Annotated in this window: 49 protein-coding genes and 1 other RNA gene (1 of these 50 running past the window's edge); 12 read left to right on the plus strand and 38 right to left on the minus strand. The window is 65.1% G+C overall.

Translation table 11 applies throughout. The features are described 5' to 3' along the window. Positions 1-155 precede the first annotated feature (155 nt). Positions 156-1,850, minus strand: coding sequence for a class I poly(R)-hydroxyalkanoic acid synthase (gene phaC / locus AWB83_RS23860; protein WP_244197860.1), 1,695 nt, complete (start codon positions 1,848-1,850; stop codon positions 156-158). Here phaC and AWB83_RS37335 point away from each other — a divergent pair. Beyond that, entirely contained in the window at positions 1,840-2,013 is a 174-nt protein-coding gene (locus AWB83_RS37335) for a hypothetical protein (protein ID WP_244197861.1), read from the plus strand. The genes phaC and AWB83_RS37335 overlap by 11 nt on opposite strands. A 478-nt stretch (positions 2,014-2,491) precedes the next feature. Here AWB83_RS37335 and pgeF read toward each other — a convergent pair whose 3' ends face one another. Then, the gene (pgeF, locus tag AWB83_RS23865; RefSeq protein WP_087048097.1) at positions 2,492-3,328 is read right to left on the minus strand and encodes a peptidoglycan editing factor PgeF; all 837 of its coding nucleotides are present in this window, start codon (positions 3,326-3,328) and stop codon (positions 2,492-2,494) included. Then, entirely contained in the window at positions 3,325-4,506 is a 1,182-nt protein-coding gene (locus AWB83_RS23870) for an RluA family pseudouridine synthase (protein ID WP_374729133.1), read from the minus strand. The genes pgeF and AWB83_RS23870 overlap by 4 nt, the downstream gene beginning before the upstream one ends. Before the next feature lie 189 nt (positions 4,507-4,695). Between AWB83_RS23870 and AWB83_RS23875 the strand changes: the two genes are divergently transcribed. Beyond that, positions 4,696-5,529, plus strand: a complete 834-nt coding sequence (locus AWB83_RS23875; RefSeq protein ID WP_087048178.1) for an outer membrane protein assembly factor BamD — start codon at positions 4,696-4,698, stop codon at positions 5,527-5,529. A 71-nt stretch (positions 5,530-5,600) separates the two neighbouring features. On the opposite strand, the gene yoaA is transcribed toward AWB83_RS23875, so the two are convergent. The 3 genes from yoaA to AWB83_RS23890 all read right to left on the minus strand — a co-directional run bounded on the left by yoaA (position 5,601) and on the right by AWB83_RS23890 (position 9,008). Continuing rightward, on the minus strand, positions 5,601-7,829 hold the full coding sequence (gene yoaA / locus AWB83_RS23880; RefSeq protein WP_087048099.1) for a DNA repair helicase YoaA: 2,229 nt from the start codon (positions 7,827-7,829) through the stop codon (positions 5,601-5,603). 82 nt (positions 7,830-7,911) lie between these two features. Next, complete coding sequence (locus tag AWB83_RS23885; protein WP_050327114.1) at positions 7,912-8,097, minus strand: DUF465 domain-containing protein; 186 nt, start codon at positions 8,095-8,097, stop codon at positions 7,912-7,914. An 89-nt stretch (positions 8,098-8,186) separates the two neighbouring features. After that, positions 8,187-9,008 carry a flotillin family protein gene (locus AWB83_RS23890; protein ID WP_087048179.1) on the minus strand — a complete coding sequence of 274 codons (822 nt, stop codon included), beginning with the start codon at positions 9,006-9,008 and terminating at the stop codon, positions 8,187-8,189. Between the two features lie 337 nt (positions 9,009-9,345). Between AWB83_RS23890 and AWB83_RS23895 the strand changes: the two genes are divergently transcribed. Beyond that, positions 9,346-11,685, plus strand: coding sequence for a Tex family protein (locus AWB83_RS23895; protein WP_087048100.1), 2,340 nt, complete (start codon positions 9,346-9,348; stop codon positions 11,683-11,685). 74 nt (positions 11,686-11,759) lie between these two features. On the opposite strand, the gene AWB83_RS23900 is transcribed toward AWB83_RS23895, so the two are convergent. The 17 genes from AWB83_RS23900 to ndk form a co-directional block, all read right to left on the minus strand. Further along, on the minus strand, positions 11,760-13,652 hold the full coding sequence (locus AWB83_RS23900) for a potassium transporter Kup (RefSeq protein ID WP_087048101.1): 1,893 nt from the start codon (positions 13,650-13,652) through the stop codon (positions 11,760-11,762). A gap of 262 nt (positions 13,653-13,914) precedes the next feature. Further along, complete coding sequence (locus AWB83_RS23905; RefSeq protein ID WP_087048102.1) at positions 13,915-14,475, minus strand: phosphoribosyltransferase; 561 nt, start codon at positions 14,473-14,475, stop codon at positions 13,915-13,917. Positions 14,476-14,575: 100 nt separating this feature from the next. After that, entirely contained in the window at positions 14,576-15,922 is a 1,347-nt protein-coding gene (locus AWB83_RS23910; protein ID WP_087048103.1) for an adenylosuccinate synthase, read from the minus strand. Positions 15,923-16,074: 152 nt separating this feature from the next. Further along, positions 16,075-17,226 carry an ATP phosphoribosyltransferase regulatory subunit gene (locus AWB83_RS23915; RefSeq protein ID WP_087048104.1) on the minus strand — a complete coding sequence of 384 codons (1,152 nt, stop codon included), beginning with the start codon at positions 17,224-17,226 and terminating at the stop codon, positions 16,075-16,077. A gap of 126 nt (positions 17,227-17,352) precedes the next feature. After that, positions 17,353-17,544: a DUF2065 domain-containing protein gene (locus AWB83_RS23920; protein WP_087048105.1), complete on the minus strand. Its 192-nt coding sequence runs from the start codon at positions 17,542-17,544 to the stop codon at positions 17,353-17,355. A 54-nt stretch (positions 17,545-17,598) separates the two neighbouring features. Beyond that, positions 17,599-18,498 (minus strand): protease modulator HflC, encoded by a 900-nt coding sequence (gene hflC, locus AWB83_RS23925; RefSeq protein WP_087048106.1) that lies wholly within the window; start codon positions 18,496-18,498, stop codon positions 17,599-17,601. An 11-nt stretch (positions 18,499-18,509) separates the two neighbouring features. Continuing rightward, entirely contained in the window at positions 18,510-19,892 is a 1,383-nt protein-coding gene (gene hflK, locus AWB83_RS23930; RefSeq protein WP_087048180.1) for an FtsH protease activity modulator HflK, read from the minus strand. Between the two features lie 57 nt (positions 19,893-19,949). Next, the gene (gene hflX, locus AWB83_RS23935) at positions 19,950-21,218 is read right to left on the minus strand and encodes a GTPase HflX (RefSeq protein ID WP_087048107.1); all 1,269 of its coding nucleotides are present in this window, start codon (positions 21,216-21,218) and stop codon (positions 19,950-19,952) included. Between the two features lie 84 nt (positions 21,219-21,302). After that, positions 21,303-21,539 carry an RNA chaperone Hfq gene (gene hfq, locus AWB83_RS23940; protein ID WP_006999489.1) on the minus strand — a complete coding sequence of 79 codons (237 nt, stop codon included), beginning with the start codon at positions 21,537-21,539 and terminating at the stop codon, positions 21,303-21,305. 173 nt (positions 21,540-21,712) lie between these two features. Further along, positions 21,713-23,053: a ribosome biogenesis GTPase Der gene (gene der, locus AWB83_RS23945; protein ID WP_087048108.1), complete on the minus strand. Its 1,341-nt coding sequence runs from the start codon at positions 23,051-23,053 to the stop codon at positions 21,713-21,715. A gap of 389 nt (positions 23,054-23,442) precedes the next feature. After that, positions 23,443-24,588 carry an outer membrane protein assembly factor BamB gene (bamB, locus tag AWB83_RS23950; RefSeq protein WP_087048109.1) on the minus strand — a complete coding sequence of 382 codons (1,146 nt, stop codon included), beginning with the start codon at positions 24,586-24,588 and terminating at the stop codon, positions 23,443-23,445. Positions 24,589-24,709: 121 nt separating this feature from the next. Further along, a complete protein-coding gene (locus tag AWB83_RS23955; protein WP_087048110.1) occupies positions 24,710-25,339 on the minus strand; it encodes a tetratricopeptide repeat protein in 630 nt (209 codons plus the stop codon). Between the two features lie 104 nt (positions 25,340-25,443). Continuing rightward, entirely contained in the window at positions 25,444-26,793 is a 1,350-nt protein-coding gene (gene hisS / locus AWB83_RS23960; protein WP_087048111.1) for a histidine--tRNA ligase, read from the minus strand. Between the two features lie 6 nt (positions 26,794-26,799). Continuing rightward, positions 26,800-28,128, minus strand: a complete 1,329-nt coding sequence (ispG, locus tag AWB83_RS23965; protein ID WP_087048112.1) for a flavodoxin-dependent (E)-4-hydroxy-3-methylbut-2-enyl-diphosphate synthase — start codon at positions 28,126-28,128, stop codon at positions 26,800-26,802. Between the two features lie 134 nt (positions 28,129-28,262). Beyond that, positions 28,263-29,375 carry a RodZ domain-containing protein gene (locus AWB83_RS23970; protein ID WP_087048113.1) on the minus strand — a complete coding sequence of 371 codons (1,113 nt, stop codon included), beginning with the start codon at positions 29,373-29,375 and terminating at the stop codon, positions 28,263-28,265. 184 nt (positions 29,376-29,559) lie between these two features. Continuing rightward, the gene (gene rlmN, locus AWB83_RS23975) at positions 29,560-30,702 is read right to left on the minus strand and encodes a dual-specificity RNA methyltransferase RlmN (protein WP_087048181.1); all 1,143 of its coding nucleotides are present in this window, start codon (positions 30,700-30,702) and stop codon (positions 29,560-29,562) included. A 156-nt stretch (positions 30,703-30,858) separates the two neighbouring features. Further along, positions 30,859-31,284, minus strand: a complete 426-nt coding sequence (ndk, locus tag AWB83_RS23980) for a nucleoside-diphosphate kinase (protein WP_087048114.1) — start codon at positions 31,282-31,284, stop codon at positions 30,859-30,861. Between the two features lie 338 nt (positions 31,285-31,622). Here ndk and AWB83_RS23985 point away from each other — a divergent pair, with 338 nt between their 5' ends. Then, positions 31,623-32,321, plus strand: coding sequence for a Bax inhibitor-1/YccA family protein (locus tag AWB83_RS23985; RefSeq protein ID WP_087048115.1), 699 nt, complete (start codon positions 31,623-31,625; stop codon positions 32,319-32,321). 78 nt (positions 32,322-32,399) lie between these two features. Here the strand turns inward: AWB83_RS23985 and rlmD are convergent, their stop codons facing one another. The 6 genes from rlmD to surE all read right to left on the minus strand — a co-directional run bounded on the left by rlmD (position 32,400) and on the right by surE (position 38,618). Further along, positions 32,400-33,704, minus strand: coding sequence for a 23S rRNA (uracil(1939)-C(5))-methyltransferase RlmD (rlmD, locus tag AWB83_RS23990; RefSeq protein WP_244197865.1), 1,305 nt, complete (start codon positions 33,702-33,704; stop codon positions 32,400-32,402). Between the two features lie 170 nt (positions 33,705-33,874). Next, positions 33,875-34,651: a 3'-5' exonuclease gene (locus tag AWB83_RS23995; protein ID WP_087048117.1), complete on the minus strand. Its 777-nt coding sequence runs from the start codon at positions 34,649-34,651 to the stop codon at positions 33,875-33,877. Positions 34,652-34,702: 51 nt separating this feature from the next. Continuing rightward, entirely contained in the window at positions 34,703-35,800 is a 1,098-nt protein-coding gene (gene rpoS / locus AWB83_RS24000; protein ID WP_087048118.1) for an RNA polymerase sigma factor RpoS, read from the minus strand. A 12-nt stretch (positions 35,801-35,812) separates the two neighbouring features. Then, on the minus strand, positions 35,813-36,769 hold the full coding sequence (locus AWB83_RS24005; RefSeq protein ID WP_087048119.1) for a peptidoglycan DD-metalloendopeptidase family protein: 957 nt from the start codon (positions 36,767-36,769) through the stop codon (positions 35,813-35,815). Positions 36,770-36,774: 5 nt separating this feature from the next. Continuing rightward, positions 36,775-37,890, minus strand: a complete 1,116-nt coding sequence (locus tag AWB83_RS24010; RefSeq protein WP_374729134.1) for a protein-L-isoaspartate(D-aspartate) O-methyltransferase — start codon at positions 37,888-37,890, stop codon at positions 36,775-36,777. Beyond that, positions 37,860-38,618: a 5'/3'-nucleotidase SurE gene (gene surE, locus AWB83_RS24015; RefSeq protein WP_087048120.1), complete on the minus strand. Its 759-nt coding sequence runs from the start codon at positions 38,616-38,618 to the stop codon at positions 37,860-37,862. The genes AWB83_RS24010 and surE overlap by 31 nt, the downstream gene beginning before the upstream one ends. Before the next feature lie 100 nt (positions 38,619-38,718). Here surE and AWB83_RS24020 point away from each other — a divergent pair, with 100 nt between their 5' ends. After that, a complete protein-coding gene (locus tag AWB83_RS24020) occupies positions 38,719-39,693 on the plus strand; it encodes an NADPH:quinone oxidoreductase family protein (protein ID WP_087048121.1) in 975 nt (324 codons plus the stop codon). 46 nt (positions 39,694-39,739) lie between these two features. On the opposite strand, the gene AWB83_RS24025 is transcribed toward AWB83_RS24020, so the two are convergent. From AWB83_RS24025 to ffs, 9 genes are all read right to left on the minus strand, one after another. Next, a complete protein-coding gene (locus AWB83_RS24025; protein WP_087048122.1) occupies positions 39,740-40,564 on the minus strand; it encodes an ABC transporter permease in 825 nt (274 codons plus the stop codon). Between the two features lie 12 nt (positions 40,565-40,576). Continuing rightward, complete coding sequence (locus AWB83_RS24030; protein ID WP_087048123.1) at positions 40,577-41,407, minus strand: ABC transporter ATP-binding protein; 831 nt, start codon at positions 41,405-41,407, stop codon at positions 40,577-40,579. 3 nt (positions 41,408-41,410) lie between these two features. Then, positions 41,411-42,448 (minus strand): ABC transporter substrate-binding protein, encoded by a 1,038-nt coding sequence (locus AWB83_RS24035; protein ID WP_087048124.1) that lies wholly within the window; start codon positions 42,446-42,448, stop codon positions 41,411-41,413. A 51-nt stretch (positions 42,449-42,499) separates the two neighbouring features. Beyond that, on the minus strand, positions 42,500-43,705 hold the full coding sequence (locus AWB83_RS24040) for a CaiB/BaiF CoA transferase family protein (protein ID WP_087048125.1): 1,206 nt from the start codon (positions 43,703-43,705) through the stop codon (positions 42,500-42,502). Between the two features lie 33 nt (positions 43,706-43,738). Next, positions 43,739-43,963: a DUF1653 domain-containing protein gene (locus AWB83_RS24045; protein WP_034473750.1), complete on the minus strand. Its 225-nt coding sequence runs from the start codon at positions 43,961-43,963 to the stop codon at positions 43,739-43,741. Positions 43,964-43,989: 26 nt separating this feature from the next. Next, complete coding sequence (gene recR, locus AWB83_RS24050; protein ID WP_087048126.1) at positions 43,990-44,586, minus strand: recombination mediator RecR; 597 nt, start codon at positions 44,584-44,586, stop codon at positions 43,990-43,992. Between the two features lie 45 nt (positions 44,587-44,631). After that, positions 44,632-44,958, minus strand: a complete 327-nt coding sequence (locus AWB83_RS24055) for a YbaB/EbfC family nucleoid-associated protein (protein ID WP_008349334.1) — start codon at positions 44,956-44,958, stop codon at positions 44,632-44,634. Positions 44,959-45,067: 109 nt separating this feature from the next. Continuing rightward, the gene (dnaX, locus tag AWB83_RS24060) at positions 45,068-47,392 is read right to left on the minus strand and encodes a DNA polymerase III subunit gamma/tau (protein ID WP_087048127.1); all 2,325 of its coding nucleotides are present in this window, start codon (positions 47,390-47,392) and stop codon (positions 45,068-45,070) included. 190 nt (positions 47,393-47,582) lie between these two features. Beyond that, positions 47,583-47,681: signal recognition particle sRNA small type (ffs, locus tag AWB83_RS24065), an RNA gene on the minus strand. Between the two features lie 370 nt (positions 47,682-48,051). Between ffs and trxA the strand changes: the two genes are divergently transcribed. The 7 genes from trxA to AWB83_RS24100 form a co-directional block, all read left to right on the plus strand. Continuing rightward, the gene (gene trxA, locus AWB83_RS24070; protein ID WP_008349330.1) at positions 48,052-48,378 is read left to right on the plus strand and encodes a thioredoxin TrxA; all 327 of its coding nucleotides are present in this window, start codon (positions 48,052-48,054) and stop codon (positions 48,376-48,378) included. A 260-nt stretch (positions 48,379-48,638) separates the two neighbouring features. Further along, complete coding sequence (gene rho / locus AWB83_RS24075; protein ID WP_044041376.1) at positions 48,639-49,904, plus strand: transcription termination factor Rho; 1,266 nt, start codon at positions 48,639-48,641, stop codon at positions 49,902-49,904. 135 nt (positions 49,905-50,039) lie between these two features. Further along, positions 50,040-50,906 (plus strand): M90 family metallopeptidase, encoded by an 867-nt coding sequence (locus AWB83_RS24080; RefSeq protein WP_087048128.1) that lies wholly within the window; start codon positions 50,040-50,042, stop codon positions 50,904-50,906. Positions 50,907-51,008: 102 nt separating this feature from the next. Further along, the gene (locus AWB83_RS24085; RefSeq protein ID WP_014191633.1) at positions 51,009-51,263 is read left to right on the plus strand and encodes a type B 50S ribosomal protein L31; all 255 of its coding nucleotides are present in this window, start codon (positions 51,009-51,011) and stop codon (positions 51,261-51,263) included. Between the two features lie 264 nt (positions 51,264-51,527). Beyond that, positions 51,528-53,291 (plus strand): ArnT family glycosyltransferase, encoded by a 1,764-nt coding sequence (locus tag AWB83_RS24090; RefSeq protein WP_087048129.1) that lies wholly within the window; start codon positions 51,528-51,530, stop codon positions 53,289-53,291. Positions 53,292-53,331: 40 nt separating this feature from the next. Then, a complete protein-coding gene (locus AWB83_RS24095; protein WP_087048183.1) occupies positions 53,332-54,693 on the plus strand; it encodes an MATE family efflux transporter in 1,362 nt (453 codons plus the stop codon). Positions 54,694-54,809: 116 nt separating this feature from the next. Continuing rightward, positions 54,810-57,671, plus strand: the 5' portion of a protein-coding gene (locus tag AWB83_RS24100) for an alpha-2-macroglobulin family protein (protein ID WP_087048130.1). The gene runs 3,177 nt beyond the window's last position; 2,862 of the gene's 6,039 nt are visible here — the first part of the coding sequence; it begins with the start codon at positions 54,810-54,812; the stop codon falls past the right edge of the window.

Raw genomic sequence — 57,671 nt, forward strand, 5'->3', positions numbered from 1 at the left:
CGCGATCTTCGCGAGCGAGCCGCCGAACTTGCCAACCGCTGTACGCGCGGCCGATACGATCACTACGTCAGTCATTTCAGTTTCCTTTTGGCAACGAATGTTAATGCGGTTCCGAACGGTTCGATGCGCTCTCGCGCACGGTCACGCGCCGCTCGTCAATCGCGCTCCAATACGTAACGGCCGGGCGCGGCTTCGATCGCCGGGTACGTCTTCGAACCCTGCGTCGCGCTCGGCTTGACCTGTTCGCCCGCGCTTTGCGCGAGCCATTCCGACCAGGTCGGCCACCAGCTGCCGGGATGCTCCGCTGCCGATTCGAACCATGCGTCGGCGCTCTCGGGCAAGCGCTCGTCGTTGCTGTCGATCATCCAGAAGCTGCGCTTGTTCTTCGACGGCGGATTGATCACGCCCGCGATGTGGCCCGACGCGCCAAGCACGAATTTCTGCGGACCGCTGAGAATCGGCGCGGACGCATACGCCGACTTCCACGGCACGATATGGTCCTCGCGCGAACCGTAGATGAACGTCGGCACAGTGAGGCGCGAGAGATCGATCTTCTCGCCGCACACCGTCAGCGCATTCGATTCCTTCAGCTTGTTCTCGAGATACGTGTTGCGCAGGTACCAGACGCACATCGGACCCGGCAGGTTGGTCGAATCGCTGTTCCAGAACAGCAGGTCGAACGCCTGCGGCGTGCGTCCTTTGAGGTAGTTGTCGACGACGTAGTTCCACACCAGATCGTTCGGGCGCAGATACGAGAACGTGTTGGCGAACTCGATGCCGCGCATGAGCCCCGCGGGCGCGCCGTTCTTGCCGCCGATCGCCTGCTCGCGCAACTGCACGTGCGCCTCGTCGACGAACACGTCGAGCACGCCCGTGTCGGAGAAGTCGAGCATCGAGGTGAGCAGCGTCATCGACGCGGCCGGCTCCTCGCCGCGCGCCGCCGCCACGGCCAGCGCCGTCGCCAGAATGGTCCCACCGATGCAGAAGCCCAGCGTGTTGATCTTGTCCTCGCCGCTGATCTCCCGCACGACGCCGATGGTCTCGAGCACGCCCTCTTCGACGTAGTCGTCCCAAGTCTTGTGCGCGATCGACTGATCCGCGTTGCGCCACGACAGGATGAACACCTGATGGCCCTGCTCGAGCGCATAGCGCACGAGCGAACTCTCCGGCGAAAGGTCGAGGATGTAAAACTTGTTGATGCACGGCGGCACGATCAGAAGCGGCCGCGCATACACCTTCGGCGCGAGCGGCTTGTACTGAATCAGCTGCACGAGCTCGTTCTCGTACACCACCGAGCCTTCCGTCGACGCGATGTTCTTGCCGACGAAGAAGCGCGATTCGTCCGATTGGGAAATCTTGCCGCGCTGCATGTCGTTCAGCAGATTCAGCATGCCCTGGCGCAGGCTCTCGCCCTTGCTTTCGATGAGCGCCTTCTGCGCAACGGGGTTGAGCGCGAGGAAGTTGCTCGGCGCGGCCGCGGCCGCCCATTGCTGCACCGTGAAGCGGATGCGTTCGCGCGTCTTCGGATCGCTCTGCACGGCGTCCGCGAGTTCCTGCAGATAGCGCGCGTTCAGCAGATACCACGCCGCCGTGAACGCATAGGCGGGCGTCGATTGCCATGCCGTGTCGGTGAAGCGCCGGTCCTTCAGCGCGGTCGGGTCGATGCTCTGCTCAGTCGCCTGCTTGAGCAACTCGGACGCGTCGCGCGAATAGTTGCTCTGCAACTCCTGAAGACGCTCGGGAGGAATCGCGGCGGTCGGAATCTTCGGCAGCGTGGGCAAGCCCTGCATCGCCGCGCCGAAGCCCGGCATGCTGCTCGCCAGCTTGGCGAACTCCGCGATGCCGTTCATCTTCGTGAAATCGGGCATTTGCGGCATCGCGCCCAGCGTCGGAAAGGCGGTTGGAAAAGCCGCCGGAAAACCGTTCGGAAAACCGTTGGTAAAGGCGGAAAACGCAGCGAATGGCGAAGCGGCGCCGCCGGCCGCCGCGTCATTCGCGGTATTCGTCTGTTGAGTGACTTTCGCCCATTGCGCGGGATCCGCAACGGCGCGCCACGCGTTCAGCCATTGATCGAACGCCTGCTGTACGCCAGTCGTGTCGGCAGATGCTTGAGCCGAGGTGCTGTCGGCGGTACGGGAGCGGGAAGATGAGGAAGAAGTTTTGGAAGCCATACCCGCTATTGACCTGTGAGTCTCGCAAGACTTGATTGCTAACGCAGGCATCGCCGGGCTTTGCTCGACCAGCGCGCAAGTGTTGGTGCGCCTTATGCGCGTGGCAAAGAATCAGCCTTGCTACGCCGTGCCCGATTGGATGAATTCCAGGAACATTCTTGCTCCAGGGTGTCAGGCATGTCAATGCTTCGTCCCGATTTTGCCGCACCGCGATATTTTTTTAATTATCGTTTTCCCCCATCCGAAATGTTGCATTCGCAGGGGGTTTCGTCATAGACAGGAAGCGGTTGTTGGGTACGACCCAACACTGCTACTGGCGGTCAATCAGCGAGCCAGATCATGGCCGCCATGCGGCCCGTGACGCGATCGCGCCGGTAGGAATAGAAGCGCTCTCGTTCCGTCACCGTGCAGTGCGTGCCGCCATGGATGCGCGCGGCATCCACGCCCAGATCGGCGAGACGTAGACGCGCGAGTGCGTAGATATCCGCGAAGTATTTGGCCGGCACGCCGCCGGCGGGCCTGAACGCCGCGACGGTCGCGTCGCGGTGGCTGGCGCGCGCCGCGGCGACGAACGCCTCGAGCACGTCCTCGCCGACCTCGAACGCCTCTGGCCCGATCGCCGGGCCGAGATACGCGTTGAGCCTCGATGCCGGTACGCCCGCGAGCGCCGCCACGCGCTCGCCCGTCTTTTCGACGATGCCGCCCGCAAGCCCGCGCCAGCCGGCATGCGCGGCGCCGATCGCGCGGCCGTCGTCGTCGCAGAAGAGCACGGGCAGGCAATCGGCCGTCATCACGATGCAGACGACGCCCGCGCGATCCGTCACGCTCGCGTCCGCGCGCGTGCGCTCGCCCTTTCCGAGCCGCTCGATGACCGCGTGCGCGTCCTCGACTTGCGTGCCGTGAATCTGCTCGAGCCAGGCGGCATTCCGCGTGTGCGTCAACGCGAGCGCGCGGCGGCGGTTTTCCGCGACGGCGTGCGGCGCATCGCCCGTCGACAGGCCGAGATTGAGACCGCCCGCGCCGGGCGCGCCGCCATCGTAGGGCGCCGCGCTCACGCCGCCCGCGCGCGTCGTGACGAATGCGCGCACGCGCGGCGAAACCTTCCATTGCGGCCAGAGACAGGCATTCGGATGCAGTGCGGCAGCTTGGTTCGTCATGCTTCGTCGTCCTCGTAATCTTCGTCGTCGTCCCAGTCTTCGCCGCCCTCTTCCATTTCATAGGCCTGCGCGAAGTCTTCGTCCTCGTCGAACTCGATTTCCTCGTCCTGTCCGAGCCCGAGCTCCGCCGCGAGCGTTGCGATGTCCTCCGGCACGTCCGCGCGCCAGTGCACCTCCTTGCCCGTCGCCGGATGAATCAGGCCGAGCCGCCATGCATGCAGCGCCTGGCGCGCGAAGCCGTTAGGCAACGGCGTGACCGAACGCTTGCCGCGCGCGCGTCCGTAGAGCGGATCGCCGAGCAGCGGATGCCCCGCGTGCGCGCAATGCACGCGAATCTGATGCGTGCGGCCGGTTTCCAGATCGCAATGGATCGCGCTGACCGGCTGGCCGTGCCACGTCGTGCGGTGGATGGTTCTGAAGTGCGTGCGCGCGGGCTTGCCCGCCGCACTCCGCACGACCGCCATGCGGGTGCGCTCGCGCGGATCGCGGCCGATCGGCGCGTCGATCGTGCCTTCGTCGGGCATGGTGCCCCACACGAACGCGACGTAGCGGCGCTTGACCGTGCGCGCCTGCAACTGGCGTACGAGGTCGGTCTGCGCTTCGAGCGTGCGCGCGACGACCATCAGCCCGGACGTTTCCTTGTCCAGCCGGTGCACGATGCCCGCGCGCGGCAGTCCGGCCGCCGCGTCGCCGTAACGATGCAGGAGACCGTTGAGCAGCGTGCCGCTCCAGTTGCCCGCGGCCGGATGCACGACCATGCCCGCGGGCTTGTTGATGACGACGAGCGTCTCGTCCTCATACACGATATGCAGCGGCACCGGCTCGGGCGTGAAGGCGAGCTGCTCGGGCAGGAGGTCGGGCACGAGCGTGATCGTCGCGCCGAGCGGCACCGGCTGGCGCACTTTCGCGCCGGCGCCGTCGACGCGCACGCGCCCTTCCTCGATCCAGCCCTGCAGGCGGCTGCGCGAGAATTCGGGGAAGATTTTCGCGAGCACCTTGTCGAGCCGGTCGCCCGCGAGTTCGTCAGGCACGCGCGCTTCGCGCGGGGCTTCCTGGCCCGCATCGCTCGCGCGGCTGGCGGCAGGCTTCGAATCGGCCGGCGCTGAGTCGTCGCCAGTGGCGCATGGGCTATAATCTTCAAGTTGGTCTTTGGTACGACGAGTACTTGAGCGGGTCATTTGAACGAGATTCGGCGGGTTATCCATCTACCTGGACAGGCTCGCGGGCGATAGTAGGGCGATAGTAAGACGATGCGCGATTCGCCGCGCTTGACCGTCACGCACCGCGAAACTGAGCGGCAGGAATCGGAAGCCGCGCCGGAAACACAGCTGGACACAGCGAGAATCAGCCAGGAACAGCAAGCACTGATGCGAGCCTTCAACACCATTCATCAATCGATGCGTCAATCGATCAAATATCTGGCGCTGGCCGCGAGCGTCGCCATCGTCACGGCCTGTCACGGCCTGCCCGAGAAGACCGACGAAACGGCAACTTGGAACAACAACAAATTATATACGGAGGCTCAGGACGCGCTATCCGGCAGCGACTGGGGCAAGTGCGCCAAGTACTTCGAAGCGCTCGAAGGCCGCGACCCGTTCGGCCATTTCGCGCAGCAGGCGCAGATCAACGTCGCGTACTGCAACTGGAAGGACAGCGAAACCGCCGCGGCCGACCAGGCCATCGACCGCTTCATCAAGCTGCACCCGGATCACCCCGAGATCGCCTACGCGTACTACCTGAAGGGCATGATCCACTTCAACGACGATCTCGGCCTCTTCGGCCGTTTTTCCGGACAGGACATGAGCGAGCGCGATCCCAAGTCGCTGCGCGAGTCCTATGACGCGTTCAAGGTCGTCGTCGACAAGTATCCGCAGAGCAAGTACGCGCCCGACGCCGCGCAGCGCATGCGCTATATCGTGAACGCGCTGGCGTCGCACGAAGTCCACGCGGCGGATTATTACTATCGCCGCGGCGCGTATGTGGCCGCGATCAACCGCGCGCAGCTCGCGATTCGCGAATACAAGAATGCGCCGGCGACGGAAGATGCGCTGCACATCATGATGCTGTCGTACGAGAGGCTCGATCAGCCGCAACTCGCCGACGACACCAAGCGCGTGCTCGCCGCGACGTTCCCGGACAGCCCGTATGTCACCGGCAAGCGCCGCCCGGGCACCGAAAAGGCCTGGTACCAGATCTGGTAAGCACAGCAGGAAAGCAAAACGGCCGGTTTCCTAACCGGCCATTTTTTATCGACGGAAAGTCTGGATTCCTTTTATTCGGCCAGTTCCGTCGCAGCGCTCGATGCATCGCTGAAGAACTCCCGCACCACTTCCAGTTCGCGCGTGCGCTTGAACGGCGGCAGGCTTTGCCAGATGCGTCGGCCATAAGGCTTCTCGACGAGCCGCGTGTCGCAGATCATCAGCACGCCGCGATCCGTCTCCGCGCGAATCAGACGTCCCGCGCCCTGCTTGAGGGTGATGACCGCCTGCGGTAGCTGATGCACGGCGAACGGGCTCAAGCCCTTCTTCGACAGCGCATCGAGTCGCGCGGCGAGCACGGGATCGTCGGGCGGCGCGAACGGCAGCTTGTCGATGACGACGAGCGACAGCGCATCGCCGCGCACGTCGACGCCTTCCCAGAAACTCTGGCTGCCCACGAGAATGGCATTGCCGTAGGCGCGAAAACGATCGAGCAACTCAGTACGGCTGGCGTCGCCCTGCACGAGCAGCGGATTGTCCCAGCCGCGCCGCTCGATCACGTCGCGCAGGCGCGTGGCGATGCGATCGACCGCGCGCAGCGTCGTGCACAGCACGAACACGCCCCCGCCCGACGCCTCGATCACCGGCAAGGCCGCTTCGAAGACGGCATCGGTGAATTGCGGCGAGGACGGCTGCGGCAGATTGCGCGGGACGTACAAAAGCCCTTGCGACGGATAGTCGAACGGGCTCGGCAAGGTCATCGAGCGGCGCGCGTTCAGGCCCATTTGCGCCGCGTAATGCGTGAAGTCGCCGCGCACGGACAACGTCGCGGAAGTGAAGATCCATGCACGCGGCACGCCCGCGCGCTGCTTCGCGAAGATCGGCGCGACCGAGAGCGGCGTCTCGTGCAATTGCACCGTGTGCGAGAACACTTCGATCCAGCGCACCATCTCGTTCGGCCCTTCCTTCGCGGCCTCGGTTGCGGCCTCCTCGTCTTCGACGACGGCGCGCTCGAGCGAGGTCGGCGGCGTCGTCCAGCCCGCGAGCAGATCCTGCAGCTCGCGCGCGCGGCGCACCAGCGCCTGCAGCGATTCAGCCCGCTCCGCGTGCGACGACAGCGCCGATGCGAGCGCCGCGAGATGCGTCTCCAGGGTGTCGAGCGCATCGAAGAGCGGATGGCCGTCGGGCAGCTGGCCGAGCGACAGACGCACCGAATCTTCCTTGAACACGAGCCGCAAGTCGCGCGCCGCGCGCTCGAGCGCGGCACCGAGCTTGGTCCAGTCGGCGGCGTCGCGCGCGTGCGAGAGGCCTTCGGCGACGGCATCCCGCGCGAGCTCGAGCAGCTGCGTGGTCGAGAGCGTCTCGCCGAAAAAGAGCGTGGCCGTCTCGGGCAACTGATGCGCCTCGTCGAAGATGATGGTGTTCGCCATCGGCAGCAGCTCGGCCATGCCGGTGTCGCGCAGCATCACGTCGGCGAAGAACAGATGATGATTCACCACGACGATGTCCGCCTGCTGCGCTTCCTTGCGCGCCTGCATGACGAAGCATTCCTTGTAGTGCGGGCATTCCTGGCCGAGACAGTTGTCGCGCGTGGACGTGACCATCGGCCAGACGGGGGAGTTCTCGGGCACGCTCGCGAGCTCGGCCTTGTCGCCGGTGCGCGTGATCTTCGCGAAACGGATGATCTCCTGCAGATGCGAGGTGTCCTGGCGCGTCGGCAGGCGGCCGTTGTCGGCGGTGCGCTCCAGGTAGTAATGGCACAGATAGTTCGCGCGGCCCTTGAGCATCGCGACCGACACCGGCACGGCGAGCGCATCCCGCACGGTGGGGATGTCGCGCTGGAAAAGCTGATCCTGCAGATGCTTCGTGCCCGTCGAAACGATGACCTTGCCGCCCCACAGCATGGCCGGGACGAGATACGCATAGGTCTTGCCGGTGCCGGTGCCCGCCTCGACGATCAGCGTATTTTCGCCGCCGTCGATCGCCGCCTTCGCCGTCGCGATGCCGATGTCGTCCGCCGCCTGCCCGTCGGGCCCATAAGGCTTGTCCGACGGGCCGAGCTTGCGCGCGGGGCGGCGCTGCGCCTCGAACATCGCGGGCTCGGGCATCGCGCGGCCGGATGCCTCCATGGCCGCCCCGACCGAGCGCGCCATTTCGATCTGCGAGGCGCGCGGCCGATAGCCGTCGATCGCGCGCGCAAGCAATCCTTGCGCGGAAAAGATGGCGTCGAGTTCGGCGCTGCGCTTGTCCGTCAGCGCGAGTGGCGTGTTGGCGTCATCGCCGGGTTGTGCGGGTGAGTTCAAGGCGTGCTAAATCCTGCGGGTTTCGGCGCGGCCGCCCGCGCGCAGCGCCGTCGCCGGCACGAGCCCGCGGCGGCGCGCGGCGTCAGTGCGCGTCCGAGTCCAGCTGCAATTGCAGCAGGAGTATGGTGTCTTTCACCTTGAGCTTGCGCTTCTTCAAGCGCCTCAGCTCCAGGTCGTCGATGCCGGATAGCTTGTCGATCAGCGTGTCCAGGCTGTGATGCTCTTCCTGCAATTGCGCGATGCGATCGCGGAGCAAAGCGGCATCCATGGTGGGTTGTCGGGGTGCGTTCAAGCGCTGCTGCATGCTCGCCTCCTTTCATCCTCTTCGCTGGGGCTCGCACCGCAAGCCCGACGGTCCTACTTACCTTGCTGCTGCTGTTGCTTCAACTGTTCCTGGCGCTGCTGCTCCTGCTGGGCCTGCTGCGCCTGCTGCGCCTGCTGCGCCTTTTCCTGCTGCTTTCTGGCGGCTTCCTTCTGACGCGCCTCGACTTCGGCGCGATGTTGCGCGGCATCCTGCTGCTTCTGCTCGTAGCGCTGCGCCTTTTCCTCGCGTTCCTGCGCATCCTGCACGCCACGGGCGCGCGCTTCGTCGAGCTTCTTCTGGTAATCCGCCTGCTTGCGATCGTACGCCGCCTGATTGGCCGCGCGCTGCGGCGCCTCGGCGTTGCGCTGCGCGGCAGCCAGCGCGTTCTGCCGCTGCTTGTCCTCGAAGGCCTGCTGGCTCGCCTTCTCGTTCGCGGCGCGCTGCGGCGCTTCCGCTTCGTATTGCGCCTGCTTGATCGCCGTCTGCTGGTCGCGTTGCTTCGCCCGTTCCGCGCGCTGCTGGTCGTCGAGCGCGAGCTGATCCTGACGGATCTGCTGGCGCGCCTCGCGCATTTCGTTGCGCGCGTTGTCGAGACAGTGGTTCACGAAGAACTTGCTGTAGCAGTCGTGCTGCTTCACGCCGAAGCGATAGTTGTTTTCCTCGGTGCGCCGGTCCAGCACCTTCTGGCGCTGGGCGAATTCGGCTTTCAGCGCATCGTCCGCGCTTGTTGCGGCCGATGCGCCCGAAGGCGCCGCATCATCGAGGGCACGCGCGCTCACGGACGTGCCGGGATTGATCGGCTTGGCGGATTGCGCGAGCGCATGATCCGGCGCGAACGCGGCCAGAGCGCACAGCAGCGACGCAGTCGCGGCCATCGGCACGAGGCGCGTGCCGCCTGCTCCTTTCGCCGCGCGGGCGTCAAAAAAAACCGGGCGGAAAGACGAGGCGTTGGGAAGGCGGAAGTTGGGCAAATGGATGAACGGCAACGTGATAAAGAATCAGGTGCGAAGCGGCTTTTGCGATGCCCAAATTCTATCACCGCGCGCCGGAGCGCTCCGTCATTTGTGGCAAAATGCCCGGCTCCAGCAACCCGGTTCGAAACCGGCTCGTCACGCGGCCACGCCGCCTTGCGAAAAGCGGCCGCGCCTCGCTCGCGCGAACCGGCGCACGCGGCGCGATTCTCGCCGGCGAGCCAGAGAACAGCGCAGAAACATGACGGAAACCGTAGCACTCAAGATCGTACAGCGCATCGCCACCGAACTCACCGTGCAGCCGCGCCAGGTCGCCGCCGCCGTGCAGCTTCTCGACGAAGGCTCGACTGTCCCGTTCATCGCCCGGTATCGCAAGGAAGTGACCGGCAATCTCGACGACACCCAGTTGCGCACGCTCGAGGAGCGATTGCTCTATCTGCGCGAACTCGAAGATCGCCGCGCCGCGATCCTTTCGAGCATCGAGGAGCAAGGCAAGCTGACCGACGAATTGCGTGGCGCCATCGAAGGCGCGGACAGCAAGCAGGTGCTCGAAGATCTCTATCTGCCGTACAAGCCCAAGCGCCGCACGCGCGCGCAGATCGCCCGCGAGGCCGGCCTCGAGCCGCTCGCGCAGGCGCTCCTCGCCGATCCCACGCTCGATCCGCAGACCGAAGCCGCGAAGTTCGTCGATGCGGAAAAAGGCGTCGCCGACACCAAGGCCGCGCTCGACGGCGCGCGCGACATCCTCTCCGAGCAGTTCGGCGAAACCGCGGAAATTCTCGGCAAGCTGCGCGACCATCTGTTCAATCAGGGGCTCGTCATGTCGAGCGTGGTCGACGGCAAGCAGGGCGAGGAAGGCGAGAAATTCCGCGATTACTACGAGTACAGCGAGACGATTCGCACCGTGCCGTCGCACCGTGCGCTCGCATTGTTCCGCGGCCGCAACGCCGGCGTGCTCTCCGTGAAGCTCGGCCTCGGCGAGGAACTCGATGCGCAGATCCCGCATCCGTGCGAAGCGATGATCGCGCAGCATTTCGGCATTGCCAACCGCGGCCGCGCCGCGGACAAATGGCTCTCCGACGTGTGCCGCTGGTGCTGGCGCGTGAAGGTGCAGCCGCATATCGAAACCGAGTTGCTCACGCAGTTGCGTGAAGAAGCCGAGCACGAGGCGATCCGCGTGTTCGCGCGCAATCTGAAGGACCTGCTGCTCGCCGCGCCCGCGGGCCCGAAGGCCGTGATCGGCCTCGATCCGGGCCTGCGCACCGGCGTGAAGGTCGCGGTCGTCGATCGCACCGGCAAGCTGCTCGCCACCGACACGATCTACCCGCACGAGCCGCGCCGCGACTGGGACGGCTCGATCGCGAAGCTCGCGCGTCTCGCGCGCGAGACGCAGGCCGAGCTCGTGTCGATCGGCAACGGCACCGCATCGCGCGAAACCGACAAGCTCGCGAGCGAGCTCATCGCGAAGCATCCGGATCTGAAGCTGCAGAAGATCGTCGTGTCGGAAGCGGGCGCATCCGTCTATTCGGCGTCGGAGCTCGCCGCGAAGGAGTTTCCCGAGCTCGACGTGTCGCTGCGCGGCGCGGTGTCGATCGCACGCCGTCTTCAGGACCCGCTCGCGGAGCTCGTCAAGATCGAGCCGAAAGCGATCGGCGTCGGCCAGTATCAGCACGACGTGAATCAGCGCGAGCTCGCGCGCTCGCTCGATGCGGTCGTCGAGGACTGCGTGAATGCCGTCGGCGTCGATGCGAACACGGCGTCCATCGCCCTGCTCGCGCGCGTGTCGGGGCTGAATGCGACGCTCGCACGCAATATCGTCGAGTATCGCGATGCCAACGGGCCGTTCCCGTCGCGCGAGCAGCTGAAGAAGGTGCCGCGTCTCGGCGACAAGACCTTCGAGCAGGCGGCCGGCTTTTTGCGCATCAACAACGGCGAGAATCCGCTGGATCGCTCGTCGGTGCATCCGGAGGCGTATCCGGTCGTCGAGCGCATTCTCGCGAAGATCAAAAAGCATATCGGCGACGTGCTCGGCAAGCGCGAGGCGTTGACGGGCCTCTCGCCCACCGAATTCGTCGATGACCGCTTCGGCCTGCCGACCGTGCGCGACATTCTCGCCGAACTGGAAAAGCCCGGCCGCGATCCGCGCCCCGAGTTCAAGACGGCGACGTTCAAGGAAGGCATCGAGAAGATTTCGGACCTGGTGCCCGGCATGATCCTCGAAGGCGTCGTGACGAACGTCGCGGCGTTCGGCGCGTTCGTCGATATCGGTGTGCATCAGGACGGCCTCGTGCACGTCTCGGCGATGTCCACGAAGTTCATCAAGGACCCGCACGAAGTGGTGAAGGCAGGTCAGGTCGTCAAGGTGAAGGTGCTGGAGACGGACGTGAAGCGCCAGCGCATCTCGCTCACCATGCGTCTCGACGACGACTTCGCCCCGGCTTCGTCGGGCGGCGCGGGTTCCCAATCGCGCGGCGGGCCGGACCGCCGCTCGGGCGGCGGGCGCGATGCGCGCGGCAATCAGCGGCGCGAGCCGGAACCGGCGGGCGCGATGGCTGCGGCGTTCGCAAAACTGAAACGCTGAGGCCGTACGCTTCAAGCAAAAAACCCCACGCCTTGACGTGGGGTTTTCTTTCTTCGAGACCGCTTCGGGCCGCGTCAGATCTCGATCTTCGTCCCGAGCTCGACGACGCGATTCGCCGGGATGCTGAAGAAGTCGGTCGGTTTCGCCGCGTTCTGGTGCATCCACGCGAACACGCGCTCGCGCCACACCGACATGCCCGGCAACTCCGTCGGCACGACCGTCTCGCGCGCCATGAAGAAGGACGTGTCCATCAGCTCGAAAGTCATCGCGTGCGTGCGCGTGATCTGCTCGAGCACGGCCTTCACATCCGGCGTCTCGTTGAAGCCATACGCCGCCTTGACGAGGAAAAGTCCGCCGCCGATGTCCTTCACTTCGAGACGATGCGCGTCGTCGACGTAAGGAATGTCGCGCGTGGCGAAGTTCATGAAGATGGTGCGCTCGTGCAGCACCTTGTTGTGCTTCAGGTTGTGCAGGAGACTCACGGGCACGAGCGAATCGCTGCCGGTGAGATAGATCGCCGTGCCCGACACGCGATGCGGCGGATGCGCGAGCAGGCCCTGCAGGAACGGCATCAACGGAATGCCGTCCGCGGCCGTGCGGTCCTTCACGATCATGCGGCCCTTGTACCACGTCATCAGCAGGAAGAAGAGCGCCCCGCCGATGCACAGCGGCAGCCAGCCGCCCTGCTCGATCTTCAGCAGGCTGGCGCCGAAGAAGCCGATGTCGATGGTGAGGAACACGGCGATCATGCCCCCGACGAGGAAGCGGTTCCAGCCCCACAGGTTCACCATCACGACGGAGACGAGAATGGTCGTCACGAGCATGGTCGCGGTGACGGCGAGGCCGTACGCGGCGGCCAGATTCTCCGAGCTCTTGAAGCCCACCACGATGCACAGGATGATGAACAGCAGCATCCAGTTGACGAGCGGAATATAGATCTGCCCGATCGCAAGATCCGACGTGTGCAGGATCTTCATGCGCGGCACATAGCCGAGCTGGATCGCCTGGCTCGTCAGCGAATACGCGCCCGAGATGACCGCCTGCGATGCGATCACGGTCGCGACCGTCGAGAGGATCACGAGCGGCAGCAAGGCCCAGTCGGGCGCGAGCAGGAAGAACGGGCTTTCGATCGCCTTGGGCGAATGCATCAGCAACGCGCCCTGACCGAAGTAGTTCAACAGCAGCGACGGCATCACGAGCCCGTACCAGCCGCAGCGAATCGGCTTGGCGCCGAAGTGGCCCATGTCCGCATACAGCGCTTCCGCGCCGGTCAGCACCAGCACGACCGAGCCGAGCACGATGTACGCCTGCAGCACGTGCTGCGCCATGAAGGAAATCGCGTAGTACGGATTGAGCGCGGCGATGATGCGCGGCTCCTTCACGATGTGCACGGCGCCCAGCACCGCGAGCGTCACGAACCACACGACCATGATCGGGCCGAAGAGCTTGCCGACCACCGCCGTGCCGTGGCGCTGAATCCAGAACAGCGCGACCAGGATGACCATCGTGATCGGCAGCACGTAGGGCGAGAGCTTGGGCGCCGCGATCTCGAGACCCTCGACCGCCGAGATCACCGACATCGCCGGCGTGATGACCGCGTCGCCGTAGAACATGCACGCGCCGAAGATGCCGAGCATCATCAGCACGCCCGACACCTTGCCCGACTCCTTCACGCTGCGCAGCGCGAGCGTCATCATGGCGAACACGCCGCCTTCGCCGTTGTTGTCGGCGCGCATGACGAACAGCACGTACTTGACGGCGACCACCATGACGATCGCCCAGAAGAGCAAGGAGATGACGCCGAGAATCGACGCTTCGGAAAGGCCGATGCCGTGCGATGGGCTAAAGGCTTCCTTCAATGAATAGAGAGGACTCGTGCCGATGTCGCCGAATACGACGCCGATGGCCGCGAGCGCAAGCGAGGGCAATGGCTGTTTATGCTCGTGCGCGTGAGTCGTGTTGGTCATAAAAGCGAAATATCCGTCCAGGGCGGAAAAAACCGAACGCCATTCTATCTAACGTCGCACGCCGGGGCGCCTTCTCGCATGTTGATCGAGCACCCCGAGAGACGCGAGTGAGAGTTTAGCATCGTGCCCCGCATGCGTCGGCAGGCACGCGCGCGATGTTTCGTTGCGCGCGGCCGTCAGACCGGGAAAAACAAAACGCCGTTGCATCCGGCGTCGTGCCAGGCGAACGGCGTATGTCCGGCGAAACGATCAGCGTCGCGGTTCAATCGCGTGAGTTTTGCATGCCGCGCTTGATCCATGCGCCGAGGTTGTGCGGACGCACCGTGTCCCACTCCTCGAAAGGCTGATGAATCCACGGGTTCGTTTCAAGGTATTGAACGTGATAGTCGGGCTTCACCTTCGAGCACGCCTTGTACCAGAGCACCGCGGAGCGCACCGCCGTGATCCCCGGATAACGATCCTTCAGATGTTCCTGCACGCGCGCGAGCGTCACGCCCGAATCGACCAGATCGTCCACCAGCAGCACGTTGCCGGAGAGATCGCCGCGCGTCATCGTGATGTACTGCGCGATGTCGAGCTCGCCCTGCTCCGTGCCCGCTGCCTCGCGGTACGAGCTCGTCGCGAGAATGGCGAGCGGCAGGTCGTAGATGCGCGAGAGCTGATCGCCGACGCGCAGGCCGCCGCGCGCGAGGCACAGGATCTTGTCGAACTTCCAGCCCGAATCGTGCACCTTCAGTGCGAGGAGTTCGATCAGCCGGTGGTATTCATCCCAGCCGACCCAGAGGTTCTTGTCGTCGTTGCGCGGGTCCGTCATCGCGATCATCGTAAGGCTCTTTCAAATGCTCAGGTTATATACGAAATGTGGCCGCAGGAGGCGGCCACATTCTTTACAGCGTCCGGTTCGGGTCGAGGCTCAGTGGAACTCAGACCTTGAACGGATGGCGCAGCAGGATGGTTTCGTCGCGATCGGGACCGGTCGACACCATGTCGATCGGCACGCCCGCCACTTCCTGCACGCGCGTGAGATACGCGCGCGCGTTCTCTGGCAGGCCATCCCATTGCGTGATGCCGATGGTGCTTTCCTTCCAGCCGCCGAAGGTCTCGTACACCGGCTCGCAACGCGCCACTTCCGATGCGCCGCGCGGCAGGATGTCGATCTGCTTGCCGTCGAGCATGTAGCCGACGCACAGCTTTACTTCGTCGAGGCCGTCGAGCACGTCGAGCTTCGTGATGCACAGGCCCGAGATGCCGTTGATCTGGATCGAGCGGCGCAGCGCCGCGGCATCGAGCCAGCCGGTGCGGCGCGGACGGCCGGTCACCGAGCCGAATTCCTTGCCGACGGTCGCGAGCGTGACGCCCACTTGTTCCTGGCGCTGCGGGTTATCCGCGTCGTACAGCTCGCTCGGGAACGGGCCGGAACCCACGCGCGTGCAATACGCCTTCGTGATGCCGAGGATGTAATTGAGCTTCTGCGGACCGAGGCCCGCGCCCGTCGTCGCCGCGCCGGCGACGCAGTTGCTCGACGTGACGAACGGATACGTGCCGTGGTCGACATCGAGCAGCGTGCCTTGCGCGCCTTCGAACAGCAGATTGCGGCCGGCGTGGTTTTCGTCGTAGAGACGGCGGGAGACGTCCGTGACCATCGGCGCGAGACGTTCGGCATAGCCGAGCATCGTGTCGAGCGTTTCCTGATAGTCGACGGCCTTCGCGCCAAGGTATTGCGTCAGCACGAAATTATGGAAATCGAGCGCTTCGCGCAGGCGTTGCTCGAACACCGGCTGGTCGAAGAGATCCTGCACGCGCAGGCCGCGACGGCCGACCTTGTCCTCATACGCCGGGCCGATGCCGCGGCCGGTCGTGCCGATCTTGCCCGCGCCGCGCTTGGCTTCGCGCGCCTGGTCGATGGCGACGTGATACGGAAGAATGAGCGTGGCGGCTTCGGAAATGAACAGGCGCTTCTGGACGTCGATGCCCGCCGCCTCCAGCTCGTCGATTTCCTTGAAGAGTGCTTCCGGCGACAACACGACGCCATTGCCGATGTAACAGGCGGTGCCCGCGCGCATAATGCCCGACGGAATGAGGCGCAGGATGGTCTTCTTGCCGCCGATGATGAGCGTGTGGCCGGCGTTGTGACCGCCCTGGAAGCGCACGACGCCCTGGGCGTGGTCCGTCAGCCAGTCGACGATCTTGCCCTTGCCCTCATCACCCCACTGGGTGCCCACCACGACGACGTTGCGCCCCGGGTTCACATTCACTGCACTGGCAGACATGTTGATTCGTTAGCTGGTTAAAAACGTATTTTACCTATGTTCGCGAAAGGTTCCGAGTTTTTCGGGCTGCGTTTCGCGTTTCCGTCACGTTCGCGCGATTGGAATGGGCTAATGAAAATCTCTTACCGATCAAGCGACTGTATCCGTTCCGGTCAGGCACGCGGCTCGACCGTCCACTTGCCGTCAAGCTCGACGAGCACGCGGTCGAACGCGAACTCGTCCAGATCGTGCTCGTGGCCGGGCAGCGCCTGGATGACCACTTCGCCCGCGTCGCGCAGCGCCAGAATCGCCGCGCGCAGCGGCTCGTCGTGCTTCCACGGCGCGAGGATCGCGCTGCCGCGCGCATCGACGGGAGAAATGCGCGCCACTTCGCGCAGATCGAGCGAGAAGCCCGTCGCGGGCCGCGCCCGACCGTACACGAGGCCCACGTCGTCGTAACGGCCGCCGCGCGCGACCGCATTCGGAACGCCGTCGACATAGGCTGAGAACATCACGCCGCTGTGATACGCGTAGCCGCGCAGGTCGGCGAGGTCGATCATCAGCTCGGCGCCTTCGACCTGGCCCGCGAGGAACGCGAGATCGTCGAGCGCGCGGGCGATCACCGGCAGATTCGGCAGACGGCCGCGCGCGATCTGCAGCACCGATGCATCGCCATAGAGCGAGGGCAGCGCGCGCAGCGCCTCGCGCGGCACCTGGCCGAGATGCGCGGTGAGTTCATGCAGGCGCGGCACGTCCTTGCTCGCGAGCGCGTCGTAGAGCGCCTCGCCGAGCGATGCCGCGGCGGGCTCCAGCTCCAGCAGCGCGGCGAGCACGCCCGCGTGGCACAGATCGAGGCGCACTTTCTTCAGACCGGCCAGATGCAGCGAATCGAGCATCAGCTGCTGGATCTCGAGATCCGCCTCCAAGCCCGCATGGCCGTAGATTTCCGCGCCGATCTGAATCTGCTCGCGCGTCGCATGCAGCCCGCGCGGGCGCGTGTGCAGCACGACGCCGGCGTAGCACAGGCGCGTCACGCCCTGGCGGTTCAGCAAGTGCGCGTCGATGCGCGAGACTTGCGGCGTGATGTCCGCGCGCAGGCCGAGCGTGCGCCCGGACAATTGATCGACGAGCTTGAAGGTGCGCAGGTCGAGGTCGCTTCCGCCGCCGGTCAGGAGCGATTCGAGATACTCGAGCATCGGCGGCATCACGAGTTCGTAGCCGTACGAACGGAAACGGTCGAGCAGGCGGCGGCGCAGCTCTTCGATCTTGCGGGCTTCCGACGGCAACACGTCGGCGATATTCTCGGGAAGTAACCAGGTGGACATCGATACGTTTCCTACGGGACGCGAGGCATTGCGCTTGCGGCGCGGCGTTCGCGGACTTCAACGGTCAGGGACGAAAGAATAAGGACAAGATAGGCGAAATGGTGCCGCGCTGCCCGGGCATCTCGATCATGTCGCGATCAGCAGCAGCATCAGACCGAGCACCATCGCGATCAATCCGCCGATGCGAATGTGGTGAATCGGCCGCTCCGCGATGCGGCGAAAGGTGTCGCGCCACGCGGTCGGAAACACGAAGGGAAACATGCCTTCGATGATCAGCATCAACGCAAGAGCGAGCAGTAACGTCTCGGCCATGTCCAAGGGAATGAAAGCGCGGCGCGTCCGGATGAGCCGGGGCGCGCCGCGCGGGCAGGATCAGCGCTTCGCCGCGGCGGCCGGCGTGTCCGGTGTGCCGCCATTCGGGCTCTTCATGAAGCGGAAGAATTCGCTGCTCGGGTCGACGACGATCACGTCGCCCGGCTTGAACGTCTTCTTATACGCTTCGAGGCTCTGATAGAACTGGTAGAACTGCGGATCGCGTCCGTACGCATCGGCCGCTATGGCCGCCGCCTTGCTGTCTCCTTCGCCCTTGATGGACTGCGCTTGGCTGTAGGCGTCGGCGAGAATCTGCTGCTGCTCGCGCTCCGCGTTCGCCTTGATCTTGTCCGCTTCCGCCGTGCCCTTCGCGCGCTCGTTCGCCGCCGCCTGCTGGCGCGCCGCGATCATGCGCTTGTAGACCGAATCGGCCACCGCCGACGGAAAGTCGATGCGCGTCATCTGCAGATCGACGAGCTGCACGCCGAACGCCTCGGCCGCGTCTTCCACGCTCTTCTGCGCCTCGCTCGCGAGCGCCTGCTGATTGGCAAGCGCGTCGGCGAGCGAACGCTTCGCGAAGCCGCTCGCGAGCCACGTGCGCGCGAGCGCGACGATGCGCTCCTCGGCCGTCTGGGTGTTCTTCTCGTTGCTCTCGAAGAGCTTGAGGGGATCGGCGACGCGATACTTGATCACCGTGTTCACCAGCACTTCGTTCTTGTCCTCCGTCGAGAAACGGTCGGAGCCGGATTCGTCGATGGTGAGCGTGCGCGTGTCGATGAGCGTGAGCGTCTGGAACGGCGGCGGCAGCTTGAAGTGCAGGCCGGGGCCTTCGAGCCGCGGGCTGCCTTCCCCGTGTGCGGCGACGACGGCGGCATGTCTTTCGTCGACGGTGAAGATCATCGAGGAGCCGATGAACAGCACGATGACGACTGCGACGACGAGCGCAATGATTCGATTCATGTTCGCGCCCCTTATTGCAGATCGTCTTGACGGCTGCGGGAGCGGAACGCGTCCCGCGAGCGCAGCGCATCGCCGCCGGCATTCGCGTGCGGCCCGCTTGCGGCGCTCGCCGGGCTGGCGGGCGCCGCTGCAGCAGGCGCCGCGCTCTGCGCGCGCGCCTGCTGTCCATCGGCCGTGGCAGGCGTCCCCGCGGCGGCCGCGCCGCTCGCGCCTTCCGCCGCGTCCTTCGCCTGCTGGCGATTTGCTTCGACTAGCTTGTCGAGCGGCAGATACACCACGGTGTTGCCGGCCCTGCTGTCCACGAAAACCTTCGTGGTGCGCGAATAGATCTGCTGCATCGTATCCAGGTACATGCGTTGGCGGATGACCGCGGGCGCCTTCGAGTATTCGGCGTAGACCTCCTTGAAGCGTTCGGCGTCGCCCTGTGCCTGCGTGACCTCGCGATTGCTGTAGGCCGTGGCCTCGTCGATCATCCTGGCCGCGTCGGCCTTCGCGCGCGGGAGCAGCTGATCGGCATAGGCCTGCGCGGTATCGCGGGCGCGCTCGTTGTCCTGGCGCACGCGCGATGCTTCCTCGAACGCCGACTGCACCTGCTGCGGCACCTGCACGCTCTGCACCGCGACGCCCGTCACCTGCAGGCCGGTGCGATAGGTGTCGAGCGAGCGCTGAATCGACTCGGCCAGGCGCGAACGCAGCGCCTCGCGATCCTTGTAGAGGATGTCGTCCGTCTTGAGGCCGCCCGCGATCTCGCGGATCGCGGCTTGCGCGGCCTGCACGACGCTCTGGTCGGGATCGAGATTGCGGAAGAGGAAGTCGGTCGGCGACTTGATCTGATATTGCACGGCAAAGCGCACGTCGATGATGTCCGCCTCGCTCGTGAGGAGCGACGCATCGCGCACGTTACCCTGCGAGAGCGCCGTGCCGCGCCCCACTTCGACCGAGCGGATCTGCGAGGTATCGACGATTTCGTTCGACTGGAACGGATACGGCAGACGCCAGTGAATGCCCTGCGCGACCGTCTGACGATACTTGCCGAACTGCGAGATGACGCCGACATGGCCGTCCTGCACGACGAACACACCGCTGCCGAGATAAATGGCGATCAGCACGCCGATGATGATCCCGAGGCCGATCCTGGTGCCGCGGCCGTTGTCGCGCGGCCCGCCGTTGCCGGGCTTGCGCCCGAAGACGCCGGCGATGCGGCGGTTGAATTCGTGCCACATCTCGTCGAGATCGGGCGGACCTTCGTCCTTGCCGTTGGGACGCTTGCGGTCCTGCGGACGCTTCGTGTCGTTCTTCACGCCATTGCCGTCGCCCCGCCCCCAGCGCGGATCGTTGATCGAAAAGACGGCATGTTCGCGTTGCCGGTTAGTCCGCTCGTTGTAGTCGTTCACTCGGTGATTCACCATTAGACAGCCGGGTCGATGCGGGTCGCTCCAGTTCCGAGCGGATCAGTGTCCGTGCTCGGGAACCTTGTGATCGTCACGCTCGACGGCAGGCCGCTGGTCCTCGGGCTGCGCGTTCGTGTCGTATATGGCGCTAGACCCGGACTGCGTGGATTGCTTGGCTTCTGACGCCTCGTGCGGCCCCGTGAATTCGGCGAGCACGCTGGGTAGGCCCGCATCGGTTTCTTCGGTGTCCGCCGCGGCGATTTCGGCAATGGCAGCGCGCAACGCATCGAGCCCCTGACCCGTGCGAGCGCTCAGAAAGACGCGCGAAATATTACCATACTCATCCCTTTCAACCGCCTCGCCGCGGGCCGCGAGCTCGGGCACCGCATCGATCTTGTTGAAGACGAGAATTTGGCGGATCGAATCCGCGCCGATGCCGCGCAAAACCTCGTTCACCTGATCGATCTGATCGAGGCGCACGGCACTCGACGCATCGACGACGTGCAGCAGCAGGTCGGCGTGAATGGTTTCCTCGAGCGTCGCGCGGAAAGCCGCGACCAGCTGGTGCGGCAATTCGCGAATGAACCCGACCGTATCCGAGACGACCACGTGCCCCGCTTCCTCGCCGAGGAACACGCGGCGCGAAGTGGTGTCGAGCGTCGCGAACAACTGGTCCGCGGCATACGCCTGCGCCTTTGTGAGCGCGTTGAAGAGCGTGGACTTGCCGGCGTTCGTATAGCCGACCAGCGACACCGACATCGTGCGGTTGCGCACGCGCTGACGCCGCTGCGTGCCGTGCTGGCGGCGCAGCTTGTCGAGCCGTATCTTGAGTGCCTTGATGCGCTCGCCGATCAGGCGGCGATCGGTTTCGAGCTGCGTCTCGCCGGGGCCGCGCAGGCCGATACCGCCCTTCTGACGTTCGAGGTGAGTCCACGCGCGAATAAGGCGCGTCGACAGATATTGCAGCTGCGCGAGCTCGACCTGCAGCTTGCCTTCGTGACTGCGGGCGCGCTGCGCGAAGATATCGAGAATGAGGCTCGTGCGATCGACCACGCGGCGATTCAGCGCCACCTCGAGGTTGCGCTGCTGCGCGGGCGCGAGCGCGTGATTGAAGATGACGAGTTCGACGTCGTTCGCTTCACACTGAAGGCGCAACTCCTCGACCTTGCCGCTGCCGATGAACATCTTGGCATCGGGGCTCGAGCGGCGGCCGGTGAGCGTGACGGCGGGATGGGCGCCCGCACTTTGTGCGAGCAGGCTGAGTTCTTCCAGACTGGCTTCGAAATCGATCTTGCCGAAGTCGATGCCGACGAGCGCTGCGTTGATCAAATTGATATGTTGGTTTTTGAAGCGACCGGCGAGTTGCTTAATGTTTGCTTAGGAATGGCAAAAACGCGCCGGCCGCGACGAGGTTTAGGACGATTCAGCGTCCGGGTGGAAATTCACCGGACGAGCAGGCACGACCGTCGAAATGGCGTGCTTATAGACCATCTGTGTGACCGTATTTCGGAGCAACACGACGTACTGGTCGAACGATTCGATGTTCCCTTGAAGCTTGATGCCGTTGACCAAATAGATCGACACCGGCACGTGCTCTTTACGCAGTGCGTTCAAAAACGGGTCTTGTAACAATTGCCCTTTGTTGCTCATAGCAAACTCCGTGTTTTTTTGCAGGTTGGAAGTATTGTGGACGAAGAAAAAGAGATCCGCCGACAATCGCTACACTATAGCTGATTTTCGCTGTTTTACGTTTTCGGCACCCGCTCGGCCAAATGGGTAAACCATGGGCCGACGGCACCGAAACGCCGGGCTTCACGCGGCTCTCATTCCTTGTCCGCGTAAGGGTTTCGGCTCGACCGAAACTCTATGCGCAGTGGAGTGCCAACGAGTCCAAAAGTTTCCCGAAAGCGTCCTTCCAGATAACGTTTGTAGGTGTCCGTGACCGCGTCGAGCGCGTTGCCGTGCACGACGATGATCGGCGGATTCTGTCCGCCCTGGTGCGCATAGCGCAGCTTCGGACGCACCGGGCCGCGGCGGCGCGGCTGCTGGAATTCCACCGCATCGATGAGCGCGCGCGTGAGCTTCGGCGTCGGCAGCTTGGCCATTGCGGCGGCGTAGGCTTCGTCGACCGACTTCATCAACGCGCCGATGCCAGTCTTCTCCAGCGCCGAGACGTAATGGAATTTAGCAAAGTCCAAAAACTTGAGCTTGCGCGTGAGATCGGCCTTGGTGCGCTCGCGCACATGCGAATCCAGTCCGTCCCACTTGTTCACGCCGACCACGAGCGCACGGCCCTGCTCCACCACGAAGCCCGCGATGTGCGCATCCTGCTCCGAGATGTCCTGCTGCGCATCGAGCAGGAGGATCACGACGTTGGCGTCCGCGATCGACTGCAGCGTCTTCACCACCGAGAACTTCTCGATGGCCTCGAACACCTTGCCGCGCCGGCGCAGGCCGGCCGTGTCGATCAGGGTGTATTTGCGGCCTTGGCGCTCGAAATCAACATAGATCGAATCGCGCGTCGTGCCGGGCATGTCGAACGCGATCACGCGCTCCTCGCCGATCAGCGCGTTCACGAGCGTCGACTTGCCGACGTTCGGACGCCCGACGATCGCGATCTTGATGCCGTGCTGCGCCTTCTCTTCCTCGCTCTCCTCCGGCTGATCGGCATAGGCGATGTCGAGCGCGTCGTTGATCATCTCGACGACGCCGTCGCCGTGCGCGGCCGAGATCGCGCGCGGATCGCCCAGTCCGAGCTCAAAGAAGTCCGACGCAACGGCCGTGTACTTCATGCCTTCGGCCTTGTTCACGACGAGAAAGAGCGGCCGGCCGGTCTTGCGCAGATAGTCGGCGATCGCCTTGTCCTGCGGGGCCAGACCGTTGCGTCCGTCGACGATGAACACGACGATATCGGCCTCTTCGACCGCCTGGCGCGTCTGGCGCGCCATCTCGTGCAGGATGCCGTCCTTCGCGACCGGCTCGAAGCCGCCCGTGTCCACGACGAGATACGGACGCTCACCGCCGACGCGGCCTTCACCGTAGTGGCGGTCGCGCGTCAGGCCCGGCAGGTCGGCGACGAGCGCGTCGCGCGAGCGCGTGAGCCGGTTGAAAAGAGTCGATTTCCCCACATTGGGGCGCCCGACGAGGGCAATCACGGGTTTCATCTGATGTTGTTCAAGGTTGAACGCAAGGCGGACACGGTACGCGCGGTTCAAACGTCTGGTTGCGTTCCGCTACGCCGCGCAAAGGCTGCGCTTGTCGAAAATTAGCATGGATTCGGCTTGCCGCACGCGAGGCGCGTCGATGGACCAGGCCTTGGGCGTTCGTTCGCCGGGTTTGCCTCTTCGGAGGCCGTTTATCGCGCGGCGACATCGCGCGCGCTTCGTTCTTGCGACCCTGCTATTGCGTGCGGGTTCTGTCGGGTGCGCGCGCCGCGCACCGCTTCTTTCTCGTGCGGCTCGTCGTGGCGAGCCTGCCGCGCCGTCGAATCGACGGCGCGCTTGCAAATCGATGGCCGGGAAAGGCCTTACGCTTCTCCCGGCCGGGTTCGGCTTCAGTTGCTCGGACGGAAACCGTAGAGATCGCCGTCATGCGTCTGCACGACGAGCGTATCGCCCGCCAACACGGGCGCCGCAGTGATCGCGCTGCCGTCGGTCGGCGCGCGGCCGACCAGTTCGCCGTTCTCCGTGTTGAGGAAATGCACGAAGCCCTTGTAGTCGCCGACCACGACGGCGCGCCCGAGGATGAACGGCACGCTGACGCTGCGGTTCTTGAGCGTCTCCGACTTCCAGAGCGGCGAGCCGTCGGATGCGCGGAACGCGTTGACGACCGACCAGTCGTCGCCCGCCGCGACGACCTGCTCGCTCTGCGCGAGACCGCTGTCGCTCGAGAAGTTCTTTTCCCACACCGGCTGGCCCGTGTTGGCGTCGAAGCAGCCGATGCGGCCCTGGAACGTCACCGCGCAGGTCTGCGCGCCGACGAGGCCCGGCGCACCGGTCACGTCATTGATGCGCTCGACTTCGGTCACGCCCTTCGGATACGACACCGGCGCCTGCCAGTAGGCGTCGCCCGTCTGCAGGTTGATCGCGGCGAACGCGCCGCCCGGGAAGCCCGCGAGCACCGCCTGATTGCCGGCGAAGGTCATGCCCGCCGACACGCGCAGGTTCAGCGGCACGGCGCGCAGTTGGAAGACCCACTTCTGCTCGCCGGTCTGCGCGTTGAAGGCGACGACCTTGCCGTCGATCGTGCGCACGATCACGAGGTCATTGCCGACGAGCGGCGGCGAGATGATCTCGCCCGGCGCCGTGGCCGTCCACAGCAGCTTGCCGTCGGACCCGAGCACATCGACCTGGCCTTTCAGTCCGCCCACGGCCGTGAGATTGCCGTCGCTGCCGACGCCCGCCGAGAGATCGTCCTTGAGCTTGATGCGCCAGACGTCCTGGCCGGTCTTCGCGTCGATCTTCGCGACGGAGCCGTTCGCGCCCGCGGCGTAGACGTAGTCGCCCACCGCGACCGGCGAGAACAGATAGCGGCCCGCCTTGCCGACGCTCGCCTTCCACGCCTGATTGACGTTCAGCACCGGCTTGAAGTCCGCGAGCGGTGTCGGCACGCGGCGTTCATCCTTGGTCGACGAGCAGGCGGCCAACAAGACGGTCATCGCGCAGGCGAGCGGCACGGCGTAGCGTTTCAAAAGAGTCATCGGTGGACGCAACATGGATGGTTAAATTCGGTTGATCGGTGCGCGCGCCGCCTCGCATGAGCGAGGTTCGGCGCGGCGGCTTGATTGAGCTATGGCTGTATCGGCAAGACGATGATGCGGATCAGCCGCCCAGCGCATCGAGCTTGAACTGGATCAGCTGACGCGCGGACGTATCGTTCGCGGGCAGCGTGTCGAGCGCCACCTTGTAGGCCGCGCGCGCGTCGTCGCGCTTGCCTTGCGCGGCAAGCAGATCGCCACGCCGATCCGCGATGACACCCTTGAACGCGTCGAGCGGAGCATCCGCAAGAAGCTTGAGGCCCGCATCGTAGTTCTTCTCGTCGAGGAGAACGAGCGCGAGACGCAGCTTCGCGATCTGCTTGTATTCGTCGTCCTTCGCGTGGTCGATCGCCCATTGCAGCTGAGCCTTCGCGCCGGCCGTATTGCCCGCCGTATACAGCGACTTCGCCGCCGCGAGCGCGCCCATCTGCGCATAGGCCGTGCCGCCGAACTTGTCTTCCATGTCCGCCGCGACGCGCGAGACCAGCGCCTGGTCGTTGCCGTTCACCGCCTGCTGAAGGTGGTCGTACAGCACGGAAGCTTCGGCCGCCTGACGACGCTGCCAGAAGTTCCAGCCGTTGTAGCCGGCCGCGATGACGAGCGCCACAAGCACGATCCAGGTCGTGGCGTTACCCCATTTGGCCCACCAGGCCTTTACGCTTTCAATCGATTCTTGTTCGTCGTGATAGCTCATCGTCCAGCTATTCCTTCCTGCGTTTCATTACCCTCAAACGAGCGCCGTGCGCGATGCCGGGTCTTCAGACCCCGACCGATGCGCACGGTCGATGTGCCCAAAAATCAGGCAGCCTCGTCATCGGCGGTTGCAACCATCGCATTGATTAGGTATTCGGTCAAGTCTTCCGCCGGAACGTTCACTTGCTCGTTCTTTTGGCCGTCGGACGTTTCACCGCCAGAACGGCGCAGCGGCTTGACGCCGATCATGCCCTGCGCGAGCTCGTCCTCGCCGAGCACCACGGCAAACGCCGCGCCGCTCGCATCGGCCTTCTTCATCTGCGATTTGAAGCTGGCCGTCGTGCCGTCCGGGCTGCAATGCAGGATGACGTCGAGGCCCGTGTCGCGCAGGCGCTCGGCCACGATGAAGGCCTGCTCCGCCGCCGCCTCGCCCTGATGCACGACGTATACGTCCGTGCCCTCGGCTTCGGGCGCGAGCTGATCTTCCTTCAGCAGCTCGAGAATGCGTTCGACGCCCATCGCCCAGCCGCATGCGGCCGTCGGCTTGCCGCCGAGCTGCTCGATGAGCGGGTCGTAGCGCCCGCCGCCCGCGACCGTGCCTTGCGCGCCGAGCTTGTCGGTGACCCACTCGAACACGGTCAGGTTGTAGTAGTCGAGGCCGCGCACGAGCCGCGGGTTGATCGTGAAGGGAATGTTGTTCGCCTTGAGCAGACGCTGCACGCCTTCGAAATGCTTGCGCGATTCGTCGCCGAGAAAATCGACGAGCTTCGGCGCGTTCTGCGCGATCTCCTGCATCGCCGGATTCTTCGTATCGAGCACGCGCAGCGGGTTCGTATGGAGGCGGCGCTTCGCTTCCTCGTCGAGCGAATCGACGTGCTTCTCCAGATACGCGATCAGTTCCTTGCGATGCGCCGCGCGCTCGTCCGCCTGACCGAGCGAGTTCAGTTCGAGGCGGATGCCTGTGAGCCCGAGGTCGTCCCACAGACGCTGGCACATCATGATGATTTCGGCGTCCGTGTCCGGACCCGCGAAGCCGAGCGCCTCCACGCCCACCTGATGGAACTGGCGATAACGCCCGCGCTGCGGACGCTCGTGACGGAACATCGGGCCGATGTACCACAGGCGCTTCGGGCCGTCGTACAGCAGGTTGTGCTCGATAGTCGCGCGCACGACGGCCGCGGTGTTCTCCGGGCGCATCGTCAGATGCTCGCCGTTGAGCGCATCGGTGAAGCTGTACATTTCCTTCTCGACGATATCGGTCACTTCACCGATACCGCGCGTGAAGAGCTGCGTATGCTCGACGATCGGCGTGCGGATGTTCTGATAGCCGTACGCGCGCAGCATCGACTTGACGGTGGTTTCGAAGAAGTCCCACAACGCGGCATCCTGCGGCAGGATGTCGTTCATGCCCTTCACGCCGCTCAGCTTCTCGAGCCGTTTCTTCTGTTCAGTCATCTGTCTTTAAAGGGTTGCGGTGGACGTCTCTTCGCGCTTGCCGGCTTGTTGCCCGTACGTGCGCTCGACGTAGTCGCTGACGATTTGCTGGAATTCCTCGGCGATGCGCTCGCCGCGCAGCGTCTTCACCTTCACGCCGTCGATGAACACGGGCGCCGCCGGATTCTCGCCCGAGCCCGGCAGGCTGATGCCGATGTTCGCGTGCTTCGATTCACCCGGCCCGTTGACGATGCAGCCCATCACCGCGACGTGCATCTTTTCGACGCCGGGGTACCGGTCGCGCCAGTCAGGCATCGAGCGGCGCAGATAAGTCTGGATCTGCGACGCGAGCTCCTGGAACAGCGTGCTCGTCGTGCGGCCGCATCCGGGGCACGCGATGACCATCGGCGTGAACGAGCGCAGGCCCATCGTCTGCAGGATTTCCTGGCCGACGACGACTTCGCCCGTGCGCGCGCCGCCCGGTTCGGGCGTGAGCGAGATGCGAATGGTGTCGCCGATGCCTTCCTGCAACAGCACCGACAGCGCCGCCGTGGAGGCCACGATGCCCTTCGAGCCCATACCCGCTTCCGTCAAGCCGAGATGCAGCGCGAAGCTGCAGCGCTTCGCGAGCTCGCGATACACCGCGATCAGGTCCTGCACGCCGCTCACCTTGCACGACAGAATGATCTTGTCGCGGCCGAGACCAAGTTCGACAGCACGTTCCGCCGAGCCGATCGCCGATTGGATCAGCGCCTCGTACATCACGCTTTGCAATTCCCACGGGGTCGAGCGCGCGGCGTTCTCGTCCATCATGCGCGCGAGCAGGTCCTGATCGAGACTGCCCCAGTTCACGCCGATGCGCACGGGCTTGTCGTACTTGATCGCGGCTTCGATCATCTGCGCGAACTGCGTGTCGCGCTTCGCGCCCTGTCCGACGTTGCCCGGGTTGATGCGGTACTTCGACAGCGCTTCGGCGCAGCCCGGATAGTCGCGCAGCAGCAGATGGCCGTTGTAATGGAAGTCGCCGACGAGCGGCACGGTCACGCCCATGCGGTCGAGCTGCTCGCGGATATGCGGCACGGCGGCCGCCGCTTCCGGCGTGTTCACCGTGATGCGCACGAGCTCCGAACCGGCCTGCGCCAGTTCCTTGATCTGGATGGCGGTGCCGATCGCGTCGGCGGTGTCGGTGTTGGTCATCGACTGCACGCGCACGGGCGCGTCGCCGCCGATCGTCACGAGCTGGCCGCCCCAGCGCACGTCGACCGCATGCGAGGCGCGACGCTGCAACGGACCGCCGAAGACCGGCTCGGTCGAACAAATCTTGCTGCTGATCAGGGATTGAGCTTGGGATTGCATCGAAAAACCCTTTGGCAACCTGGGCGCCCTCGAGGCGGCGAGTTGCATGGTTGAAACTTCAAACGGGCGTCACGGCGTAAACCGCGACGCCCCTGAATCGTCCGTCGCGCACAGGATCAGTCGGCCTCGCGCCCTCAGGGCAACGAAAGACGCGCGACGTTTCCGCGTGCGGATGAATACCGCTTGGCGTCGACCGGTTCGTCATCGACCGACAGCGACTCGACGCCTTTCACGTTGCCGACAGTCACCTTGAACGGCGCCTCGCCTTCCACGCGCTGCGTGTTGCCGGCGCGCACGAGCCCGGAGTACAACTCCTTGCCGTCCTTGCCGCGCACGCTGAACCAGCTATCTTCCTTCACTTTCAATTCGACCGCGCTCGAGCCGCTGCCCGCCACGGCCGGCGCCGATGCTCCCGCCGCCACTGCCGCCACTGCCGCTGCCGACGCGGCCTTCGCCGCGGAAGCCGGCGCAGCGCCCGGGACCTGGACCGCGGAAAGCGTCGACGACGAGGCCGGCAGCGCGTTCGTGCCGAGCGGACGCGGCATCGGCTGCTCGCCGGGCGCGGCCGCCACTTCCGGCAGCGACGCTTCGCCGGTGTTCGCCGCAGCCGCTTCGTCAGGCGTCGCCACCGACGAAGCCGCGAGCGTTTCGTTCGATTCCGGCCTCGACGAGGTGCCCACACCCGTGCTCGCCTTCAGACGCGCGAGCCAGTTGCTCGAATCGCCGCCGGTGTGCCACATCACGAGCGCCACCAGCACGACGATGATCGCCAGGACACCCCACATCCACGAGCGCCGGCGGCCCGACGAATTGCCGAGCGGCACCGAGACGCGCCCGCGCGGCAGGCCCGCGCCCGCCGACGCCGGCACTTTCAGATTGACCTCGACACCGCCGCCCTCGCGCCGGAATGCCTGCGTGAAGGGCGCGGGATCCGCGCCGAGGATTTTCGCGTAGCTGCGCACGATGCCCGCCGCGAACGTGCGATCGGGCAACTGGCTGATATCGCCCGCTTCGAGCGCGAGCAGCTTCGCCGGCGACACCTTGAGGCGCGCGGAAACGTCGTCGATCGACCATGCTTTCGCCTGCCGGAGCTGCGCGAGACGCGCGCCGACAGCCTGAAGCGAGTCCAGGGACCCCAACTGGCTCGCATTCGATGCCGCCCCTTCCGCACCGGGCTGTCCGTCGTGACCGTCGGACCGGTTGCCGGTGTGACTGCCGAAAGGCGTCGGGTGTTGCGGCTCACTCATGCCAAATTCCTCGCATCGATTCTTTTATATGGCGCTGCCATATCGCCCGGTTCAAAAAACACCTGCACGATACAACTCCGGCACCATTGCAGACCGCTTTATAACAAAATGTTCGGCTTTAGGTGATTCCATGGGCCGCTTAAGGGGCATGGACTTGCGCCTGCCTTGCGACTATCGGCGGCCGTCAGACCGCACGCACGTCGATCACCTTGTTTCCCGCACGGCTCATGCGCTCCGCGAGACGCGTGCGGTCCTGCACGGCGCCCGCGAGCTGGCCGCACGCGGCGTCGATGTCGTCGCCGCGCGTCTTGCGCACGGTCGTCACGATGCCCGCGTCGATCAGCACTTGCGCGAAACGCTTGATCTGCTCGTTCTTCGAGCGCGTCAGCCCCGACTCCGGGAACGGATTGAACGGGATGAGGTTGAACTTGCACGGCACGTCGCGCGTCACGGCGAGCAGTTCGCGCGCGTGCGCCTCCGTGTCGTTCACGCCGTCGAGCATGCAATATTCGAACGTGATGAAATCGCGCGGCGCGACTTTCAGATAGCGCTGGCACGCCGCCATCAGTTCGCGCAGCGGGTACTTCTTGTTGAGCGGGACCAGCATGTCGCGCAACGGGTCGTTCGGCGCGTGCAGCGAGACCGCGAGCGCCACGGGCAGGTCCGCCGCGAGCCGGTCCATCATCGGCACCACGCCGGAGGTGGACAGCGTCACCCGCCGGCGCGACAGGCCGTAGGCGTTGTCGTCGAGCATCAGGCGCATGGCCGGCACGACGGCGTCGTAATTGAGCATCGGCTCGCCCATGCCCATCATCACCACGTTCGTGACGACGCGCTCGCCCTTGCCCGGACCGCCGACGTCGCGCCCGAGAGACTTGCGCAGCGCGAACTCCGCCATGCGCAACTGGCCGATGATCTCGCCCGTCGTCAGATTGCGTGAAAAGCCCTGCTTGCCGGTAGAACAAAAACGGCAGTTCACCGCGCACCCCGCCTGCGACGACACGCACAGCGTGCCGCGCGTCTCTTCGGGGATGAACACGGTCTCGACCGCGTTGCCGTTGCCGACGTCGATCAGCCACTTGCGGGTGCCGTCGGAGGAAACGTGATCGCTGATGATGTCGGGCATCGCCATGTTGGCGCGGCCCTTGAGTTTTTCGCGCAGCGATTTCGCGAGATCCGTCATGCCGTCGAAGTCTTCGGCGCCGTACTGATGGATCCAGCGCTGCAATTGCTTGGCGCGAAACGGCTTCTCGCCCAGGCTGTCGCAATACGCGACGAGCCCGGCGGCGTCGAGATCGAGAAGGTTGACGGTGGTGCTGCTCGTCATGTCGAGTCCTGCCATTTCAGATTGCGAAGTCCGGAGCATGATGTCCGGGACCGTTCGCGCCAATTCCTGCCTGTACTGCCGATGCGGCCATTCCTGCGTTGCGGCGCGATGCCCGCGACGGCCTTCGATGAGCCGGCGCGGCAATCAACGCTTCGATCAGCGCGAGTAGACGTTCACTTCCGGGAAGAAGAACGCGACTTCCTGGCGCGCCGTTTCCGGAGCGTCCGAGCCGTGCACGGCGTTTGCGTCGATGCTGTCGGCGAAGTCGGCGCGGATCGTGCCCTTGTCAGCCTTCTTCGGATCGGTCGCGCCCATCAGGTCGCGGTTCTTGGCGATCGCGTTCTCGCCTTCCAGCACTTGAATCACGACCGGGCCCGAAATCATGAATTCCACGAGGTCCTTGAAGAACGGACGCGCGGCGTGCACGGCGTAGAACTTTTCCGCGTCGGCGCGCGACAGATGAACCATGCGCGACGCAATGATCTTGAGACCTGCGTTCTCGAAACGGCTGTAGATCTGGCCGATAACGTTCTTTGCAACTGCATCCGGCTTAATAATCGACAGGGTGCGCTCGATCGCCATGAAAAACTCCAAAAAATGAACGGTTTACGGATTAAAACGAATCGACAATTGTAGCACGAAGCAAGGTATGATTGCGATTGAAACCTTACGTCGCCGTAAGAATCAAAGCCAGCGAGGACTTGACCGCAGCCATGCCGGAACCGACCTTTCGGGCTATTGAATTCGGCGCGCGTCGGGGCCATATTGGAGCCAAACGCCGCATTGCAACCCGAGGTGCGCGACGCGGACGATGCACCAACCTGGTCCTAATACTGGCTTAAGTCCGCGCACCTTATCATTCCTGTATGACGGATGTCGCGGGAAGACCGAACGACAGACAATTGGAGCAAGGAGAAACCATGAACGAATCACCCTACGGCTTTGGCCGCAACGGCAGCATCACCTCGGTCGAGGTGCGCAACCGCGTGCTGCGCAATACCTACTGGCTGCTGGCGCTCTCGATGGTGCCGACGGTGCTCGGCGCGTGGGTCGGCGTCGCGACGGGCTTCTCGCTGTTCGCGGCGTCCAGCCCGGCGATGAGCTTCATCGCCTTCCTCGCGATCGCGTTCGGCTTCATGTTCGCCATCGAGAAGACGAAGAACAGCGGGATCGGCGTCGCCGTCCTGCTCGGCTTCACGTTCTTCATGGGCCTGATGCTCTCGCGTCTGCTGAGCTTCATCCTCGGCTTCTCGAACGGCCCGCAGCTGATCATGATGGCGTTCGGCGGCACCGGCGTGATCTTCGCCGCCATGGCGACCATCGCGACGGTCAGCAAGCGCGATTTCTCGGGCCTCGGCAAGTTCCTGTTCATGGGCGTGATCGTCATTCTGCTGGCGGCATTCGCGAACATCTTCCTGCAACTGCCGGCGCTCATGCTGACGATCTCCGTGCTCGCCATCGTGATCTTCTCGGCGTACATGCTGTTCGACGTGCAGCGCGTGGTGAACGGCGGCGAGACGAATTACATCAGCGCGACGCTCGCGATCTATCTCGACCTGTACAACGTGTTCACGAACCTGCTGGCGCTGCTCGGCATTTTCGGCGGCAACCGGAACTGACCGGGTTTCACGCAACCGCAACAAAAAAACCGGCTTTCGAGCCGGTTTTTTTGCGACTGCAGAAAACGAAATCGCGTGTCAGCCGCGCTCGAACAAGGCGATCGATTCGACGTGCGACGTGTGGGGGAACATGTTCACCACACCCGCGCCCTTCATCCGGTAGCCGGCTTCGTGCACGAGCAGGCCCGCGTCGCGCGCGAGCGTCGCGGGATTGCACGACACGTAGACGATGCGCTTCGGCAGCGGCCCGTCGCCGCTTTGCGCGATGTCGGCGAGCGCCTTCGACACCGCGAGCGCGCCTTCGCGCGGCGGATCGATCAGGAACTTGTCGAAGTGGCCGAGCGCGCGCAGATCGTCGGCGGTGACTTCGAAGAGATTGCGGCACGCGAACGACACGTGTCCGTCGACGCCATTGGCCCGGGCGTTCTCCAGCGCGCGCGCGGTCAGCGCCTCGCTGCCTTCGATGCCCACCACTTCGCGCGACACCCGCGCGAGCGGCAACGTGAAGTTGCCGATCCCGCAGAACAGATCGAGCACGCGATCCGACTTCTCCGGCGCGAGCAGGCTGAGCGCCCGGCTCACCAGCACGCGATTGATCTGGTGATTCACCTGCGTGAAATCGGTCGGCTTGAAGGGCATGCGGATATCGAATTCCGGCAGCGTGTAAGCCAGCTCGCGATCGAGCGGATAGAACGGGTAGACCGTATCCGGACCTTTCGGCTGCAGCCAGAACTGCACGTCGTGCTCGTCGGCGAAAGCGCGGATCAGCGCCTCGTCGGCTTCGGTCAGCGGCTCGAGGATGCGCAGCACGAGCGCGGTGACTTCCGAACCCACCGCCAGCTCGATCTGCGGCATGCGATCGCGAATCGACAGCCTCGCCACCAGATGGCGCAGCGGCACGAGCATCGCCGACACGTGCGGCGGCAGCACTTCGCAGCTCGTCATGTCCGCGACATAGCTGCTCTTGCGCTCGTGAAAGCCCACCAGCACGCCGCCCTTCTTCTCGACATGCCGCACGGTCAGGCGCGCGCGATAGCGATATCCCCACGACGGCCCGTGAATCGGCCGGAACATGGTTTCCGCGCGCAGCTTCGACAGATGCTGCAGGTTGTCCTCGAGCACGCGCTGCTTCACGGCGATCTGCGCACGCACGTCGAGATGCTGCATCGAGCAGCCGCCGCATGTGCCGAAATACCGGCACTTCGGCTTCGTGCGGGTCACGCTCTCGCGCAGCACGCTCACCACCTGCGCCTGCTCGAAGCTCGGCTTCTTGCGAAAGCTCGAATAGCTCACTCGTTCGCCCGGCAGCGCGCCCTCGACGAAGATGACCTTGCCCGGCTCGCCGTCCTCGTTGACCGTGCGGCCGACGCCGCGCGCTTCCATGTCGAGCGAATCGATTTCGAGCTCGGGCGCGACGAAGGTCGGATCGAGCGTGACGGATTTCGCCGGCGCGGCACGGCGGCGATGCGGAGTTTTTCGAGCGGCTTCAGACACCTGCGTACTTCCTGGCTAACGAAATGGCGAAGGCGAGATTGTAGACGAACGTTACGCCTTCATTTGGCGAACGCCGCCAGATACTCGGCCCAATGCGGCGACGCTTCCTGCGCGAGCGCGTTCTTCACGAAGTTGATCTCGTCGGCGTACTCGTCGGGCGTGAGGCCGCCGCGCATCATCTGGAAACGGCAGTACATGAGATACGTGTTGACGACATCGGTCTCACAATAGTTGCGGATTTCGTCGATGTGACCGTCGCAATACGCTTCCCAGACCTTGCCGCCGTCCATGCCGAGCTTGCCGGGAAAGCCGCACAGCTTCGCGAGCGCATCGAGCGGCGCGTTGGCGCGCGCCTGATACATCGCGAGCACGTCCATCAGGTCGATGTGCCGCATGTGATAGCGGCTGATGTAATTGTTGAACTTGAACTCGCGATCTTCCTGGCCGAGATCCCAGTAGCGCGGCGCCGCGATGCCGTGCACCAGCGCACGGTAGTGGAGCACGGGCAGATCGAAGCCGCCGCCGTTCCATGAAACGAGCTGCGGCGTGTACTTCTCGATCACGCGATAGAACGACTGGATGAGCGCCGCCTCGCCGTCGTCCGGCGTGCCGAGCGAGCGCACGCGAAAGCCGTTGTTGTCACGAAACACGCAGGAGATCGCCGCCACGCGCTGCAGGTGATGCGGCAGAAAGTCGTTGCCGACGCGCTCGCGGCGCGCGGCGAACGCATGTTCGGCGACTTCGTGGTCGGAGAGATCGTCGGGCAAATCTTCGAGACGGCGAATGCCGTCGACATCGGGGATCGTCTCGATGTCGAAAACGAGAATCGGTGTCATTGAATCCTGGAACGCGACGCCCTCGCGGGCGCCGCTTCGTGCATGGGAGCGTTAAAGCACGGCGTCCTTGCGAACGCCGTTGGAGGCGAAAAAGCGCTTGAGCCGCACGAGCGCCTCCTGCTGGATCTGGCGCACGCGCTCGCGCGTGAGGCCCATTTCGTCGGCGAGCTCTTCGAGCGTCGCCGGTTCGATGTGGTTCAGCCCGAAGCGCCGTTCGATCACGTGCCGGTGCTTGTCGGACAGACGCGACAGCCACAGCCGCGTGAGCGATTCGAGCTCGCGGTGCTGCACTTCGGCATCGGGCGACTGGCTCTGATCGTCGGAAAGCAGATCGAGCAGGCTGCTGCCGGGATCGAGGTCGAGCGGCGCGTCGAGCGAAGCGGTGTGTTCGTTGAGCGCGAGGATGTCGGTGACTTCCTCGGGCGTCTTGCCGGTGAGATACGCGATGTCGTCGATGCTCGCATCGCGGCGCTCGGGCGCGACGGCGTCGTTCGAATTGGCGGAATTTCTTTCCAGATGCCGCTTGGCGCGCAACACCTGATTGAGTTCGCGGATCACATGCACCGGCAGGCGCACCGTGCGCGCCTGATTCATGATCGCGCGTTCGATGCTCTGGCGGATCCACCAGGTGGCGTAAGTCGAAAAACGAAAGCCGCGCGTCGGATCGAATTTCTCGATGGCGTGCATGAGCCCGAGATTGCCTTCCTCGATCAGATCGAGCAGCGGCACGCCGCGGTTCAGATATCCCTTCGCAATGCTCACGACGAGCCGCAGATTGCGCTCGATCATCACCTGGCGCGCCTCGAATTCGCCCGCCTTGGCGAGCCGCGAATAGCGCTGCTCTTCCTCGACGGTAAGCAGCGGCTTCACGCTGATGCGGTTCAGGTAATGCTGAATAGTATCGGCCGTGAGTTCGGCCTGCAAAAGCGAGCGGAAATCGTCGGCGTCCGGCGCGGAATCGTTTGCGCCTTCGCTCGCTTCTTCACCATCCTTGCCCCGACTGCCGCCTTCTTCGCCGGCATCGATTTCGACATCGACGTTCTCGATCTCGTCGTCATGGGTCGAAGCACCGTCTTCCACCGACACTTGCAAAGGTCGGCTGATCGTCTCAGTCTCGGCTTGCGGCAGGCGGCGCTTCGTTTTTGGCATGATGGTTTCGCTTTATTGCGGCGGCAAATACTTCAGTGGGTCAACAGGTTTTCCCTGCCGGCGAACTTCGAAATGCAACATCACGCGGTCCGAATCGCTGTTCCCCATCTCAGCGATCTTCTGCCCTTTAGTCACCGCGTCTCCCTCTTTTACCATCAAAGCGCGGTTGTGTGCATACGCCGTGAGAAAAGTTGCGTCGTGCTTGATGATAATGAGATTGCCGTAGCCGCGCAGTCCATTTCCGGAATAAACCACCCGGCCATCGGCCGACGCGTTGACCGCATCTCCCGCCGCGCCGCCGATGTTCAAACCCTTGTTCCTCGCTTCGTCGAAGGTGCCGAGAATCGGTCCGCGTGCCGGCCAGATGAATGCCGGCTGGCCGGCGGGCGCCGCCGCGCTCGTGTCCGCGCCCGGCACACCCGGTGCGCCCGGCACCGGGGCCATGCCCGGCGTCGCGCCCGGCGTTGCGCCCATGCCCGAGTTCGGACCGTAGTACGGCGGCTGCGTCGTCGCGCCCGGCTGCGGCGTCGCGTAGGCGTTCGCGCCGTTGAGCGGCTGCGCCTGCACGCCGCCGCCCGCGATCGGCGCGGTCGAGACGCCCGGCGTCGCCGCTGCGAGGTTCGCACCCGGAGGCGCCACGCGCATCAACTGGCCGACTTCGATCTGGTTCGGGTTGGTCAGGTTGTTCCACGCCGCAATGTCGTGATAATTCTGACCGTTTTCGAGTGCGATCCGATATAGGGTGTCGCCCGGTTTCACGCGGTAATAGCCGGGCGGCGGCGGACCGTTGTCCGGCGTCTGCGCCGCCGTCGTGCCGATGGGCGCGCCCGTTCTGTCGACGACCGGCGCCATGTCCATGCGCGTCGAACAGGCCGCCAGCACGGACAACGCAAGTACGCACGCGCCGCGCTGCGCCGCGCTCAGGCGTTGGTTCGCACTTTCTTCTCGCAAAGCACGCAAGATACTCATCGGTGTCAAATCACTCCGGATTTTAAGGGTACAAAGAAAACGCGATCGAGCTGCTCTTCCCGCCATTGCGTGGCCGAGACGCGCGTGACGAGCGTCAGCACCTGCGACTGCGCGGCCTGCGACCCGACAGGCGCTACGAGCCTGCCGCCCACCGCCAGCTGATCGAGCAGCGCCTGCGGCACGTCGAGTCCGGCGCACGCGATCACGATCGCGTCGAACGGCGCGGCCGCGGGCAAGCCGAGACGGCCGTCGCCGTAATGCAGCCGGATGTTCGGCACGCGCAGCGGCCGAAGATTGAGCTTCGCACGCTCGGATAGCGGGCGCACACGCTCGATCGAATAAACCTCTGTTGCGACTTGCGACAGCACCGCCGCCTGATAGCCGCAGCCGGTGCCGATTTCCAGCACCTTGCTCAATGCGCGGCCCGCCGCGACCAGCTCGATCATGCGCGCCACGACGGACGGCTTCGAGATGGTCTGATGATGGCCGATCGGCAGAGCGGCGTCTTCGTAAGCCTGCGCGGCGAGCCCCGGATCGACGAACATGTGGCGCGGCACGACCGACATCGCGTTGAGCACGCGCGGATCGGCCACGCCGTTCGACCGCAGCCGTTCGACCATGCGCTCGCGCACCCGTTCCGACGTGAGCGTCTGCGAGCTGGACAGCGCCACATTGGGCGCGCCCTTTCTCGCGGCGGTGGCGGCGGCGTTCAGGTCGCGCTCGGCGGGTCGCGCTGCGGCGCGCAATGCGCCGGTGCGCGGCGCATGAGACGCGTGATGCGTTTGCGCCGCGCTCTTGCTCGCGCCGGAAACCGGTTTCGTTGCGCCTGCCGCCGGCTTCGCACCGGAACGCGCGGGAAAAACGGAGGTGGCCGGTTTCGCGGACGCCGCCGCGGTCGCGGGATTCTTCATCGTCGCGTTCGCCGCGCGCGACGGACCCGGCTTCGCCGCTTGCGCCGGCTGCACCGCCGCAGACTTGAGCGCGACGGCGGCGGGTTTGCCGCGTGAATCATGCGCGCGGTTCGCGGGCTTGCGCGGCTCGCGAACCAGATCCGCGAGCGCCAGCGGGAAGCGCTTGGCGCGCTCGTCGGTCATGTGCGGCGGCTCCCCGCGCGCGCCCATTCGCGCGTCTCGGCCATGAGCTTCGTATGAGTCAGATCGAGCTGCAGCGGCGTGATCGACACGAAGCCGTTCGCCACCGCGTGGAAGTCGGTGCCTTCGCTCGCATCGAGCGCGTCGCCGGAAGGACCGATCCAGTAAATCGGATTGCCGCGCGGATCGGTCTGGCGGATGACCGGCTGCGAAGGATGGCGCTTGCCGAGGCGCGTCACTTTCCATTCGCCGAGCTGATCGTAAGGCAGGCTCGGGATGTTCACGTTGAGCAACGGATGCCCCGGCATCGGATGGTCGAGGAAATGCGCGACGATCTCGGCGGCCACCCGCGCCGCGTCTTCGAGATAAAGCCAGTCGCGGCCGACGAGCGAGAATGCGATCGCCGGAATGCCGAACATGAAGCCTTCGGTCGCGGCGGCGACCGTGCCGGAATACAGCGTGTCCTCGCCGACGTTCTGCCCGTTGTTGATGCCGGACACGACGAGATCCGGCTGCTGGTCGAGCATGCCCGTGAGCGCGATGTGCACGGAGTCGGTCGGCGTGCCGTTCACGAAGTTGAAGCCGTTCGGCGCCTGGTGAATGCTCAGGGGCCGCGACAGCGTAAGGGAGTTGGACGAGCCGCTGCAGTTCTGCTCCGGCGCCATCACCGTCACTTCGCCGAGCGGCTGCAGGGCGTCGTGCAGCACGTTGATGCCGCGCGCCAGATAACCGTCGTCGTTGCTGAGTAGGATTCGCATCCGACGATTGTAACCGAGGAAACATGGCGCGACGACGACTGGCAGGCTCGCCTCCGACGCCTTCCCTGCCCTACACTGAGGGCACTTCAAAGGAGACGACATGCGCGCCGTACGATGCAACGAACACGGATTGCCCGACACGCTTTCCATCGAAACGCTGCCCGACCTGCATCCGGAAGCGGGAGAGCTCGTCATCGACGTGAAAGCCGCGTCGGTGAACTTTCCCGACGTGCTCATCATCCAGAACAAATACCAGTTCAAGCCGCCGCTGCCGTTCACGCCGGGCGCCGAGTTCGCGGGCATCGTGCGCGAAGTGGGCGCGGGCGTCACGCGCTTCGCGCCGGGCATGCGCGTGGCAGCCTACACGGCGCAAGGCGCCTTCGCGGAACAGGCGTGCGCGAAGGCGGCGGATTGCATCGTGCTGCCCGATGACGTCGATCTCGCCGACGCCGCCGCGTTCACGCTTGCGTACGGCACGTCCTACCACGCGCTCGTCGATCGCGGCGCGTTGAAGGCGGGCGACACGCTGCTCGTGCTCGGCGCGGCGGGCGGCGTCGGGCTCGCGGCGATTCAGATCGGCAAGATCGTGGGCGCGCGCGTGATCGCGGCGGCGTCGAGCGCGGAGAAGCTCGCTTTCTGCCGCGAGCATGGCGCGGATGAGACCATCGACTACGCGAAAGAGGATTTGCGCGAGCGCATCAAGGCGCTGACGGGCGGAGACGGCCCGGATGTCATTTTTGATCCGGTCGGCGGCGCGTATGCGGAGCCGGCGTTTCGCAGCATCGGCTGGCGCGGGCGATATCTCGTCGTCGGCTTCGCCAATGGCGAAATCCCGAAGCTGCCGCTCAATCTCGCGCTCCTGAAAGGCGCCAGCATCGTCGGCGTATTCTGGGGCGGTCACATGCAGCGCGAGCATGCGCTCGCCGACCAGGAATTCGCGACCATGGTCGACTGGATGAAGGCAGGCAAGCTGCGGCCGGTCGTCACGAAACGCTACGCGCTCGAAGACACGCCGCAGGCGCTCGACGACATGATGAATCGTCGCGTGACGGGGAAGATCGTGATCGAGATGTGAGCAGGTCGAGGGCGGCGCCGGCGCGATCGTCCTTGCGCGTGACAGCCTACAGTTTTTCCGTTTCCCCGCTCTTGGGCTGCCACTTCATGAGCCGCCGCTCGACCAGCGCGACGAGCCCGTCGAGCACGAGCGCGAAGGCCGTGAGCACGAGAATGCCGGCGAACACCGTGTTGATGTCGAACGTGCCTTCCGCCTGCAGGATCAGATAGCCGACGCCGCGCGCCGAGCCGAGATATTCGCCGACCACCGAGCCGACGAACGCAAGCCCCACCGACGTGTGCAGGCTCGAAAACACCCAGCTCGTCGCGCTCGGCAGATAGACGTGCCGCAGCAGTTGCTTGCGGTTCGCACCGAGCATGCGCGCGTTGGCGAGCACGACCGGGCTCACTTCCTTCACGCCCTGATAGACGTTGAAGAACACGATGAAGAACACGAGCGTGACGCCGAGCGCGACCTTCGACCAGATGCCGAGGCCGAACCAGACCGCGAAGATCGGCGCGAGAATCACGCGCGGCATCGAGTTGGCGGCCTTGATGTAGGGATCGAGAAGCGCGCTGGTCATCGGCGCGAGCGCGAGCCACAGTCCCACGCCGAGGCCGAACACGGTGCCGATGACGAACGCCAGCACCGTTTCGATCAGCGTCACCCACAGGTGGATGTAAATCTCGCCGCCCGTGAACCACTCCCAGATGCGCACGAGCACCTTCTGCGGCTCACCGAAGAAGAAGGCGGCCTTGTTGGCGTCGTCGAAATAGAAGGGCGGCAGGAGCGTCGGGCTCGTCAGCACGTACCACAGCGCGAAGCACGCCAGCAGCAACAGCCATTGCCACACGATGAGATTCGCGCGATTCGGGCGCAGCTTGTTCCACATGATCGTATTGTCTTATTCGGCGGCGGCGGGCTTCAGCTGCTGCTGATAGCCCTTGAGCACTTCTTCTCGCAAGACGCCCCAGATCTGCGCATGCAGCTCGACGAAGCGCGGATGCGAGCGGATCTCGGCGACGTCGCGCGGACGCGGCAGGTCGATCGCGAATTCGCCGATCGGATGCGTGCCCGGCCCCGCCGACAGCACGACGACGCGATCGGACATCGAGATCGCCTCGTCCAGATCGTGCGTGATGAAGAGCACGGCCTTGCGCTTCGCGGCCCACAGGTCGAGCAGCTCGTTTTCCATCAGCTGACGCGTTTGAATATCCAGCGCGGAGAACGGCTCGTCCATCAGGATGATGTCCGGATCGAGGATGAGCGTCTGCGCCATTGCGACGCGCTTTCGCATGCCGCCCGACAGCTGATGCGGATAGCGATCGCCGAAGCCGCCGAGACCCACGCGCTTCAGCCACGCCTCGCCGCGCGCATCGGCTTCGTGCTTCGGCACGCCCTGGAACGCGAGGCCGGCCGTCACGTTGTCGAGCGCGGAGCGCCAAGGCATCAGGCCATCCGCCTGGAACATGTAGCCCGCGCGCCGGTTGATGCCCTTCAGCTCGTCGCCGAAGACCTTCACCGAGCCCGACGAAGGCTCGAGCAGTCCCGCCGACACGTTGAGCAGCGTGGACTTGCCGCAGCCGGTCGGCCCGACCACCGACACGAATTCGCCCGGCGCGATCGTGAGGCTCGTATTGCGGACCGCGGTATAGCGGTCGCGACGATTCTCGCGCGAGGCGAACGTGCAGGTGACGTCCTCCAGCGCAAGCGCGTGCTTCGATGGCGCGCTCATCGATCAGGCCTTGACGGTGGCGAGCGCCTTCTTCACGAAGTCGTTGGTCCAGGTCTTCGAGAGATCGATCGGCTTGCCCTTCACGGTCTCGTCGAAGGCCTGCAGCGTCTTGAGCGAAGTCGCGGGACCATCCGCCGGCATCAGGCCGTCCGGCGACAGCGCTTCCTTCACGTGCTGCCACGAATCCAGATAGAGGGCGCGGTCGCCGAGCAGATAACTTTCCGGCACGGTCGCGATCAGGTCCTTGCCCGATGCGGTCTGCAGCCACTTCAGCGCGCGCACCATCGCGTTGGTGAGCGCCTGGGTCGTGTTCGGGTTCTTCGTGATGAAGCTCTGCGATGCGTACAGGCACCCCGCCGGCATGTTGCCGCCGAACACGGCCTTGGTGTCCGTGAGCGTGCGCGTGTCCGACACGATGCGGATGTCGCCCGCGCGGTCGAGCTTGGTCATCACCGGATCGAGATTGGCGATCGCGTCGATCTGGCCGGATTGCAGCGCGGCGATCGCACCGGCTCCCGCGCCCACGCCGATGAAGGACACATCGGTCGCCTTCAGTCCCGCCTGCGCGAGCACGAAGCTCGCCATGATCGAGGTCGACGAGCCCGGCGCGGTCACGCCGATCTTCTTGCCCTTCAGGTCCGCGACCGACTTGTAGTTCGGCATCGCCTTCTTCGACACGGCCAGCACGATCTGCGGTGCGCGGCCCTGCAGCACGAACTCGCGGAAGTACTGATTCTTGGCCTGCAGAAGCAGCGTGTGCTCAAACGCGCCGGACACGACGTCCGCGCTGCCGCCGACCGCCGCCTGCAACGCCTTCGCGCCGCCCGCGAAATCGGCGATCTCGACCTCGAGCCCTTCGTCCTTGAAGTAGTTGCGGCGCTCGGCGATGGTGAGCGGCAGGTAGTAGAAAAGATTCTTGCCGCCGACCGCGATCGACACCTTGGCCTGTTCCGGCTTGTTCTGCGCAAACGCGAGCGGCATGCCCGACCAAGCACCACCCGCGAGCACGGCGCCGCTCGCGATGAACGTTCTGCGTTTCATCGTTGTCTGTCTCCTGGATTTATCGTTTTCAGCGCTGTTCCGGCTCGAGGTTCAGATCACCTTGGCCGCCCGCAGCCGCGCGATATCGTCGGCATCATACCCGAGCGTTTGAAGTACTTCATCCGTGTGTTCACCGAGTTGGGGCCCGAGCCAGCGCGTTTCGCCCGGCGTTTCCGACAGTTTCGGCGTGACGTTCGGCAAGGTGATTTCGCGGCCGTCCTGCCACGGAAAGCGTTGCAGCATCTGGCGCGCGATGAACTGCGGATCGGTGAACATGTCGGCGACGCTGTAGATGCGCCCTGCCGGCACGTCGGCGGCGTTGAGCACGGCGAGCGCCTCGTCGATGCTGCGCGTCGAGAGCCACGCGGCGATGGCGTCGTCGATTTCCTGCGTGCGCGGCACGCGGCCGTCGTTCGAGGCGAGCGCGGGATCGTCGGCGAGGTCCGCGCGGTCGATCGCGTTCATCAGGCGCTTGAAGATCGGATCGCTGTTGCCGCCGATCACGATGCTGCCGTCGCGGCACGGATACGTGTTCGACGGCACGATGCCCGGCAGCGACGCGCCCGTGCGCTCGCGCACGAGGCCATACACGCCGTATTCGGGCACGACGCTCTCCATCATGTTGAACACGGCCTCATACAGCGCGACATCGACCACCTGCCCCCTGCCGCCGTTCACCTGCCGGTGATGCAGCGCCATCAGCGCGCCGATCACGCCGTGCAGCGCCGCAATGGAGTCGCCGATCGAAATGCCGATGCGCGGCGGCGGCAGATCCGGATAACCGGTGATATGACGCAGGCCGCCCATCGATTCGGCGATCGCGCCGAAGCCCGGGCGATCGCGATACGGGCCGGTCTGCCCATAACCCGAGAGCCGCACCATCACGAGCCCCGGGTTCTGCGCGGACAGCACTTCATAGCCGAGCCCGAGCTTTTCGAGCAAGCCGGGCCGGAAGTTCTCGATGACGATATCGGCTTCCTTCGCGAGCCGCCGCACGATCTCCTTGCCCTCTTCGGCCTTGAGATTGACGGTCACCGATTTCTTGTTGCGCGCCTGCACCGCCCACCAGAGCGACGTGCCGCCGACTTCGGGATAGAGCTTGCGCCACTTGCGCAGCGGGTCGCCGCCGCTGGGGTCTTCGATCTTGATGACGTCGGCGCCGAATTCGCCCATGAAACGCGCGGCGAACGGCCCGGCGATGAGCGTGCCCAGTTCCAGCACCTTGACGCCGGCAAGCGGCCCCGTCGATGCGCTCATGTCTTGTCTCCTCCGTGTTTTTGTTTGCGGGCGTCAGAGCGGAATGTCGAGCGGCTTGAAGCGCGGCGTGCCATCGGCGAGCGTTTCGTTGAACATCGCGGCGGGACGCACCCACAGGCCGCGCTCGTGCGGCCACAGATGCTCGTAGACGATCATCGCTTCCTCTGTTTCAGAGTGCCGCGCGACGCCGATCACGCGATACAGGCCGCCCTTGTAATGACGATGCGTCGCGAGCGCGAGGGCTTCGGTTTCTGTCATCGGTTCTTTCCTGGAGATTGACGCGCTCAGACCGAGCGGCGATCGAGCATCGCGCGCGCGATCGTGCCCGCGTCAACGTATTCGAGCTCCCCGCCGACCGGCACGCCGCGCGCGAGCCGCGTGACCTTCAGCCCTTTCGACTTGAGCGTCTGCGCGAGATAGTGCGCGGTCGCCTCGCCCTCGTTCGTGAAGTTGGTGGCGAGCACCACTTCCTTCACCACGCCGTCGAGCGCGCGGCCGATGAGCCGCTCGAAGTGAATTTCCTTCGGACCGATGCCGTCGAGCGGGCTCAACCGCCCCATCAGCACGAAGTAGAGCCCGCGGTACGTGAGCGTCTGCTCGAGCATGATCTGATCGGCCGGCGTCTCCACGACGCACAGAAGCGCCGGGTCGCGCTCCTCGTCCTGGCAGACTTCGCAGACGTCCGCCTCGGTGAAGGTGTTGCACTTCGCGCAGTGTTTCAGATGCTCCGTCGCGAAGAGGAGCGATTGTCCGAGCTTCTCGGCGCCCGCGCGGTCATGCTGCATCAGGTGATACGCCATGCGCTGCGCCGATTTCGGTCCGACGCCGGGCAGCGCGCGCAGCGCCTCGACGAGCGCCGACAGGGCGGAAGGTTGTTTCATGTGTCCTCGTGGGCGCACCGAAGCGCCGCGCTTCGGTGCGCGTGATCAAAACGGCAGCTTGAAGCCGGGCGGCATCGGCATGCCGGCCGTCATGCCGCTCATCTTTTCCTGCGTGGTGGCCTCGGCCTTGCGCACGGCGTCGTTGAACGCGGCGGCGACCAGGTCTTCGAGCATGTCCTTGTCGTCGGCGAGCAAGCTCGGGTCGATCTGCACGCGGCGCACGTCGTTCTTGCAGGTCATCGTCACCTTCACGAGACCGGCGCCGGACTGGCCCTCGACCTCGATCTGCGCGAGCTGGTCCTGCATCTTCTTCATGTTTTCCTGCATCTGCTGAGCCTGTTTCATCAGCCCGGCGAGTTGGTTCTTCATCATGGTTCGGCTCCTTCCTGGAAAACGTGAGGCGGGCGAGCGCGCGGCTGGCGCGTGCGCTCGGTATTCAGTGTGGATGCACGGCGCCGAAACACGCGCCGCGCGCTTCAATTCACGACGGATTCGTGCCCGATGCGGAAATCGGCCTGATCGAACCCTGCACGATGCTCGCGCCGAAGTCGCGGATCAGCGACTGCACGAACGGATCCTGCTTGATCTCCTGCTCGGCCTCCTGCTGGCGCTGCGCGCGCTCGGCGGCGTCGAGCGCTGCGGCGGTACGGCGCGCGGGCCCGACGTTGACGTTGACTTCGACCGCGCGGCCGAGTTTCTCGGCGAGCGCCGCCTTGAGCTTCGCGACGTGCGAGCTTTCGGCGTACATCTGCACCGGCACGGCGAGCGTGATGGAATTGCCGTCGCAGGCGGTCAGCTCGCTGTTGAACGCAAGCTGGTAGGCGACGCCCTTCAACGGCAGATCGACGGCGAGCGCAGGCCATTCACCTTCGACGCCGAGCGCATCGAGCGGCACCGCGGGCGGAAGCGGAGTCGTGTCGATTTTCGGCTGCGGCGCAGGCCTTGCCGAGGACTCGCCGCCGGCGAAGCGCATGTCGTCGGGGCCGCTGTCGAAGGCGGGCACGAAGCCGTCGTCGGGCGGCGCGAAGTATTCGTCTTCCGATCCCGGCGGCGGATAGTCGTCGGACGGCATGTCTTCCCACGGCGGGACGACGTTCGACTTGCGCTCCCCGGCGGCAGCGGGCTTCGGTTCGGACGCGCCTGACGCGGCGGGCGCGGCCGGCGCGCGGCGCGGCGCAGGCACCTGGACCTGCACCGCGGGTTTTGCGGCTGGCTTGGGCGCGGCGGGCGCGGCCGTTTGCGCAGCGGGCGCACCGCGTGCGCCCCGCTCGGACGACAGACGCATGCCCGCGCTGCGCAGGACTTCGAGCGCCGCCCTCGCACCGCTTCCCGCGCGCGGCACCACGGCTTCGGGTTCCGGGGCGCGCGATGCGGCGGGCGCGGCTTCGTCGGCGGCCTGTCGTGCGGCGCTCGGCACCGGCGCGGGCTTGCTCGCGATCGGCTCGCTCGCTTCGACCGAAGCGGCGGGCTTCGCCGCGAGGGGATTCGCGCTTTCGGCAACGGATTCTACGGGCGCGCGCGGCTTTGCCTCGACGATCACCGTCTCGGCTTCGGATGCTATGGATGTTTCGGATGCTTCGGATGCAGGCGTAACGGCCTTCGCCACGGGCGCCGGCGCCGGCATAACCGCACGCTCGACCGTCGCCCCGGCGAGCGCCGCGCTTCGCGCAGCCTTCGCACCGGAAGGCGCGCCGACCGCGACGCCGCCACCGCCCGGCCCACCCGCGGGCTCGAACGCGAGCATGCGCAGGAGCGTCATCGTGAAGCCGGCGTATTCGTCCGGCGCGAGACCGAGTTCGCTGCGCCCGACGGTTGCGATTTGATAGAACAGTTGCACCTGCTCGGCGGAAAGCGTCTCGGCGAAGCGGCGGATGTCCGCGGCTTCCGGCCATTCGTCCAGCACCGACGAAGGCGCGAACTGCGCCCACGCGATCCGGTGCAGCAGGCTCGCGAGATCCTGCAATGCCGTCGAGAACGACAGGCTGCGCAGCGCCATTTCATCGGCGATCGAGAGCACGAGCTCGCCATCGCCGGCGGCGAGCGCATCGACGAGACGGATCAGGTAGCGCTGATCGAGCGCGCCGAGCATGCCGCGCACGGCGTCCTCGGTGACTTCGTTGGCCGAATAGGCGATCGCCTGATCGGTCAGGGAGAGCGCATCGCGCATGCTGCCGTCCGCCGCGCGCGACAGAAGGCGCAGCGCCTGCGGCTCGAACACGATGCGCTCGTCGCGAAGAATGTTCTCCAGATGCGACACGATGTGCCCCGCCGGCATCTGCTTCAGATTGAACTGCAGGCAGCGCGAGAGCACGGTGACGGGAATCTTCTGCGGATCGGTCGTCGCGAGGATGAACTTCACATGCGGCGGCGGCTCCTCCAGCGTCTTCAACATCGCGTTGAAGGCGTGATTCGTGAGCATGTGCACTTCGTCGATCATATAGACCTTGAAGCGCGCATCGACGGGTGCATACACGGCGCGCTCGAGCAGCGCCGCCATTTCGTCGACGCCGCGATTGCTCGCCGCGTCCATTTCGACATAGTCGACGAAACGGCCCTCGTCGATTTCCCGGCACGCGCGGCACACGCCGCACGGCTTCGAGGTCACGCCGGTTTCACAATTGAGCGCCTTCGCGAAGATGCGCGAGAGCGTCGTCTTGCCGACGCCGCGCGTGCCCGTGAAAAGATAGGCGTGGTGCAGGCGGCCGCCGTCGAGCGCGTGCGTGAGCGCACGGACGACGTGCTCCTGGCCGACGAGCGACTCGAACGATTTCGGCCGCCATTTGCGTGCGAGAACTTGATAGGTCATGCGCGAAATTGTATCAGCAACGACCTGGCGCAAACGCCGTTCCAAAAGGGCGTCGACGTGCCTGGACACAGTGCTCGTGTGCCATGCGGACGCACGGAATCACCGCACCCGAACACACCCGAATGGCGCGCGACGACACAGCAGATTGACTAGGGGAAAACGCGGAAGGAAAGCAGGAGGAAAAGCGGAAGGTGACGAGCCCGACCCTCGGCACTGGTGGAAAGCGGCTGTGGCTGCTTCGTTCCCGACCTGACCAGGTTGACCGCGCCACCATGCGAGGAGGCCCGTCACGTCGAATTGTATCACGCGGCCCGGCGCTCCCGGAAGGCTTCGATGAAGCGCGTGCGCCGCTCGCTCCGTGCGCCCGCACCGGGCACTCGAGCGCCCTCTTGTACTTGGTGCTTTCGCCCTCAGATCGGCCCTATCAGCACCCGGCAACGGATAGCAAAGTAGGCTAAGATGACATGTGAATTACCCGCAAGTGACGCCCGGTGGTGCATTCGGGCCCCTTCGCGGATCATTTGCCGCCGGTCGCGAGTCGTTCTGGCGCACGGCATGCGGGGTTACCCCCGCCCGTTGGCGACGAAGTTCTTTTCAGTTTTGGTGTATCGTGGCGAGCATTCAAACGCGGGCCTCGAATCAATAGAGGTATTCAGACAATGAGCGAATCAATCAAGCACATCAGCGACGCTTCTTTCGAACAGGATGTCGTCAAGTCGGATAAACCTGTCCTGCTCGATTTCTGGGCCGAATGGTGTGGTCCGTGCAAAATGATTGCCCCGATCCTCGACGAAGTCGCGAAGGATTACGGCGATCGCCTGCAGATCGCGAAGATCAACGTGGACGAGCATCAGTCGACGCCGGTGAAGTTCGGCGTGCGCGGCATTCCCACGCTGATCCTCTTCAAGAACGGCGCGGTCGCCGCGCAGAAGGTCGGCGCGCTGTCCAAGTCGCAACTGACCGCGTTCCTCGACAGCAACCTGTAACGGCATCATCGGCGGGCGCCGGCATCCTTCGGCGCCCGGTTCGGGCATCGGCAACGCGATAACAGCGCAACTCCAGTGCGGCCGATGTTGTCGCACGACAACATCGGCCGAACAGCCCCGCCCAAGCCCACCCGAGGCGCATGCGGCGTGTGCTATGCTAGTATTACAAGAGTTCAAGAAGTATTAAGTCTCGAGCGGTTCCGCTCACCTCTTCTCCCAAATCTTTCTGTCGCACCTCTTCTCCCCGGCGGGAAATCCGTATGCATTTATCCGAGCTCAAGTCTCAGCACGTGTCTGCACTGATCGAGATGGCCAATGGCCTCGAGATCGAAAATGCGAACCGCCTGCGCAAGCAGGAATTGATGTTCGCGATTCTTAAAAAGCGCGCCAAGGCTGGCGACACGATTTTCGGCGACGGCACCCTCGAAGTGCTGCCCGATGGCTTCGGCTTCCTGCGCTCGCCCGAGACCTCGTATCTCGCGAGTACGGACGACATCTACATCAGCCCGTCGCAAATCCGCCGCTTCAATCTGCACACCGGCGACACGATCGAAGGCGAAGTGCGCACGCCGAAGGACGGCGAGCGTTACTTCGCGCTCGTGAAGGTGGACAAAGTCAACGGGCAGCCGCCCGAGGCCTCGAAACACAAGATCATGTTCGAGAACCTCACGCCGCTGCATCCGAACAAGCCGCTGCCGCTCGAGCGCGAAATGCGCGGCGAGGAAAACGTGACGGGCCGGATCATCGACATGATCTCGCCGATCGGCAAGGGCCAGCGCGGCCTGCTCGTCGCCTCGCCGAAATCGGGCAAGACCGTGATGCTTCAGCACATCGCGCATGCGATCAAGCAGAACCATCCCGACATCGTGCTGTTCGTCCTGCTGATCGACGAACGTCCTGAGGAAGTGACGGAAATGCAGCGCTCGGTGGCGGGCGAAGTGATCGCCTCGACCTTCGACGAACCCGCCGCGCGTCACGTGCAGGTGGCCGAAATGGTCATCGAGAAGGCGAAGCGCCTCGTCGAAATGAAGCACGACGTCGTGATCCTGCTCGACTCCATCACGCGTCTCGCGCGCGCCTACAACACGGTCGTGCCGGCTTCGGGCAAGGTGCTGACGGGCGGTGTCGACGCCAACGCGCTGCAGCGTCCGAAGCGCTTCTTCGGCGCGGCGCGCAACATCGAGGAAGGCGGCTCGCTCACGATCATCGGTACGGCGCTGATCGAAACCGGCAGCCGCATGGACGACGTCATCTACGAAGAGTTCAAGGGCACCGGCAACATGGAAGTGCACCTGGAACGCCGTCTCGCCGAAAAGCGCGTCTATCCGTCCATCAATCTGAACAAGTCGGGCACGCGCCGCGAGGAACTGCTCATCAAGCCGGACCTGCTGCAGAAGGTCTGGGTGCTGCGCAAGTTCATCCACGACATGGACGAGGTCGAGGCGATGGAATTCCTGCTCGACAAGATCCGTCAGACGAAGAACAACGCCGAGTTCTTCGACATGATGCGCCGCGGCGGAGGCTGATCCGCTTCTCGTCCGACGCACGAAGAAACCGCCTGCACCGTCAGGCGGTTTTTTTCGCGCCGCGTTTGCACTTCTTCACGATTGCGGCGCCCGTCGTCCGTACAATCCGGTCTGTTCCCGTGATTCGACCCACCGATGGCCAACCTCTTTTCCCGCTGGTTCGGCGCTCAACGGCGCGAGCGCGCGCTGCGCAAGTACGCAATCGACGACGCGCTGTGGCGAAGCACGCTCGACGCATACCCTTTCTTCCGCCATCTGAGCGCGGCCGATCTCGTGCGTCTGCGGGAGATCGCGAGCCTGTTCATCGCGCAGAAGGAATTCTCGACGGCGCACGAGCTCGAATTGACCGACGCGATGATCGCCTCCATTGCCGCGCAGGCGTGCCTGCCGGTGCTCAATCTCGACCTCGATCTCTATCGCGGCTGGGTGGGCGTGATTGTCTATCCGGGCGAGTTCATCATCAGAAAGACGGTCGAGGACGAGGACGGCGTCGTGCACGAGATCGAGCACGACGCGAGCGGCGAGGCATGGGAAGGCGGCCCGGTCGTGCTCTCGTGGGAGGACGCGCAGATGGCCGACGGCTCGGACGCCTACAACGTCGTGATCCACGAGTTCGCGCACAAGATCGACATGGTGACGGGCGAGGCGGACGGTCATCCGCCGCTCTATCGCCGCTGGCATGCGCCGCTCGATTCCACCGCCTGGGCCGATATCTTCGACAATGCCTACGACCAGTTCTGCGCGCGCGTGGATGCCGTGCCGGAGCGCCGCTGGAGCCGTTTCGAGCGCGAATCGCTCATCGACCCGTACGCCGCGGACCACCCGTCCGAGTTCTTCGCCGTGTGCAGCGAAGCCCTCTTCGTCACGCCGCAGGCGTTCGAATCCGAATATCCCGAGCTGTACCGGCTGCTCGCGCGCTATTACCGGCAAGATCCGGCGGGCGTCGGCGCGCTCGTCGTGCAAGGTGCGCCAGAACCTTCGAAAAAGATGTCAACCGACTGATTTTCTGGCATAATCGCCGTTTTTCGACCCTAGGCAAGTGACTCGCGCAGGTCAAAAGACGCGCCGCAGCGGGTTGGCTACCGCCAGATACCAGGAAAGACCATGAAACAAGGCATTCACCCGGATTACCGCGAAGTCCTGTTCGTCGACATGTCGAACGACTTCAGGTTCGTGACCCGCTCGACCATCCAGACGCGCGAAACCGCCGAATTCAACGGCAAGACCTACCCGCTCGCGAAGATCGAAGTGTCGTCGGAATCGCACCCGTTCTACACCGGCCAGCAGAAGATCATGGACACGGCGGGCCGCGTCGAGAAGTTCAACAACAAGTTCGCGCGCTTCTCCACCAAGAAGTAAGTCGGACTTCACGGCCGGAGTTTTGCCGGTCAGGCAGAAAGGGCAGCTATGGCTGCCCTTTTTTGTCCGCGGGTGTTTTTCATCAACCATGCGGCGCCCACGGCACCGCCTTTGCTGCATTCGGTAAGGGTTGTTGCGCCTCGTTACAGCGAGCGCCAATCACCCGCCCTTAACGCGGCCGCGCGACTACAATGCCGGTTGCTCCGGCCCTACTGCGCTGTTCAGGCGCACAAGCAGCGGACCGTTATCCATCCAGCCCATCGCATGCGATCTGTCGTTCGTCTGACCGCCTCCGCCACCAGCGCCCTGCCGCGCTGGCTGCTGCTCGCCATCTGTATTACTTACGCGTCGTTCGGGCTGTTCGGCCGCGATCCGTGGAAGAACGAGGACGCGGCGGGCTTCGGCGTGATGTGGACGATGGCCACGGGCGACGCGCGCGACTGGCTGCTGCCGAACCTGGTCGGCAAGGCGCCGACCGCCGACGGCCCGCTGATGTACTGGCTCGGCGCGTCGGCGATCCGGATTCTGAGTCCTTGGGTCGACGCGAGCAACGCCTCGCGCGTGGTCACGGGCCTGCTCTTCTGCGTGGCCTGCGCATTCGTCTGGTACTCGGCCTATCTGCTGGGCCGGCGCGACGAGGCCCAGCCCTTCAAATACGCCTTTGGCGGCGAGCCCGAACCGCGCGACTATGGCCGCACGCTGGCCGACGGCGCGCTGCTCATCCTGCTCGCATGCTTCGGCCTCGCCGAGCGCGGCCACGAAACCACGCCGCAGCTCGCGCAATTCGCCGGCACCGCGATGCTCATCTACGGCCTCGTGCGCAGCCTCGACAAGCCGATCCACGGCGGCCTCGTATGGGGCGCGGCGATCGGCGTGGTCGGACTGTCCAGCTCGCCGGTGCTGGTGTTCGCGCTGCTGCTCGGCACGCTCGCGATGACGATCATCGTGAAGCAGGTGCGCGCCTTGCCGCTCGTCATCTACGGCTTGCCGGTCGCGATCGTGCTGATCGCCGCCTGGGTGCTGCCGACGCTGCATTTCTTCCTCGACGACGGCGAATGGTGGCTGCGCCAATGGTGGCGCAACAGCTTCTACACGTTCTCGGGACCGCCGGCGGTCGTGTTCGGCTACGCGATGAAGAACCTGCCGCTCTTCACGTGGCCCGCGTGGCCGCTCGCAATCTGGGCGTTCGTCAGCTGGGGCGGGCAGCGCCGCTCGCCGCACGTGGGCGTCCCCCTGTCGATCATCGGGCCGCTGCTCGTGCTGGTCGTGCTGCAGGCGCACGAGACCAACCGGCTCTTCATGCTGCTGCTGCCGCCGCTTTCGGTGCTCGCCACCTTCGCGCTGCCCACGCTCAAGCGCGGCGCGATCAATGCGATCGACTGGTTCGCGATGCTGAGCTTCACCATCATCGGCTCGCTGGTGTGGCTCGTGTGGACCGCGGGCATGATCGGCTTTCCCGCGCCGATGGCCCGCAACCTCGCGCGCCTCGCGCCGGGCTTCCATCCCGAGTTCAAGCTGATTTCATTCGCGTGCGCGGTGGCGGTTACCGCCTGCTGGTTCATCCTCGCGCGCTGGCGGCTCGCGCGCCATCCGAAGGTCCTGTGGCGCAGCGTCGTGCTGTCGAGCGCGGGCACGACGCTCATGTGGGTGCTGCTCATGACCCTGTGGCTTCCGGTGGTGAACTATAGCCGCACGTATCGCGACGTCGCGGAGCAGATCGCCGGTCATCTGCCGCCCGACTACACCTGCATCTCGCCAGTGCGCCTGGGCGACGCGCAGATCGCCACCTTCGCCTACTTCGGCGGCATGCACTTCGCGTTCGACGAGGATTGCGACGTGATCCTGCGCCAGGACCGCGCGGATTACGGCGAGCCGTCGTCGATGTCGGCGTTCGAATGGAAGCTCGTATGGGAAGGCCGGCGCGTCGCCGACCGCGACGAGCGCTTCCGCCTGTACGTGCGCATCGAGCGCCCCACGCCGCCAGCGAAAAAGCCGTTGCGTCCGAAGAGCCTGCGCCGGGCGCAGTAACGCGATGCGCGCGATGACGACATCGACCAGCACGACCGGCATGCTGAGCGACGTGCGCAGGATCGCGGCGCTCGCGTGGCCGGTGCTGATCGGCCAGCTCGCGGTGATCGCCTTCGGCGTGATCGACACCGCGATGGTCGGGCGCTTCTCCGCCACCGATCTCGCCGCGCTCGGCCTCGGCGGCTCGGTCTACATCTCGGTGTATATCGGCCTGACGGGCATTCTCGTCGCGCTGCAGCCGATCGCCGGGCAGCTCTTCGGCGCGGGCCGCGAAAGCGAGATCGGCGCGGAGACGCGTCAGGCGCTGTGGCTCGCCGCCGCGCTCGCGGTGATCGGCTTCGTGCTGCTCTACTTTCCCGAGCCGCTCCTCTCGCTCGCGAAAGCGCCGCCCGCGCTGCACGACCGCACGGTCGACTATCTGCGCATTCTCTCGTTCGGCCTGCCCGCGAGCCTCGCGTTTCGCGTCTACAGCTCGCTCACGAACGCGGTCGGCAAGCCGCGGCTCGTGATGTTCCTGCAGGTCGGGGGCCTCCTGCTCAAGTTTCCGCTCAACACGTGGTTCATCTTCGGCGGCTTCGGCGTGCCCGCGCTGGGCGGCCCGGGCTGCGCGCTCGCGAGCACGCTCATCAACTGGGTGCTGGCGAGCGTCGGCATGACGGTGCTGTTCAGGTTCGAGTTCTTCCGCCCGTTCGGCATCTTCTCGCACTTCTGCTGGCCGGTCTGGCGGCGTCAGCTCGCGCTCCTGCGCCTCGGCATTCCGATGGGCCTCTCGTATCTCATCGAAGTGACGTCGTACACCTTCATGGCGCTCTTCATCTCGCGCTTCGGCACGACCACGCTCGCCGGCCATCAGATCGCGGGCAATCTGGGCGCGGTGCTTTACATGACGCCGCTTTCGATCGGCATCGCATCTTCGACGCTCGTGTCGCAAGCGCTCGGCGCCGAACGCTACGACGACGCCCGCTCGATCTCGCGGCACGGCATCGGCATGGCATGCGTGCTGGCGCTCGCGTACGGCGTGCTCCTGATCGCCGCCCGCCCGCAGGTGATCGCGGCCTATACGCCGGATGCGAACGTCATCGCGGCCGCGATGCCGCTCGTGCTCATCATCTTCTTCTATCACCTCTGCGACGCGTTGCAGATCACGACCGCGTTCATCCTGCGGGCATACAAGGTGACGCTCGTGCCGACCGTGATCTACGCCATCGCGCTCTGGGGCATCGGGCTGGGCGGCGGGTATCTGCTCGGCTTCGACGTCGGCGGCGGCGTGCCCGCATGGCTGCAGGGCGCGCGCGGCTTCTGGATCGCCAATTCGGCGAGTCTCGGCGTCGCGGGCATCGGGCTCTTCCTGTATTGGCGGCGCGTGAGCACGCGTCATCTCCCGACCGTCGACGCGCGCTGAACCGCTTGCATCCGATGCGATGATTTGTTGAAAAACATCATCGACTTCGCATCATCGGAAAGAAGGACGTAAGGCTCCAGTAGAATTTCGCGTCGAGGGAAACTCGGAGCGAGTGGATGAGCCGCATAACAACGTCACAAAAAAAGCGGATCCTGGCCGCAACCACGCTGATCGCCGTGCTCGGCACGGGCGCCGCGATCCATCGAGCCGATGCCGCGCGCATCGCGAGCGTCTCGCCGCAAGGCAAGGTCGCGCAGGTGCGGCAGGTCGTCGCCAAGTTCGACGAGCCAATGATCGCCTTCGGCAACGCTGCCGCCGCCGCGCCCGGCAAGCTCGCCTGTAGCGGCGCGCCCGCCACCGCCACCGCGGGCTCCGGCCGCTGGATCGACGCCAGGACCTGGGCCTTCGACTTCGAGCACGACCTGCCGCCCGGCGTGCGCTGCGCGCTCGATCTCTCCGATGGCCTCAAGTCCGTCGCGGGCAGCGCGCTTTCCGGGCCGCGCCACTTCGCGTTTCAGACGGGCGGCCCGTTCGTCACGCGCATCATGCCGAGCTACGGCGACATCGAAGAGAACCAGGCCTTCGTGCTGCGCCTGAACGGCTCCGCGACGCAAGCCTCGGTGCTCCGGCATGTGTGGTGCGAATCGAACGCGCTCGGCAACCGCATTCCGGTGCGCACGCTCGACGACGCCACGCGCGCCGCACTGCTCAAGCATTTCCAGCTGGAGAAGGAAAGCGATCGCGTGCTCACACTCACCTGCGAGCAAACGTTGCCGTCCGCGACCAAGATGCAGCTCGTCTACGGCGCGGGCGTGACGGGGCCGAGCGGCATCGCCAACGACGTCGAGAAGCGCTTCGACTTCACGGTGCGCGAGCCTTTCACGGCGAGCTTCTCGTGCGAGCGCGAGAACGCGAAGGCGCCCTGCACGCCGTTGCGTGCGCTGCGTCTGAACCTCAGCGCGCCGATCAGCCGCGCGGATGCGCAGAAGTTCGTGCTGCGCGGATCGAAGGGCACGACCTCCCCGCATTTCGATGCAAGCGACAAGGACGCCGAAGTGAGCGCGGTCGAGTTCGCCGCGCCGCTGCCGGAACACGCCGATCTCACGATCGAAGCGCCCGCGAACCTCAAGGACACGAGCGGCCGCCCGCTCGCCAACGCCGATCTCTTTCCGCTCCGGACCGCGACCGCGCCGATGCCGCCGCTCGCGAAGTTCTCGTCGGGCGCGTTCGGCATCATCGAGCGCTTCGCCGAGCCCGACATGCCCGCGATGCTGCCCGTCACGCTGCGTCACGTCGAAGCGGACCTGCACGTGCAGGGGCTCGATTCGGGCACGTCGCAGATCACGAAGCTCAAGCTCGACGCCGATCAGGACATCCGCCGATGGATGCGCGCCGTCGACCTGTTCGACGGCATCTCGATGTCGCGCTCGACGATTCAGGAGCGCATGCCCGAGATGCTCGGCAACGGCATCGCGCCGGTCATCATCCCGAACAGCGACGGCACGGTCTCCAAAGACCCGCAGATCGACATCCGTTCGCTGTCGATGCTCGCGAAGCGTCCCGGCGTCGAGACGCTCACCCTGCCCGCCGCCGATCCGAAGGCATTGCGGCCCTTCGAGGTCGTCGGCATTCCGTTCACGAAGCCCGGCTTCTATGTCGTCGAGCTGAGCTCGCCCGCGCTCGGCGCGTCGCTGCTCGGCAGGAATCAGGCGATGTACGTGCGCACGTCGGTGCTCGTCACCAATCTCGGCGTGCATTTCAAGCAGGGACGCGAAAACAGCCTCGTGTGGGTCACGACGCTCGACAAGGGCAAGCCCGTTACGAACGCGCAAGTGCGCGTGACCGACTGCAACGGCGACGAGATCGCCACCGCGAAAACGGATGCGCAAGGCATCGCAAGAATCGACAAGACGCTCGCGGCCGCGCGCGCATGCAACGAGCACAGTCTCGCGTGGGGCGGCTTCTTCGTGTCGGCGCGCGTGAACGATCCCGCCACCGGACCGGACATGGCGTTCGCGATGTCCGACTGGAACCGCGGCATCGAGTCGTGGCGCTTCAATGTGCCGACCGACATGAGCGCGGCACGGACGACGCGCGCGCATACCGTGTTCGACCGCACGCTGCTGCGCGCGGGCGAAACCGTTTCGATGAAGCATCTGCTGCGCGTCGAGACGCTGAACGGCTTCGCGTTTGCGTCGAGCTACCCGAGCCGCGTGACGATCCGACACATCGGCAGCGGACAGACCTGGCATCTGCCGCTCAAGTGGGCGGCGGATCACAGCGCCGATTCCACCTTCACCGTGCCCGTCGCGGCGAAGCTCGGCGAATACAGCGTGACGCTCGACAACGGCGCGGCGGCTTCGAACCACGACGAAAACGGCGCCAGCGACGACGGCGACAACGACAACGACAACGCCGTCACGCAGTCGTACGAATCCGGCAGCTTCCGCGTGGAGGAATTCCGCCTGCCGGTGTTCAAAGGCTCGATCACGGCCGGCGACGGCAAATCGCCCGGGCTCGTCGCCGCGCAGGAGGCCCCCGTCGCGGTGCGGCTCGAATATGTGCAAGGCGGGCCCGCGTCGAATCTGCCGGTGCAGGTCTCTGCGCTCGTGCGCGACGTGTCGCCGCCGTTCGCGACGCAATACGAGGCGTTCAGCTTCGCGCCGTATCGCAAGCCCGCGAACGACGGCGCGAGCGCGCCCGCCGAGGACGAAGACAGCGAGCAGCAGGACAACGCGACGACGAAACTCGTCGCCGACAAGCTGCGCGTGACGCTCGATCGCGAAGGCGCCGGCATGCTCACGGTGAAGCCGCTGCCCGCGGTCGAATCGCCGAAGCGTCTCGCGCTCGAAGCCAGCTTCGCCGATCCGAACGGCGAGATCCAGACCATCGGCGGCGGCACCACGCTGTGGCCCGCCGCGGTGGCCGTCGGCGTGAAGGCGGGACATTGGGTGTCGGTCGGCGGCGCGCTGCCGGTG

It is taken from the genome of Caballeronia ptereochthonis (assembly GCF_001545075.1).
In the GTDB taxonomy this organism is placed as follows: domain Bacteria; phylum Pseudomonadota; class Gammaproteobacteria; order Burkholderiales; family Burkholderiaceae; genus Caballeronia; species Caballeronia ptereochthonis.

Coding starts and splice junctions, on each gene's coding strand:
- AWB83_RS23900 (WP_087048101.1), bottom strand. CDS start 13,652: ATGACCAACACGACTCACGCGCACGAGCATAAACAGCCATTGCCCTCG.
- trxA (WP_008349330.1), top strand. CDS start 48,052: ATGAGCGAATCAATCAAGCACATCAGCGACGCTTCTTTCGAACAGGAT.
- AWB83_RS37335 (WP_244197861.1), top strand. CDS start 1,840: ATGCCGTTCATCTTCGTGAAATCGGGCATTTGCGGCATCGCGCCCAGC.
- AWB83_RS23895 (WP_087048100.1), top strand. CDS start 9,346: ATGACGGAAACCGTAGCACTCAAGATCGTACAGCGCATCGCCACCGAA.
- der (WP_087048108.1), bottom strand. CDS start 23,053: ATGAAACCCGTGATTGCCCTCGTCGGGCGCCCCAATGTGGGGAAATCG.
- rho (WP_044041376.1), top strand. CDS start 48,639: ATGCATTTATCCGAGCTCAAGTCTCAGCACGTGTCTGCACTGATCGAG.
- AWB83_RS23915 (WP_087048104.1), bottom strand. CDS start 17,226: ATGTCCACCTGGTTACTTCCCGAGAATATCGCCGACGTGTTGCCGTCG.
- hfq (WP_006999489.1), bottom strand. CDS start 21,539: ATGAGCAACAAAGGGCAATTGTTACAAGACCCGTTTTTGAACGCACTG.
- bamB (WP_087048109.1), bottom strand. CDS start 24,588: ATGACTCTTTTGAAACGCTACGCCGTGCCGCTCGCCTGCGCGATGACC.
- dnaX (WP_087048127.1), bottom strand. CDS start 47,392: ATGACCTATCAAGTTCTCGCACGCAAATGGCGGCCGAAATCGTTCGAG.
- AWB83_RS24025 (WP_087048122.1), bottom strand. CDS start 40,564: ATGTGGAACAAGCTGCGCCCGAATCGCGCGAATCTCATCGTGTGGCAA.
- AWB83_RS24010 (WP_374729134.1), bottom strand. CDS start 37,890: ATGGGCGCGCGCGGGGAGCCGCCGCACATGACCGACGAGCGCGCCAAG.
- rlmD (WP_244197865.1), bottom strand. CDS start 33,704: ATGGAAGCGCGCGGCGTCGGCCGCACGGTCAACGAGGACGGCGAGCCG.
- AWB83_RS24090 (WP_087048129.1), top strand. CDS start 51,528: ATGCGATCTGTCGTTCGTCTGACCGCCTCCGCCACCAGCGCCCTGCCG.
- AWB83_RS23890 (WP_087048179.1), bottom strand. CDS start 9,008: ATGGCCGCGACTGCGTCGCTGCTGTGCGCTCTGGCCGCGTTCGCGCCG.
- AWB83_RS24040 (WP_087048125.1), bottom strand. CDS start 43,705: ATGAGCGCATCGACGGGGCCGCTTGCCGGCGTCAAGGTGCTGGAACTG.
- AWB83_RS23870 (WP_374729133.1), bottom strand. CDS start 4,506: ATGACCCGCTCAAGTACTCGTCGTACCAAAGACCAACTTGAAGATTAT.
- hflC (WP_087048106.1), bottom strand. CDS start 18,498: ATGAATCGAATCATTGCGCTCGTCGTCGCAGTCGTCATCGTGCTGTTC.
- AWB83_RS23955 (WP_087048110.1), bottom strand. CDS start 25,339: ATGAGCTATCACGACGAACAAGAATCGATTGAAAGCGTAAAGGCCTGG.
- AWB83_RS24095 (WP_087048183.1), top strand. CDS start 53,332: ATGCTGAGCGACGTGCGCAGGATCGCGGCGCTCGCGTGGCCGGTGCTG.
- AWB83_RS24085 (WP_014191633.1), top strand. CDS start 51,009: ATGAAACAAGGCATTCACCCGGATTACCGCGAAGTCCTGTTCGTCGAC.
- AWB83_RS23995 (WP_087048117.1), bottom strand. CDS start 34,651: ATGACACCGATTCTCGTTTTCGACATCGAGACGATCCCCGATGTCGAC.
- AWB83_RS23910 (WP_087048103.1), bottom strand. CDS start 15,922: ATGTCTGCCAGTGCAGTGAATGTGAACCCGGGGCGCAACGTCGTCGTG.
- AWB83_RS24045 (WP_034473750.1), bottom strand. CDS start 43,963: ATGACAGAAACCGAAGCCCTCGCGCTCGCGACGCATCGTCATTACAAG.
- AWB83_RS24035 (WP_087048124.1), bottom strand. CDS start 42,448: ATGAAACGCAGAACGTTCATCGCGAGCGGCGCCGTGCTCGCGGGTGGT.
- AWB83_RS24080 (WP_087048128.1), top strand. CDS start 50,040: ATGGCCAACCTCTTTTCCCGCTGGTTCGGCGCTCAACGGCGCGAGCGC.
- recR (WP_087048126.1), bottom strand. CDS start 44,586: ATGAAACAACCTTCCGCCCTGTCGGCGCTCGTCGAGGCGCTGCGCGCG.
- AWB83_RS23875 (WP_087048178.1), top strand. CDS start 4,696: ATGCGAGCCTTCAACACCATTCATCAATCGATGCGTCAATCGATCAAA.
- rlmN (WP_087048181.1), bottom strand. CDS start 30,702: ATGACGAGCAGCACCACCGTCAACCTTCTCGATCTCGACGCCGCCGGG.
- AWB83_RS24030 (WP_087048123.1), bottom strand. CDS start 41,407: ATGAGCGCGCCATCGAAGCACGCGCTTGCGCTGGAGGACGTCACCTGC.
- ndk (WP_087048114.1), bottom strand. CDS start 31,284: ATGGCGATCGAGCGCACCCTGTCGATTATTAAGCCGGATGCAGTTGCA.
- surE (WP_087048120.1), bottom strand. CDS start 38,618: ATGCGAATCCTACTCAGCAACGACGACGGTTATCTGGCGCGCGGCATC.
- AWB83_RS24005 (WP_087048119.1), bottom strand. CDS start 36,769: ATGAGTATCTTGCGTGCTTTGCGAGAAGAAAGTGCGAACCAACGCCTG.
- AWB83_RS23885 (WP_050327114.1), bottom strand. CDS start 8,097: ATGGATGCCGCTTTGCTCCGCGATCGCATCGCGCAATTGCAGGAAGAG.
- rpoS (WP_087048118.1), bottom strand. CDS start 35,800: ATGCCAAAAACGAAGCGCCGCCTGCCGCAAGCCGAGACTGAGACGATC.
- phaC (WP_244197860.1), bottom strand. CDS start 1,850: ATGAACGGCATCGCGGAGTTCGCCAAGCTGGCGAGCAGCATGCCGGGC.
- AWB83_RS24020 (WP_087048121.1), top strand. CDS start 38,719: ATGCGCGCCGTACGATGCAACGAACACGGATTGCCCGACACGCTTTCC.
- AWB83_RS23905 (WP_087048102.1), bottom strand. CDS start 14,475: ATGATCGCGATGACGGACCCGCGCAACGACGACAAGAACCTCTGGGTC.
- AWB83_RS23985 (WP_087048115.1), top strand. CDS start 31,623: ATGAACGAATCACCCTACGGCTTTGGCCGCAACGGCAGCATCACCTCG.
- AWB83_RS24055 (WP_008349334.1), bottom strand. CDS start 44,958: ATGATGAAGAACCAACTCGCCGGGCTGATGAAACAGGCTCAGCAGATG.
- ispG (WP_087048112.1), bottom strand. CDS start 28,128: ATGCAATCCCAAGCTCAATCCCTGATCAGCAGCAAGATTTGTTCGACC.
- AWB83_RS23970 (WP_087048113.1), bottom strand. CDS start 29,375: ATGAGTGAGCCGCAACACCCGACGCCTTTCGGCAGTCACACCGGCAAC.
- pgeF (WP_087048097.1), bottom strand. CDS start 3,328: ATGACGAACCAAGCTGCCGCACTGCATCCGAATGCCTGTCTCTGGCCG.
- hisS (WP_087048111.1), bottom strand. CDS start 26,793: ATGACTGAACAGAAGAAACGGCTCGAGAAGCTGAGCGGCGTGAAGGGC.